The 43251-nt window shown below is 70.3% G+C and carries 39 protein-coding genes and 1 pseudogene; 28 read left to right on the top strand and 12 right to left on the bottom strand.

Features of this window, described 5'->3' with window-relative positions; genetic code table 11:
• On the top strand, positions 1–1257 hold a 1257-nt coding region (locus tag ACSNOB_RS17300), incomplete at its 5' end, for a Cmx/CmrA family chloramphenicol efflux MFS transporter (RefSeq protein ID WP_436687582.1).
• A gap of 262 nt (positions 1258–1519) precedes the next feature.
• Positions 1520–2566 (top strand): hypothetical protein, encoded by a 1047-nt coding sequence (locus ACSNOB_RS17305; RefSeq protein WP_436687583.1) that lies wholly within the window; start codon positions 1520–1522, stop codon positions 2564–2566.
• Positions 2567–2672: 106 nt separating this feature from the next.
• Here the strand turns inward: ACSNOB_RS17305 and ACSNOB_RS17310 are convergent, their stop codons facing one another.
• Positions 2673–3686 carry a hypothetical protein gene (locus ACSNOB_RS17310; protein WP_436687584.1) on the bottom strand — a complete coding sequence of 338 codons (1014 nt, stop codon included), beginning with the start codon at positions 3684–3686 and terminating at the stop codon, positions 2673–2675.
• Positions 3687–3753: 67 nt separating this feature from the next.
• On the opposite strand from ACSNOB_RS17310, the gene ACSNOB_RS17315 reads away from it, so the two are divergent.
• Positions 3754–4335 (top strand): TetR/AcrR family transcriptional regulator, encoded by a 582-nt coding sequence (locus ACSNOB_RS17315; RefSeq protein ID WP_436687585.1) that lies wholly within the window; start codon positions 3754–3756, stop codon positions 4333–4335.
• A gap of 63 nt (positions 4336–4398) precedes the next feature.
• Here ACSNOB_RS17315 and ACSNOB_RS17320 read toward each other — a convergent pair whose 3' ends face one another.
• From ACSNOB_RS17320 to ACSNOB_RS17340, 5 genes are all read right to left on the bottom strand, one after another.
• Positions 4399–5370: an NAD(P)-dependent alcohol dehydrogenase gene (locus tag ACSNOB_RS17320; protein WP_436687586.1), complete on the bottom strand. Its 972-nt coding sequence runs from the start codon at positions 5368–5370 to the stop codon at positions 4399–4401.
• Entirely contained in the window at positions 5367–5600 is a 234-nt protein-coding gene (locus ACSNOB_RS17325) for a helix-turn-helix transcriptional regulator (RefSeq protein ID WP_393106869.1), read from the bottom strand. The genes ACSNOB_RS17320 and ACSNOB_RS17325 overlap by 4 nt, the downstream gene beginning before the upstream one ends.
• Positions 5594–6022: a hypothetical protein gene (locus ACSNOB_RS17330; protein WP_436687587.1), complete on the bottom strand. Its 429-nt coding sequence runs from the start codon at positions 6020–6022 to the stop codon at positions 5594–5596. Before ACSNOB_RS17330 ends, ACSNOB_RS17325 begins: the two co-directional genes overlap by 7 nt.
• Before the next feature lie 175 nt (positions 6023–6197).
• Positions 6198–7859: a sensor histidine kinase gene (locus ACSNOB_RS17335; RefSeq protein ID WP_436687588.1), complete on the bottom strand. Its 1662-nt coding sequence runs from the start codon at positions 7857–7859 to the stop codon at positions 6198–6200.
• Positions 7856–8596 carry a response regulator transcription factor gene (locus ACSNOB_RS17340; protein ID WP_436687589.1) on the bottom strand — a complete coding sequence of 247 codons (741 nt, stop codon included), beginning with the start codon at positions 8594–8596 and terminating at the stop codon, positions 7856–7858. The genes ACSNOB_RS17335 and ACSNOB_RS17340 overlap by 4 nt, the downstream gene beginning before the upstream one ends.
• A 156-nt stretch (positions 8597–8752) precedes the next feature.
• Here ACSNOB_RS17340 and ACSNOB_RS17345 point away from each other — a divergent pair, with 156 nt between their 5' ends.
• The 5 genes from ACSNOB_RS17345 to ACSNOB_RS17365 are packed head-to-tail and all read left to right on the top strand — an operon-like array spanning position 8753 to position 12963.
• Positions 8753–8920, top strand: a complete 168-nt coding sequence (locus ACSNOB_RS17345) for a hypothetical protein (protein ID WP_436687590.1) — start codon at positions 8753–8755, stop codon at positions 8918–8920.
• Between the two features lie 56 nt (positions 8921–8976).
• Positions 8977–10122, top strand: coding sequence for an alanine racemase (alr, locus tag ACSNOB_RS17350; protein WP_436687591.1), 1146 nt, complete (start codon positions 8977–8979; stop codon positions 10120–10122).
• Positions 10119–11147 (top strand): D-alanine--D-alanine ligase family protein, encoded by a 1029-nt coding sequence (locus ACSNOB_RS17355; RefSeq protein ID WP_436687592.1) that lies wholly within the window; start codon positions 10119–10121, stop codon positions 11145–11147. Before alr ends, ACSNOB_RS17355 begins: the two co-directional genes overlap by 4 nt.
• The gene (locus tag ACSNOB_RS17360; RefSeq protein WP_436687593.1) at positions 11147–12322 is read left to right on the top strand and encodes a UDP-N-acetylglucosamine--N-acetylmuramyl-(pentapeptide) pyrophosphoryl-undecaprenol N-acetylglucosamine transferase; all 1176 of its coding nucleotides are present in this window, start codon (positions 11147–11149) and stop codon (positions 12320–12322) included. Before ACSNOB_RS17355 ends, ACSNOB_RS17360 begins: the two co-directional genes overlap by 1 nt.
• On the top strand, positions 12319–12963 hold the full coding sequence (locus ACSNOB_RS17365) for a M15 family metallopeptidase (protein WP_436687594.1): 645 nt from the start codon (positions 12319–12321) through the stop codon (positions 12961–12963). Before ACSNOB_RS17360 ends, ACSNOB_RS17365 begins: the two co-directional genes overlap by 4 nt.
• A gap of 61 nt (positions 12964–13024) precedes the next feature.
• On the opposite strand, the gene ACSNOB_RS17370 is transcribed toward ACSNOB_RS17365, so the two are convergent.
• A complete protein-coding gene (locus ACSNOB_RS17370; RefSeq protein ID WP_436687595.1) occupies positions 13025–14500 on the bottom strand; it encodes an endo-1,4-beta-xylanase in 1476 nt (491 codons plus the stop codon).
• Between the two features lie 475 nt (positions 14501–14975).
• Here ACSNOB_RS17370 and araB point away from each other — a divergent pair, with 475 nt between their 5' ends.
• The 11 genes and pseudogenes from araB (at position 14976) to ACSNOB_RS17425 (ending at position 28231) form a co-directional block, all read left to right on the top strand.
• On the top strand, positions 14976–16661 hold the full coding sequence (gene araB, locus ACSNOB_RS17375; protein ID WP_436687596.1) for a ribulokinase: 1686 nt from the start codon (positions 14976–14978) through the stop codon (positions 16659–16661).
• Positions 16658–17335: an L-ribulose-5-phosphate 4-epimerase gene (locus ACSNOB_RS17380; protein WP_436687597.1), complete on the top strand. Its 678-nt coding sequence runs from the start codon at positions 16658–16660 to the stop codon at positions 17333–17335. Before araB ends, ACSNOB_RS17380 begins: the two co-directional genes overlap by 4 nt.
• Positions 17336–17466: 131 nt before the next feature.
• Positions 17467–18462, top strand: coding sequence for an ABC transporter substrate-binding protein (locus tag ACSNOB_RS17385; protein ID WP_436687598.1), 996 nt, complete (start codon positions 17467–17469; stop codon positions 18460–18462).
• 86 nt (positions 18463–18548) lie between these two features.
• Positions 18549–20090 carry a sugar ABC transporter ATP-binding protein gene (locus ACSNOB_RS17390; RefSeq protein ID WP_436687599.1) on the top strand — a complete coding sequence of 514 codons (1542 nt, stop codon included), beginning with the start codon at positions 18549–18551 and terminating at the stop codon, positions 20088–20090.
• The gene (locus tag ACSNOB_RS17395) at positions 20087–21154 is read left to right on the top strand and encodes an ABC transporter permease (protein WP_436687600.1); all 1068 of its coding nucleotides are present in this window, start codon (positions 20087–20089) and stop codon (positions 21152–21154) included. The genes ACSNOB_RS17390 and ACSNOB_RS17395 overlap by 4 nt, the downstream gene beginning before the upstream one ends.
• Positions 21151–22143 (top strand): galactofuranose ABC transporter, permease protein YjfF, encoded by a 993-nt coding sequence (gene yjfF, locus ACSNOB_RS17400; RefSeq protein ID WP_436687601.1) that lies wholly within the window; start codon positions 21151–21153, stop codon positions 22141–22143. Before ACSNOB_RS17395 ends, yjfF begins: the two co-directional genes overlap by 4 nt.
• A 26-nt stretch (positions 22144–22169) precedes the next feature.
• Positions 22170–23672, top strand: a complete 1503-nt coding sequence (gene araA / locus ACSNOB_RS17405) for an L-arabinose isomerase (protein WP_436687602.1) — start codon at positions 22170–22172, stop codon at positions 23670–23672.
• Positions 23673–23799: 127 nt separating this feature from the next.
• Positions 23800–24036, top strand: coding sequence for a hypothetical protein (locus ACSNOB_RS17410; RefSeq protein WP_436687603.1), 237 nt, complete (start codon positions 23800–23802; stop codon positions 24034–24036).
• Between the two features lie 367 nt (positions 24037–24403).
• Positions 24404–25393 (top strand): LacI family DNA-binding transcriptional regulator, encoded by a 990-nt coding sequence (locus tag ACSNOB_RS17415; RefSeq protein ID WP_436687604.1) that lies wholly within the window; start codon positions 24404–24406, stop codon positions 25391–25393.
• Between the two features lie 479 nt (positions 25394–25872).
• Positions 25873–27288: pseudogene (locus tag ACSNOB_RS17420) on the top strand (non-reducing end alpha-L-arabinofuranosidase family hydrolase); the annotation flags it as partial.
• A 175-nt stretch (positions 27289–27463) separates the two neighbouring features.
• The gene (locus ACSNOB_RS17425) at positions 27464–28231 is read left to right on the top strand and encodes an SDR family oxidoreductase (protein WP_436687605.1); all 768 of its coding nucleotides are present in this window, start codon (positions 27464–27466) and stop codon (positions 28229–28231) included.
• A gap of 195 nt (positions 28232–28426) precedes the next feature.
• On the opposite strand, the gene ACSNOB_RS17430 is transcribed toward ACSNOB_RS17425, so the two are convergent.
• Together ACSNOB_RS17430 and ACSNOB_RS17435 are read right to left on the bottom strand one after the other, a co-directional pair.
• Entirely contained in the window at positions 28427–29338 is a 912-nt protein-coding gene (locus ACSNOB_RS17430; RefSeq protein WP_436687606.1) for an RNA polymerase sigma-70 factor, read from the bottom strand.
• Complete coding sequence (locus ACSNOB_RS17435) at positions 29335–30246, bottom strand: NAD-dependent epimerase/dehydratase family protein (protein WP_436687607.1); 912 nt, start codon at positions 30244–30246, stop codon at positions 29335–29337. The genes ACSNOB_RS17430 and ACSNOB_RS17435 overlap by 4 nt, the downstream gene beginning before the upstream one ends.
• A 481-nt stretch (positions 30247–30727) precedes the next feature.
• Here ACSNOB_RS17435 and ACSNOB_RS17440 point away from each other — a divergent pair, with 481 nt between their 5' ends.
• Positions 30728–31423 carry an NAD(P)-dependent oxidoreductase gene (locus tag ACSNOB_RS17440; protein ID WP_436687608.1) on the top strand — a complete coding sequence of 232 codons (696 nt, stop codon included), beginning with the start codon at positions 30728–30730 and terminating at the stop codon, positions 31421–31423.
• A gap of 154 nt (positions 31424–31577) precedes the next feature.
• Here ACSNOB_RS17440 and ACSNOB_RS17445 read toward each other — a convergent pair whose 3' ends face one another.
• The gene (locus tag ACSNOB_RS17445; protein ID WP_436687619.1) at positions 31578–32969 is read right to left on the bottom strand and encodes an MFS transporter; all 1392 of its coding nucleotides are present in this window, start codon (positions 32967–32969) and stop codon (positions 31578–31580) included.
• A 314-nt stretch (positions 32970–33283) separates the two neighbouring features.
• Between ACSNOB_RS17445 and ACSNOB_RS17450 the strand changes: the two genes are divergently transcribed.
• Positions 33284–33949 (top strand): sigma-70 family RNA polymerase sigma factor, encoded by a 666-nt coding sequence (locus tag ACSNOB_RS17450; RefSeq protein ID WP_436687609.1) that lies wholly within the window; start codon positions 33284–33286, stop codon positions 33947–33949.
• On the opposite strand, the gene ACSNOB_RS17455 is transcribed toward ACSNOB_RS17450, so the two are convergent.
• Positions 33887–35038, bottom strand: a complete 1152-nt coding sequence (locus ACSNOB_RS17455) for a zinc ribbon domain-containing protein (protein WP_436687610.1) — start codon at positions 35036–35038, stop codon at positions 33887–33889. The genes ACSNOB_RS17450 and ACSNOB_RS17455 overlap by 63 nt on opposite strands.
• Positions 35039–36136: 1098 nt before the next feature.
• On the opposite strand from ACSNOB_RS17455, the gene ACSNOB_RS17460 reads away from it, so the two are divergent.
• From ACSNOB_RS17460 to ACSNOB_RS17475, 4 genes are read left to right on the top strand one after another with little or no spacing between them, the layout of a single operon-like run.
• Positions 36137–36892 (top strand): ABC transporter permease, encoded by a 756-nt coding sequence (locus tag ACSNOB_RS17460; protein WP_436687611.1) that lies wholly within the window; start codon positions 36137–36139, stop codon positions 36890–36892.
• A 16-nt stretch (positions 36893–36908) separates the two neighbouring features.
• Positions 36909–37937 (top strand): taurine ABC transporter substrate-binding protein, encoded by a 1029-nt coding sequence (locus tag ACSNOB_RS17465; RefSeq protein WP_436687612.1) that lies wholly within the window; start codon positions 36909–36911, stop codon positions 37935–37937.
• Positions 37924–38691, top strand: coding sequence for an ABC transporter ATP-binding protein (locus tag ACSNOB_RS17470; protein ID WP_436687613.1), 768 nt, complete (start codon positions 37924–37926; stop codon positions 38689–38691). Before ACSNOB_RS17465 ends, ACSNOB_RS17470 begins: the two co-directional genes overlap by 14 nt.
• A gap of 45 nt (positions 38692–38736) precedes the next feature.
• Entirely contained in the window at positions 38737–39600 is an 864-nt protein-coding gene (locus tag ACSNOB_RS17475) for a TauD/TfdA dioxygenase family protein (protein ID WP_436687614.1), read from the top strand.
• Positions 39601–39751: 151 nt separating this feature from the next.
• Here ACSNOB_RS17475 and ACSNOB_RS17480 read toward each other — a convergent pair whose 3' ends face one another.
• Positions 39752–41065 carry an MFS transporter gene (locus tag ACSNOB_RS17480; protein ID WP_436687615.1) on the bottom strand — a complete coding sequence of 438 codons (1314 nt, stop codon included), beginning with the start codon at positions 41063–41065 and terminating at the stop codon, positions 39752–39754.
• An 84-nt stretch (positions 41066–41149) separates the two neighbouring features.
• On the opposite strand from ACSNOB_RS17480, the gene ACSNOB_RS17485 reads away from it, so the two are divergent.
• The 3 genes from ACSNOB_RS17485 (at position 41150) to ACSNOB_RS17495 (ending at position 43018) form a co-directional block, all read left to right on the top strand.
• Complete coding sequence (locus ACSNOB_RS17485) at positions 41150–41710, top strand: CGNR zinc finger domain-containing protein (RefSeq protein ID WP_436687616.1); 561 nt, start codon at positions 41150–41152, stop codon at positions 41708–41710.
• Positions 41711–42177: 467 nt separating this feature from the next.
• The gene (locus tag ACSNOB_RS17490) at positions 42178–42723 is read left to right on the top strand and encodes a dihydrofolate reductase family protein (RefSeq protein WP_436687617.1); all 546 of its coding nucleotides are present in this window, start codon (positions 42178–42180) and stop codon (positions 42721–42723) included.
• A gap of 4 nt (positions 42724–42727) precedes the next feature.
• Positions 42728–43018, top strand: a complete 291-nt coding sequence (locus ACSNOB_RS17495) for a DUF4287 domain-containing protein (protein WP_436687618.1) — start codon at positions 42728–42730, stop codon at positions 43016–43018.
• Positions 43019–43251: the final 233 nt, after the last annotated feature.

Below are 43251 nucleotides of genomic sequence, written 5' to 3' on the forward strand. Positions count from 1 at the left end.
GGCGGGGGGCGCCACCACCGTCGCGGCACGGCGGTGGTGGCGGTGAGCGTCGAAACTGTACGACAGGCACCAGTCTCCGGCGGGAGGCTGCCGTTTGGCGTCTACCTGCTCGCGTTCAGCCTCTTCGCGATGGGCAGCGCGGAGTTCTTGCTTGCCGGGGTCCTGCCCGCGATCGCGGACGACCTGTCGGTCACGTTGTCCGCAGCCGGGGCGCTGATCTCAGCGTTCGCCCTCGGCGTCGTCATCGGCGGCCCTCCCTTGGCGATCATGACCCTCCGCTGGCCGCGCCGGGCCACGCTGGTGATCACCCAGGTCCTCTTCGCCGTATCCGTCGCGATCGGCCTTCTCACCCAGAGCTACACCGTCCTGCTGACCACCCGCTTCATCTGCGGCCTCGCCTACGCGGGGTTCTGGGCAGTCGCAGCGGTCACCGCGATCAGCCTCGTCACACCCGACCGCACCGCACGCGCCTCCGGAGTGGTCGTCAGCGGGCTCAGCCTCGCGATGATCGCCGGTGGCCCGGCCGGAGCCATGCTCAGCTACTTCACGGGGTGGCGCGGCGGATTCTGGGGCGTGGCCGCCCTCACGGTGGCCGGGGCGATCTCGACCCTCCTCGCGCTGCCCGCCACGAGCGCGAACGTGAAGCCCAGTGTGCGGCGTGAGCTTCACACCATGAGGCGACCCCAACTGTGGGTCGTCTACGCCGTCACCATCCTGAGCACCGCCGCCTACATGATCTCGTTCAACTACCTCGCGGCATTCCTGACCGACATCACCGGCATCCCGCGGGTCTGGATTCCCGCGATCCTCACCCTGTTCGGTGTCGGCGCCTTCATCGGTCTGTCCATCGGCGGCAGAGTCGCCGACAGGAGACCCTCACACGCGCTCCTCACCGGGGCGGTCGGAATCCTGGCCAGCTCCGTCCTGCTCGCGGGCCTCGCCCAGCACGCGCTGGCCGTCGTCCCCCTCGTCCTGCTCCTCGGGGTCGCCGGGTTCGTGCTCAACCCGGCCATCTACGGCCGCGTGTTCACCATCGCGTCGCAGGCACCCACCCTCGCCGGGGCCACCACCGTGTCCGCGTTCCAACTCGGCATCAGCCTCGTTCCCGCACTCGCTGGAGTCGCCTTCAACGCCGGGGCAGGCATTACCTCCGTCACCTGGATCGGCGCCGCCCTGGCAGCCGTGACGGTCCCGGCCATCCTTCTCGACCGGAAGATCTCACGTCGCCGGTCGCGGTTCGCCGCCTCATCAACGTGATGCGGCATCATCCCTCGCAGGTCGTCGTCCGCCGTCCCCGGCCGCCCGCCGACCTGTCGTTCTGGCCGTAGCGAAGCGGTGACCGGCGCATAGGGCAGCGACCCCGAACGGGGCCGCTGCCGCCGTCGTATCGGACGGCGTGGATTGACGGGTAGAGTACGGGACAGAACATCCCGTTTCTTCTCGGCTGCCGCCCGACGGCACGATCGGGGGTGCGATGGCAGGCCGGTGGAGTCGCCGGCTCGGTGTGACGTTGTGTGCGGTGCTGGTGCTCGCCGGTTGCACCGACAAGACCGGACCGGAACCGCTGGCACCCGTGGTGACCACCCAGGAGTTCGAGCAGCGACTCACCGAGCGCCTCTCACGTGCCGTCAGCGGGGCGCTGGAGCCGGAGGCGAAGGTCACCCCGCCGAGCCACTCCCGGAGTGTGGGGTGCGCGGAGTTGCCCGAGGGCGGACCGACCTGGGGTGTCCGGCCGCGAGCGGAGATGACGGTGTCCGCCGGCGGGAAGGCCGAAAAGTATCTCGACGACGTGGACATGTGGATGCTCCGCGAGGGCTTCGCCGAACACACCAAACGGTGGCGGATCGACACGCCCGCCGATGTCCGGGAGGTCACCGCCGAGCACGAGGACGGCACTCAGTTGCTCATGGAGATGGCTCGGAACAGTGGGACGTTCACCGTCGTGTTGACCGGGCCGTGCACCTGGCCGCCGGATCGGCCCGGCGGCCCGCCGTCGTCCGGGCGGCTCCCACCCCTCCCGCCGCCCCCCGGTCCGACGCAGACCCGCAGCGAAGCTCTCAACGATGCCTGCACGTCACCGAAGCTCTCCGTCTACAATCTCAGCTCTCGGCCCTTCGCCGGCCGTGGCCCACACCCGATGGCGTTGGTCAGGTATTCCGACGAGCGGTCGATGGAGTACGCCGAGTTCTTCCTGCCCGACGGCTTTGCACCCCGCTACCAGCCGGGCACCTTCCGCAGGAACCTCGACCAGGTGCAGCTCCTGGTCTGCGTACGTGTCACGGCGACCCGGGACTCGCGCCAGGACGTCACCTGCCGCTATGCGAGTGAAGGGGCCCTGCTGGGTGGCGGTAGGCCCTTCACCTTCGACCTGTTCGAGAGCGTCTACGACGTCACGGTGCGGGAGGCGCGCAGCGGCAAGCTGGTCAGCAGGTTCACCGTCCCGGGGAGACAGGGCGCCGAGGACAGCTGCCCGTATCGCATGAGCTACAACCGGAAACTGGCCCGGGGCATCGACGAGGCAGCCTTCGCGCGAGGACTGCGACCCCTGTTCGAAGCACGTCGGTGAGGAGGCCACCCGACGCCGGGATCATCGCTCCCCAGGAACTGCACGAACGGACCACCCGGGCTCTCCGCACGATGATCCTCGGCTACCAGCGACGACGACAGGCCACTCATGAGCCCGACCGGCTCTGCGCGCGCGAGCGACCGTACGCGGCAAGGGCGTGGAAGGCGGCCTTCGGCGTCCACGAGCCGTCCGGCAGCACCCGTACGATCCCGCGCGCGGCCAGGTCGAAGTCGCGCTCCGGGTCGTCGGTGGTCGGCAGGTGCCGGTTCGCGAACGTGTACACGAACGCCGCCTCCACCCCGCCGGCCTCGTAGTCGCGCAGCAGGTCCACGACGTAGCGGGCCTGGCTCTCCTCGTCGCGCTCCAGCCGCGCGGTGAGTGTGGCGGCGCGGCCGTGTTCGTCGTATGTCACCGGCTCCGCCCCGCCCGCGACGTCGGCCGCGCCCCGGAACGTGCAGCAGCCGAACTCGGTCGCGGCGTACGGCTTGCCCTGACCCACCGCGGCCGCCAGGGTCTGCGGGAACGTCGCGGCGTTGGTCGCGTCGCGGTACCCGGCGTCGCTGGCGATGATGTCGAACAGCGCCCAGTCCACGGCCTCCAGCGGGATCGAGGCGTAGCCGACGGGCCCTCCGAACCGCTCCCGCACCCGGGGCACCGCCTCGGCGAGGAAGTCGCGCACCGCGGCGCGCGCGGCCGGGACCGCCTCCCGCATCCGCATCGGGTCGGTGAACAGCGCCATGCGCTCGGCCAGGTCGCGGCCGGGCAGGAAGCCGTCGGTGAACATGGAGATCTCGGAGCCGGTGAGGTAGACGACCGACGCTCCGCCCTGTCGCAGTCGCTCGGCCCGCTCCGCGCCGTCGAGCACGAACGCCATGAGCCCGTCGCGGTCGAGGCCGTTGGTGAACGGGCAGTACCACACCTCAAGCCCGGCCTCGGCGGCGAACCTGGCGGTGAGTTCGAGTCGGTCCTGGACCCCGCCGGTGACGCGCACCGCGTCGCAGTGCAACTCGTCGCGAATGACGCGCAGGTCGCGCCGCACGGTCTCGGGGTCGAACGGCTCGTGGGTCGTGGTCCCCGCGCTCACGAAACCGGTGTCGTAGTTCATGCCGAAGACGCGCATCGGACGCCTCCCTCGCTTATAGGGTACTGCCCGTACCCTATAAGGTACGCGCAGTACCCTGCAAGACATGAGCACGAGGCGCCGGGGCGAGGAGCTGGAGCGGGCGATTCTGCACGCCGCGGCGGAGGAGTTGCGCGAGTCCGGCTACGCGGGGATGACCATGGACCGGGTCGCCGCCCGGGCCGGAACCAACAAGAACGCCATCTACCGCCGCTGGCCGCAGCGGGCGGCACTGGGCATCGCCGCGTATCAGTACCTGTCCGACGCCGTGATGCCGAACCCGGACACAGGCACCCTGCGGGGCGACGCGCTGGAGCTGCTGCGGCGGGCGAACGAGACGTGGTCGTCGCCGCACGGGGCGATCCTGCGCGGGTTGCTCGCCGCCGCGGCCGACGACCCCGAGCTGCTCACCCTCATGCGAGAGCGGTCCGGCGCGGACGCCATGGACCGCGCCTGGCTGGCGATGCTGGAGCGCGCCGTGGCCCGGGGCGAGGCACCCGCCGCGGCCGCGCACCGCCGGGTTGCGACGACGCCGATGATGCTGCTGCGTGCCGAGTACGCGATGCGCGGCATCCCCACCGTGCCCGACGAGGTGTTGGTCGAGATCGTGGACGAGGTGTTCCTGCCGCTCGTGCGCGGTCGCGGCTGAACGCCCGCGGCGGCCGGTGGTCTTCGCGGTCGCGGTGGTCGTGCTGTGCCGCCCCCGGCTGGGCTACACCGTGATGACGATCTTTCCCGCGGGATGACCCCGGGCGAGGTAGCGCATCGCGTCGGGCGCGTCGGGGAGAGCGTACGTGCGGTCGATGACCGGGGTGACTGAGCCCGCCTCGGCGAGGGCGGTCAGTTCCTCGAGATCCTCGTAGTGCTCCCGGGCGGTCACGCCGCGCACTCGCTGGCGGCCGGACAGTGAGAGCAGCGGTGCGGCCAGCTGGCGTTGGAAGCCGCCGAGCAGCCAGCCCGTGGCGTGGCCGCCGCCGACGAGGGCGATGGTCCCACGCGGCGTGCTCGCGCGCCGGAGCAGCGACAACGGTCGGTTGCCGGCGGTGTCGATGATGACGTCGTATCGCGCGCCGCCACGGTCGATCTCGTGCTGGGTGTAGTCGATGACGTCCTCGGCGCCGATGGAACGCACGAGGTCGATCTTCGAGGTGCTGCAGACGCCGGTCACGCGTGCCCCGTGCACCGTGAGCAGTTGGACGGCGAACGACCCGACGCCTCCGGCCGCGCCGGTGACCAGCGCCCGCTGTCCGGGCTGCACGCGTGCGTCGCGGATGCTCTGCAGCGCGGTCACCGCGGAGATGGGCATCGCCGCCGCCTGCTCGAAGGTGAGGTTGGCCGGCTTGGGTGCCAGCCGGTGCTGCCGCGCCGTCGCGTACTGGGCGAACGAACCGCTCTGGCAGGTGCCGTACACCTCGTCGCCGGCGCGCAGGCGAGTCACGCCGGCGCCGACCGCCACCACCACACCGGCGACGGCCCGACCGAGCACCGCGACCTTGGGCCGGCGCAGCCCGACCGCCAGCCGCACCGCCATGGGCCGGCCGGTCATGAAGATCCAGACGCCCGGGTCCAGGCCGGCGGCGCGTACCTCGACGAGCACCTCGTCGTCTCCGATCGAGGGTTTGTCGACCTCGCGGAACTCGAGCACGTCGGCCGGGCCGTACCCGTCGTACGCGATCGCCTTCATGACACGTCCTCGGGGGAGTCGGGATACTGGAACACGTCGTCGAGCGGAACGCCGAACACCCGGGCGATCCGGAAGGCCATTTCCAGGGATGGCGAATAGCGGCCCTGCTCGATGGCGATGAGGGTCTGCCGGGTTACGCCGATGTGTTCGGCGAGCTCGGCCTGGGTCATCTCGCCGTGCGCGAAGCGCAGCGCGCGGATGCGGTTGGTGACCCGCGTCGGCTTCACCACTGCGGGAAGCTCCCGCGGTACGCGATGACCTTGGTGATGCCGCCGAGGATCGCCGACAGCACGAAGCACAGGTAGATGGTGTTGGCGATCCAGAACCTGTCCCAGTCCGCCACCGCCATGAGCATCGCAGCGACCGCGCCGATGACGACGAACGACTGGCCGACGTGGTCACCGAGCCGCCCGATCTCACGGTCCCGCACGTCCTTGGCGCGCGACGCGCCCGGATTCACGACGGCCATGCCGGTCTCCGCCACGATCGACGCGAGGATGGCCGCGCCGACTGTCCACAACAGGGCGCTCGCGTACGGCACGTCGGGCAGCGGGCGACCATCGGCGCGGCTGACGATGAGGACCACGTAGGCGGAGTAGCCGAGCACGGCGACGACCAGCCTGATCCACGCGCGTTTCTCTTCGTGCGTCATGGGACGCCCTCCGGATGTCGAAAATATTTGACATCCCGAAGGTAGCGAATCTTTGACTTCGTGTCTAGAAAACTTTACATCGAGGTTCGCCGGCACGACCGCCTCGGCGGGCTCCCGCCCGAGTGTGAACGTGCGCGCTCGACCAGCCCGGCCGCAATGGTCGGCAGGTACCGCGCTAGTTGGCGCGGGGAAGCGTGATGGTGAATGTCGTCCCGACGCCGACCTCACTCGCGACCGTGATGGCGCCCTGGTGGTCGGTGACGATCTGCCGGGCGATGGCGAGGCCGAGGCCACTGCCCCCGGTACGGCGGCCCCGCGCGGCGTCGGCCCGCCAGAACCGGTCGAACACATGCGGCAGCGCGTCCGTTGCGATTCCCGAGCCGGTGTCGACGACCTGGACGATCGCCTGCGTGTCGGTGCGGCTCGCGACCAGCCGGACGCCGCCGCCCGCAGCGGTCGCCCGTAGTGCGTTGGTGACGAGATTGCCCACCACCTGGCGGAGCCGGTCGGGATCGGCGCGTACCGCGACCGGCTCGGCCGCCACGGTCAACGACACCCCGGCCGACTCCGCCCGGGCGTGGTGGGCGGTGCCGCAGGTCTCCAGGAGTTCGGCCAGGTCCACCGTGACCTTGTGGTACGTCAGGTTGCCCGCCTCCGCCAGGGCCAGGTCCTGCAGGTCGTCGACGATGCGCTGCTGCAGCACCGCCTCCTCGTGGAGCGACGCGAAGAGCTCCGGATCCGGCTCGATCACGCCGTCGGAGAGGGCCTCGAGGTAGCCGCGCAGGTTCGCCAGCGGGGTGCGCAGCTCGTGTGCGACGTCGGCGACCAGGCGGCGTTGGCGCTCCTCCCCGCGCTGCAGGGAGTCCGCCATCCGGTTGAACGACCGGGCCAACTCCGCCAGCTCGTCGTTGCCGCGCACCGGCACCCGTCCGGTGAGGTCGCCCCGGCCGAGGCGCTGGGCGGCGGTGGTGAGGGTGTCGATGGGGCGCAGCACCCGCCGGCTCAGCAGCATGGTGCCGATGATCGCCACCGCCGCCACGCCCGCCGCCGCGGTGAGCAGTGGAGCAGCCACCAGCACGGACGCCGGATCCCTGGGGGCGCCGAGGTAGACCCGGGCGGGTACCGGCGCGACGTCACTGATCTGGTTGACGAAGGCCTGGGCCAGGCAGGTGTCCAGTGGGCCCACCGCCGTCGGGGTGCCACAGGCCTGCACCCGGGCAGCGTTGATCTTCCGGTCCTGGCCCGACTCGAATGCGACGTCGCGGCAGGCGTCGATGGTCACGTCGAAGCCCCGGCGATCGCGGACGTCGACCTCGCTCAGGTCGGCGTCGAACCTCGGGACTCCCGTGCTGGTGGCGGCGGAGGCAACGGGGACGCCGTGTCGGGTCAGGCAGGCCGCGAACCGGACGCCCGTGCGGTAGGCGGCGATCTCGCCCACCACTTCCTCCTTCCGGCCGGCCGGGTCCGCTGGCAGTCCGGCCAGGTTCAGCTCCGGCCGCGGATCGACGAACCCGACCGTCGAGCCGAGCGGCCGGGCGGTGCGGCGCTCCAGGGTGTCGGTGTCCACGATCACCGGGCCCACCTCGGCGGCCAGGTGGATCCGCTGACCGGTTTGGGCACGCAGGTCCTGCACCAGGGCGGGCACGCCCTCCCAGGTGCCGTGCCCGCTGCCGTACGCCTGGAGTCGGGCGACGACCTCTTCGAGCTGCGCCTGGTCGGCGGTGGCCGACTCGTTGATCTGTTGCGACGCCTGTCGCAGGGTGAGCCACAGGGTCGCCGCGGTCGCGCTCACCGCGACGACGATGACCAGGCAGAGCACCCGCAGCCGGAAGCTCACCGGCGGGCTCCGGGCGCGCCCTCCGGGGTCGACGCGGTGGTGGATCGCGACGCCGGCGCGGCGAGGCGGTAGCCGCGGCCGTAGACGGTCTGCACGTACCGCGGCTCGGCGACGTCGTCCTCGATCTTGCGGCGGAGGTTCATCACGTGTGCGTCGACGGTGCGTTCGAGCACGTAATGATCGAATCCGAAGGCCCGGTCGATGATCTGTGCCCGGGTGAAGGCCCGCCCCGGCTCGCCGGCGAGCACCTCGAGGATGCCGAACTCCTTGGCCGTCAGCGCGACGAGCCGGCCACCGACGCGTACCTCGAAACGGCCGGCGTCCACCTCGAGGTCACCGACGCGCAGCACCGCCCGGTTGTCGGCGGTCACCACCCGCGCCCGGCGCAGCAGCGCGCGTACCCGGGCGGCCAGTTCCCGTGGGCTGTACGGCTTGGTGAGGTAGTCGTCGGCACCGAGGTCCAGGCCCAGCAGGATGTCGTCCTCGGTGGTGCGGGCGGTGAGCAGCAGGATCGGTGTCTCCGACTCGGCGCGCAGGATCCGGCACACGTCGAGACCGTCGACGACCGGCATCATCACGTCGAGGACCACGAGGTCCGGCCGGCGGGCCCGGCACTGCTCCAGCGCGGACCGCCCGTCGCCGACCAGCAGGACGCTGTGCCCCTCGCGTTCGAGATAGACCCGCACCAGGTTGGCCTGCTTCGGGTCGTCCTCGGCGACCAGGATCCGCGCGCTCATGTTTCCCCTTCTGCCTGGTGGGTGGCGGGGTCAAGTAAACCCGAGAGCCGTGAAGAACTGATGTGGGCGGATTCCGCACGGCTGGACCACGGCTTCTTCAAGGGTTCTTCACCACCGGCTGCCTACCGTTCCCGGCGTGTCAGTCAGGAGCCGGACATGATCTTCGAACCAGCACCCCGCAGCCGCCGCGACGAGCGCCAGCGGCGGGCGATCCGGCGGCGGATCCGGGAGACGCTCGCGGTGCGCCGGGCCGCCGCGGTCGGCGAGCACCGGGCCGCCCCACCGCCGGATGACTCGCCCGCCGAGCCCCGGGCCGCCCGGTGACGCGGGGTACGCGCACTCGGCGCGTCGCGACCCATGCCGTCGACGGGGGCGGGCGGTTGGCCGAGGCCGTGATCGATCTTGGGGCGATCGCGGCGAACCTCCGAACGATCGCGGCCACCGCGCGCACTGCGCTGATGGCGGTGGTGAAGGCCGACGGGTTCGGGCACGGCGCGGTGCCGGTGGCGCGGGCCGCGGTGGGTGCGGGCGCGCGCTGGCTGGGCGTGACCTCGACCGCGGAGGCGTTGGCGCTGCGCGCGGCGGGTCTCGACGCGCCTGTCCTGAGCTGGCTGCACCGGCCGGACGAGGACTTCACCCGGCTGATCGCCGCGGATGTCGACATCGCGGTGTCGAGCCTGACCCAGCTGGGTGCGGTCGTCGGCGCGGCCGCGCGGCTCGGCGTGTCGGCGGCGGTCCAGCTCAAGGCCGATGTCGGTCTGTCCCGCAACGGTGCCCGGGGCGACGACTGGCCGGAGCTGGTCACCTGGGCTCGCAAGCACGAGGCGGAGGGCAGCATTCAGGTACGCGGGGTGTGGTCCCACCTGACCAACGCGGATGTGCCGGGCTGCCCGAGCATCGAGCGGCAGGTGTCGACGTTCCGGGAGGCGCTGCGGATCGCGCGCGGGGCCGGGCTCGATCCCGAGCTGGTGCATCTGGCCAACTCGGCGGCGGCGCTGACCGCCCCGCAGACCCGGTTGGATCTCTGCCGGATCGGGCTGGCCATGTACGGCGTCGAGCCGTTCGGCGCGACCGGTCCGGGCCGTTTCGGCCTGCGGCCCGCGATGACCCTGCGCTCACAGGTCGTCCACCTGAAGCGGGTTCCCGCGGGGACCGGCGTCTCGTACGGGCCCGATCACGTGACCAGCCGCCCGACCACGCTCGCCCTGTTGCCGCTCGGGTACGCCGATGGTCTGTCGCGCACCGCCGAGGGCCGCGCGTGGGTCTGGCTAGCTGGTCGACGATGTCCGATCGTCGGCCGCATCGCCATGGATCAGTGCGTCGTCGATGCCGGCGATCTACCGGTGGCGCTCGGCGATCCCGTGGTCGTCTTCGGTCCCGGCGCCGAGCCGGGCTCGCCTGACCCGGCCGAGCCGACGGCCGCCGAGTGGGCACGGTGGGCCGGCACCAACCCGCACGAAGTCCTGACCGGAATCGGAACGCGAGTGGCGCGGGTACACCTACGTGGGGGAGCGGCGACATCATGACTGTTCGTCTGGCGGTGCTGTTCGGTGGGCGCAGCGGGGAGCACGACGTCTCCCGGCGGTCGGCGGAGAGCATCCTGGCCCATCTCGACCGCGACACATACGACGTGACCGAGGTGCTGATCGAGCGGGACGGCCAGTGGCGGGTGGACGGCGACCGAGCCACGTTCGCGCAGGCGCTGCGTACGCTGAGCGGCCAGGACGTGGTGTTTCCGGCGCTGCACGGCCCGTACGGTGAGGACGGCACCGTCCAGTCGATGCTGGAGTGGCTCGGCGTCGCGTTCGTCGGAAACGGTGTCTTCGCCAGCGCCGCGGGGATGGACAAGCCGGTCACGAAGAAACTCCTCGCCGCCGCCGGCCTGCGCGTGGCCGCCGGGGTGACGCTGCGCTCCGGCGAGGAGCTGTCGTCGCGGGATCAGCAGCGACTGGGACTACCCGTCTTCGTCAAACCGGCCCGGGCCGGATCGAGCCTCGGGGTCTCCAAGGTCGAACAGTGGGCGCAGCTGCCCGCAGCCCTGCGGCTCGCGCGCGAGAGCGACGCGAAGGTTCTCGTCGAGCGCTCCGTGCGCGGGCGCGAGATCGACGTCGGCGTCCTCCAGCACCCCGACGGTCGCGTCGAGGCCGGGCCGCCGCTGGAGATACGGGTGGCGAACGCCACCTTCTTCGACTACGAAGCCAAGTACGACGGCGGTGCCGACTTCCACATCCCGGCCCAACTCGACCCCGGCACCGCCCGACTGCTGCAGGACCGGGCTGTGCAGGCGTTCCACGCGCTCGGCTGCCGTGGGCTGCTCCGCGTCGACTTCTTCCTCCCCGAGCCGCACGTCGACCACGGCACATCGTGGACCGGAGACTGCCGGGAGCCGGTGATCAACGAGGTCAACACGTTTCCCGGGTTCACCGCCGCATCCCAGTACCCACAGATCTGGCAGCGGGCCGGAATCGACTTCCCGGCGCTGCTCGACATCCTCATCCGGGGCGCGCTGCATCGACGCGACGCCGCCGTCCCCTGCTCGAGGCCCCGCTGATGGCCGTCTACACCGCCGAACATCTCCGCGGTATCCGCGTCGTCGTCACCGGCGGGGGAACGGGCGGACACACCTACCCGGCGCTGACCACGATCCGTGCGCTGCGCGCCCGCCTGGCGGCAGCCGGCACCGAGCCGGACGTCCTCTGGGTGGGTGTCGCCGACGGACTGGAGGCCAGCGTCGCCAGGCAGGAGGGCATACCCTTCGCGGCGATCACCACCGGCAAGCTGCGCCGCTCGCCGAACCTGCACGAGTGGGGTCGCAACGTCGCCGACGCCTTCCGCGTGCCGCTCGGCATCTTCCAGGCCATCATGATCGTTGTGCGCAGCCGGCCGGAGGTGGTCCTCTCCACCGGCGGGTACGTCTGCGTCCCGATCGGGATCGTCGCCTGGCTGACCCGCCGCCCGCTGGTCATGCACGAGCAGATCCTCACGCTCGGGCTGGCGAACCGGATCCTCGCCCGCCTGGCCGATCGAGTCCTGCTGAGCCACGAATCCTCCATCGACCACCTGCCGACCCGGGCGAAAGCCCGCGCGGTGGTCACCGGCAACCCGATCCGGCCCGAGATCCTCATAGGCGACCGCGACCGGGCGCTCGCCACATACCGCCTGGATCCCCGCCTCCCGCTGGTGTACGTCACCGGCGGCGCCCAGGGCGCCGTCCAGGTCAACAACCTGATCGCCGACATCCTCCCCGGGCTCCTGCCGAGATGTCAGGTGCTCCACCAGTGCGGTGGCTTCTCACTCGCCCGCATGCGGCAGGTCGCCGACGCTGTCCCGGAACACCTGCGCGGCAGGTACCGGGTGGTCGACTACGTCCACGACGAGCTGCCCGACGTCCTGAGCGCCGCGGACATCGTCGTCGCGCGCAGCGGCGCCGGCACCGTCGCCGAACTCACCGCCCTGGGCAAGGCCTGCGTCCTCATCCCGCTCATCCCCACCGGAGGCGACGAACAGCGGCGCACCGCACGGCACCTCGCCGACGCCGGTGCGTCCCGCGTGCTCGCCGGCCCCGACGCCTCCGCCAACCGCCTCTACGAGGAGATCACGATGCTGCTCGACCACCCGGAGCGACGCCAGGAGTTGGCCAACGCCGCCCGTCGGCACGGCCGCCCCCACGCGGCCGACGCCGTGGCCGGCGCGATCATCGACGCCGCCGGGCGGGCCCGGTCATGATCCTGCTGTCGGATCGGCGAATCTCGGCCATCCCGCTGCACGACAACGGGGAGGCCCTGGTGGACGTGCGCCAGGTACCGGAACTTCGGGTCGACGAACGCCTGGCCGACGCGGCCGGGGCCTACGCACACCTGCGGGAGGCAACGGTCCAGCGCTTGCTCGACGCCCAGCGGACCCTGCCGGGAGGGCTGCGGCTGCTGATCATCGAGGGGTACCGGCCCCTCAGCCTGCAGACGACCTACTTCGAGAGCTACAAGGACGAACTGCGCCGCAGGTACCCGGAGTGGGACCCGGCGCGCCGGCACGTGGAGGCCAGCAAGTACATCTCGCCGCCCGAGGTGGCTCCGCACAGTACCGGCGGGACGGTCGACCTCACCCTCTGCACGCCCGACGGGCTCGAACTGGACCTGGGCACGATCGTCAACGCCAGCCCGGTGGACAGCGCCAACGCCTGCTTCACCGGATCACCCGACATCTCCCCGCAGGCCCGCACCAATCGCGGCATCCTGGGCCGGGCGCTGTCGTCCGCTGGCATGGTCAACTACCCGACCGAATGGTGGCACTGGTCGTTCGGCGACCGCTACTGGGCGCTGAGCAGCGGGGCCGCCCGGACCCGGTACGGGCCGGTGGACTTGCCGTGAACGGCCCGGCGGAGATCCCGCCGGGCCGTTGCCGTTGCCGAGCCGGTCGTTCGGGGCGGTGTCAGCCGGCCCGGACGAGTTGCCACTGCTGGTTGGCGCCGTTCCAGTCGGCGTACTGCACGATGTTCGCGCCGTCGGTCGTGGCAGCACCCTGCACCTCCACGACCTTGCCGCTGTGCCGGCTGAGCAGTCGGACGTAGCCACCCGAGTCCGCGATGCGGAACTGCTGGTTGGTCCCGTTGTGGTCGCTCCACTGCACGATGGCCCCACCGTCGGCGGTCGACCAGTTGTACACGTCGAGGACCTTGCCCGAGTGCCGGGACTTCAGCCGGTAGTAGCCGCCGCCGGAGTCGAGGAACTGCCACTGCTGGTTCGCCCCGTCGTGCCGGGTCCACTGGGTGATCCGCGCCCCGTCGGTGGTGGCCGACGCGTACAGGTCCAGCGCCTTCCCACTGTTCCGGTTCACCAGCACGTACCAGGCGCTGGGGTCGATCGGTCCGGGGTTGCCCGGCCCGCCGGCGTTGAGGGCGTCCAGGGTGGCGGTGTACGCGGGCTTCTTGATGCCGTTGGCGTCGAAGAGCAGGGGATTGTCGTTCCGCCAGGAGTCGCTGTCCCGGATTCCCCAGACGGTGATTCCGGTGCAGCGGGCGACGGCCAGGCAGGCGCGGGTGACGGCGGCGTAGATGCTGGCCTGGTTGGCGCCCTGCGCCACGTCGAGTTCGGTGATCTGGACGTCGACGCCGAGGTCGGCGAAGCGCTGCAGATTGGCCTGGTAGTCACCGGGCAGGCTGGTGCCCAGATGCGACTGGAAGCCGACGCAGTCGATGGGTACGCCGCGGGCCTTGAAGTCGCGGACCATGTTGTAGACGGCGGTGGACTTCGCGTTGATGCCGTCGGTGTTGTAGTCGTTGTAGCAGAGCCTGGCGCCGGGGTCGGCGGCGCGGGCCGCGCGGAAGGCGGCGTCGATCCAGTCGTTGCCGGTGCGCTGGAGGTTGGAGTCGCGCCGGGCGCCGCCGCCCCCGTCGGCGAAGGCCTCGTTCACCACGTCCCACGAGTGGATCTTGCCGCGGTAGTAGCTGGCCACCCGGGTGACGTGGTTGATCGCGGCGTTCCGCAGCGCGCTGCCGGAGAGGGTCTGCGCCCATCCCGGCTGCTGGGCGTGCCACAGCAGGGTGTGCCCGCGCACCGACATGCCGCGGGACTGGGCGTGGTTGACGATCCGGTCACCGTTGCCGAAGGTGAAGACACCCTGCTGGGGCTCGGTGGCGTCCCATTTCATCTCGTTCTCGGCGACGACCGAGTTGAACTCGCGGTCGAGGATGGTGACGTACTGGCTGTCGGAGAGGCGGTGCGCCGCGACCGCGGCGCCGAAGTAGCGGCCCTTCTCCGCGGCCGACGCGCCGAGGGTCGTGCCGGCGGTGGCGGGGGTGGCCGGGGCGAACAGGGCGGCGAGGAGGGCTGCGACGGAGAGCAGCGCGAGGAGCCCGCGCTTCGATCGGGACGGGCGGTGTCGGTGCGGTCGGGCCGGTGGTGTCACGGTGGCTCCCGAGTGTCGTGGGGAATGGTCGGGTTTCGCTTGCCAGCGCGCCCAGATCTGGCCGGCCACCGGTGGGACTCATGACGGCGACTTGGGAGCGCTAACATAGACGAACGTAACGGTGCCAGAATGCGCCGCCGCCATCAAGGGCTTCCCGTCGCACTCCTGCGGTGAGGGTCGACCGGGTGTGCGGTGGTGGACGCGGTCACGCCCGGTTTCGATCCGATTTCTATTGTTGGCGTTCGATGTCGTTAACGTTAACTCCTATATGGATCATGGCTGCGAAGCCGGGCAGGTGTTCTGCCGTAACCTGCGCGCCCGGTTCGGCCGGCGGTCGTGGCGTGGCCGGAGCCCCTGCGCGCCGTGGACACATCCCCAGATCCGCCGGGCCCGCTACCCGCCTGTTGCCGACAGGCGTCTTGACGGAGTTCGATGTGAGCGTTAACACTAGGGGCGCGATCGAGCGGAGGTGGTCATGAGCGGTGTGGACGGTACGGACGAGCGGTACGTGGTCGGAGTCGACTACGGCACGCTCTCCGGCCGGGCTCTGGTGGTCCGGGTCAGCGACGGCGCGGAGCTCGGGACCGCGGTGCACGCGTACCGCCATGGAGTCATCGAGTCCGCGCTCCCCGAGGGCGGGCCGGCGCTGCCCCCCGACTGGGCGCTGCAGGACCCGGAGGACTACCGGGCCGTCCTGCGTCATGCCGTCCCGGCCGCGCTGGCTGCCGCCGGCGTCGCACCGTCTCAGGTCATCGGCATCGGTACCGACTTCACCGCCTGCACCGTCCTGCCGACCCTCGCCGACGGTACGCCGCTGTGCGAGATCCCGGAGCTGCGCCACCGGCCGCACGCCTGGGTGAAGCTGTGGAAGCACCACGCCGCCCAGCCGCACGCCGACCGGATCAACGCGCTGGCCCACGAGCGGCGCGAGCCGTGGATCAGCCGCTACGGCGGCAAGGTCTCGGCCGAGTGGCAGTTCGCCAAGGGCCTGCAGATCCTCGAGGAGGACCCGGAGACCTACCGGCGCGCCGATCGCTTCATCGAGGCGGCCGACTGGATCGTGTGGCAGCTCTGTGGCACCGAGACCCGCAACGTCTGCACCGCCGGCTACAAGGGCCTCCGGCAGGACGGCCGGTACCCGTCGGGGGAGTACCTGAGCGCGCTCGACCCGGGCTTCGCCGACTTCGTGACCAAGCTGGACGGTCCGCTGCTGCCCCTGGGCGACCGCGCCGGCAACCTCAGCTCACAGGCCGCCGCCTGGACCGGCCTACCGGAGGGCATCGCGGTCGCGGTCGGCAACGTCGACGCGCACGTCACGGCCGCCGCCGCCCAGGCCCTGAACCCCGGCCGGCTCGTCGCGATCATGGGCACCTCCACGTGCCATGTCCTCAACGGCACCCACCGCGCCGACGTGCCCGGCATGTGCGGCGTCGTCGACGGCGGCATCAGCCCTGGCGCCTGGGGCTACGAGGCCGGCCAGAGCGGTGTCGGCGACATCTTCGGCTGGTTGGTCACGCACGCCGCGCCCGCCGGCCTGGACACGCACGAGCAGCTGACCGAGCTGGCCGCCGCCCAGCCGGTCGGCGCGCACGGCCTGGTGGCGTTGGACTGGTGGAACGGCAACCGCTCCCTCCTGGTCAACCACGACCTGAGCGGCCTGATCGTCGGAATGACGCTGGCCACCCGGCCACAGGACGTCTACCGGGCGCTGCTCGAATCCACCGCGTTCGGCACCCGGATGATCATCGAGGCGTTCGTCGACGCCGGGGTGCCGGTCACCGACCTGGTGGCGGCCGGCGGTCTCACCTCGAACCGGCTGCTGATGCAGATCTACGCCGACGTCACCGACCGCCCGCTGAGCGTCATCGGCTCCGCCCAGGGACCGGCGCTCGGGTCGGCCATCCACGCGGCGGTCGCCGCGGGGGCGTACCCGTCGATCCACGAGGCGTCCGCGGCCATGGGCCGGGTGCGCGAGGCGGTCTACCGGCCGGATCCGGACAACGTGCGCGCGTACGACGCCCTCTACGCCGAGTACCGCGCGCTGCACGACCACTTCGGTCGCGGCGGCAACGACGTCATGCTCCGCCTGCGGGCGATCCGGAACGCGGCGCTCGACGCGGCCGCGGCGAAGGCCGACACGATTCTGGAGGTGCTCGGATGACCGGCGACGTGGCTCGACAGGTGGCCGCGCTGAGGGACACCGTTGCCCGCCTGCACGGCGAGTTGACCCGGTACGACCTGGTGGCGTGGACCGCCGGCAACATCTCGGCCCGGGTCCCCGGCCAGAGCCTGATGGTCATCAAGCCCAGCGGCGTCGACTACGACGACCTGACGGCGGACAGCATGGTGGTCTGCGACCTCGACGGCAACGTCGTCGACGGGGCCGGATCCCCGTCCAGCGACACCGCCGCCCACGCCTACGTCTACCGGGCGATGCCGGAGGTCGGCGGCGTCGTCCACACGCACAGCGGTTACGCCACCGCCTGGGCCGCCCGGGGCGAGGGCATCCCGTGCTGGCTGACCGCCCAGGCCGACGAGTTCGGCGGGGAGATCCCGGTCGGGCCGTTCGCGTTGATCGGCGGGGATGCCATCGGCAAGGGGATCGTCAGCACCCTGTCCGGGCACCGCTCGCCCGCCGTGCTCATGCGCAACCACGGGGTCTTCACGATCGGCAGGGACGCCCGCGCGGCCGTCAAGGCGGCGGTGATGTGCGAGGACGTCGCCCGCACCGCGCACCTGGCCCGCACCCTCGGTCAGCCGCTTCCGATCGCGCCGGCCGACATCGACTCGCTCCACGACCGGTACCAGAACGTCTACGGGCAACGTCCGGGCTGAGCACCGCCGTCCGAACCTCCTGACCGGACACCGCTCATCCGGCACCGCCCTTCTCGCACCACCCCACCACGGCAGCCGGGCCGCATGCCCCTGAGGCCGAGATCCGGCTCGCCCGATCCCGAGGAGAACCGATGAGAACCAGGAGAACGGCACGCACCATAGTCGCGGCCTTCGTCACCGTGCTGCTCGCCGGCAGCCTCGCGGCCTGCGGCAACAGCGACACCGGCGGCGACTCCGGCGGTGGCGACGACAAGATAGTTCTGGGCTTCTCCCAGGTCGGCGCGGAGAGCGGCTGGCGGACGGCGAACACCACCTCGATCAAGGAGGCCGCCGCCGAGGCGGGAATCGAGCTGAAGTTCGACGACGCCCAGCAGAAGCAGGAGAACCAGATCAAGGCGATCCGGAACTTCATCCAGCAGAAGGTCGACGTGATCGCCTTCTCGCCGGTCGTGGAGTCGGGCTGGGACACCGTCCTGAAGGAGGCCAAGGACGCGGGCATCCCGGTGATCCTCACCGACCGCGCCGTGGACTCCGCCGACAAGTCGCTGTACAAGACCTTCCTCGGGTCGGACTTCGTCAAGGAGGGCCGCCTGTCCGGCGAGTGGCTGGTGGAGAACACCAAGTCGGCGACAGGGCCGGTGAACATCGTCGAACTGCAGGGCACGACCGGTTCGGCGCCGGCGAACGACCGCAAGAAGGGCTTCGCCGAGGCGATCGCCGCCAACCCGAACCTCAAGATCGTCGCCTCCCAGTCGGGTGACTTCACCCGGGCCGGCGGTAAGCAGGTGATGGAGCAGTTCCTCAAGGCCAACCCGGACGTCGACGTGCTCTTCGCGCACAACGACGACATGGGCCTGGGCGCGCTCGAAGCGATCACGGCGGCCGGGAAAACGCCCGGCAAGGACATCCTCATCATCACCATCGACGCGGTGAAGGACGGCATGCAGGCCCTCGCGGATGGCAAGTTCAACTTCATCGCGGAGTGCAGCCCGCTGCTCGGGCCACAGCTCATGGAGCTGACGAAGAAGGTCCACGCCGGCGAGGAGGTGCCGGTCCGGATCGAGACCGAGGAGACCACCTTCACGCAGGAGCAGGCCAAGAAGGCGCTGCCCGACCGCAAGTACTGACCGCACCGGGGTCGCCGTCCACCGGACGGCGGCCCCGGCTCGTCGCTCGTTTCCGTGCCGACACCGTCCAGAGAAGGTGTGATGGAATGGCGGGTAGCCGTCCGGTCGTGACCATGACCGGGATCAGCAAGTTCTTCCCGGGGGTCCGCGCACTCCACAACGTCGACTTCCGGCTGTTCCCAGGTGAGGTCCACGCCCTGATGGGCGAGAACGGCGCCGGCAAGTCGACCCTGATCAAGGTGCTGACGGGCGTCTACGACATCGACGCGGGCAGCATCACTCTCGCCGATGAGCAGATTTCCTTCACCGGCCCGAGGCAAGCCGCCGCCGCCGGCGTCAGCACCGTCTACCAAGAGGTCAATCTCTGCACCAACCTGTCGGTGGCGGAGAACATCTTCATCGGTCGGGAACCGCGCCGGCTCGGTGCCGTCCGCTGGCGTGAGATGCGCCGGCGGGCGCGGGCGCTCCTGGTCCGCCTGGACCTCGACATAGACGTCTCCGCGCCGCTGGCGTCGTATTCGCTCGCCGTGCAGCAGATGGTCGCCATCGCCCGGGCGATCGACGTGCGCGCGCGGGTGCTCATCCTCGACGAGCCGACGTCCAGTCTGGACGTCGGCGAGGTCGCGCAGCTGTTCCGGATCATGCGGCAACTGCGGGACGAGGGAATCGCGATCCTGTTCGTCACCCACTTCCTCGACCAGGTGTACGGGATCGCCGACCGGATCACCGTGCTTCGCAACGGCACGCTCGTGGGGGAGTACCGGACCGAGGAGCTGCCGCAATTCAGCCTCGTCGAGAAGATGATAGGCAAGGAACTCGACGTCCTGGAGCGCCTCGACGAGCAGCCCAAGCGGCCCGTCGCGGCGCAGTCGGCAGGGACCCCGCTGGTGGAGACGTCAGATCTCGGCCGCAAGGGCGCCGTCGCCCCGTTCAGTCTGCGCATCCACTCCGGCGAGGTGGTCGGGCTGGCCGGCCTGCTCGGCTCGGGCCGTACCGAGGTGGCGCGGCTGCTGTTCGGCGCCGACCGCGCCGACGGCGGCCACCTGGTGGTCGACGGCGGCCGGACGTCCCTGCGGAGCCCGGCGCAGGCCATCGACCGCGGCATCGGATTCTGCTCGGAGAACCGGCGGGCGGAGGGCATCGTGCCCGAGCTGTCGGTCCGGGAGAACATGATCCTCGCGATGCAGGCGGCGCGTGGCTGGGCGCGGCCCATTCCGCGCCGCCGTCAGGACGAGCTGGTGGAGAGGTACGTCAAGGCGCTGCGCATCCGGCCGGCCAATCCCGACGCGCCCGTGCGCGACCTCTCCGGCGGCAACCAGCAGAAGGTGCTGTTGGCCCGGTGGCTGATCACGGAGCCGCGGCTGCTGATCCTCGACGAGCCGACCCGGGGCATCGACATCGGTGCCAAGGCCGAGATCCAGAAGCTCGTGGTGGAGCTCTCCGACGGGGGCACGGCCGTGCTGTTCATCTCCGCCGAGTTGGAAGAGGTGCTGCGGCTGAGCCACCGGGTCGCCGTGATGCGCGACCGGACGATGGTCGCCCAGCTCGACAACGACGACGCCCTCGACGCCGACCGCGTCATGCGGACCATCGCCAGCGGAACCCACCGGGTGGAGGTGGATCGATGAGCGCCGCCACCGACCGTGTCCAGCGGCTGACCCGCCACCGGCTCCTCTGGCCCGTCCTCGTGCTCCTCCTCATGATCGTCGCCAACACGATCTACCGGCCCGGGTTCCTCTCCGTCGAGGTCAACGACGGGCATCTGTACGGCACGCCGATCGACATCCTGCGGCTGAGCGCGCCGTTGATTCTCGTCGCACTCGGCATGACCCTCGTCATCGCCACCGGCGGGATCGACCTGTCCGTCGGCTCGCTCTGTGCCATCAGCGGCGCCATCGCCTGTCTCCACATCAGCCGGTCAGGCGACCAGAGCGGTCTCCCGACCGTCCTCACCGCGCTCGCCCTGGCCCTCGGGGCCGCGCTCGTGCTCGGCGTGTGGAACGGGGTGCTGGTCGCCGTCATCGGCATCCAGCCCATCATCGCCACGCTGATCCTGATGGTGGCCGGCCGGGGGCTCGCCCAGTTGATCGCCGAGGGGCAGATCATCACGATCAACTCCGCCCCGTACCGGGCGATCGGGCTCGGACACGTCCTGACACTACCCCTGGCGATCTTCATCGCACTTGCGGTGGCCCTGCTCGTCGCCGCGTTCACCCGCCGCACCGCCCTCGGCCTGATCGTCGAGTCCGTCGGCGGCAACGCGGAGGCCAGCAGACTGGCCGGCATCCGCTCGCGCCGCGTCATCTTCCTGGTGTACGTGGTCAGCGCCGCCTGCGCCGCGCTCGCCGGCTTCATGATCACCGCGAACGTGTCCAGCGCGGACGGCAACGCCGCCGGTCTCTGGATCGAGCTCGACGCGATCCTCGCGGTGGTCATCGGCGGCACCTCCCTCGCCGGCGGACGGTTCTCCCTCAGCGGCACGGTCCTCGGCGCCCTGATCATCCAGACCCTCACGACCACGGTGTACGCCATGAACATCTCGCCGCAGACGTCCCTGCTGTTCAAGGCGGTCGTCGTCATCGTCGTCTGCCTCGTCCAGTCCCCCGAGTTCCGCGCCCGGTTCCGCCGCCGCGGTCGAGCCGTACCCGGCCCGGCGGCCCCGCAGCGGGAGAGGGCGCAGGTGTCGGCATGAGCAGCACGTCGCTGAGCACCGGCAGTACGTGGCGGCCCAGCCTGCCCCGGCGGCACGTCCCGGTCCTGGCCACCCTCGCCCTGCTGCTGGTCATGTACGGCATCGGCGTCTCCCAGTATCGGGCCTTCTCGAACATCCAGGTCGTCTTCAACGTCTTCATCGACAACGGGTTCCTGCTCGTCGTCGCGGTCGGCATGACCTTCGTGATACTCACCGGCGGCATCGACCTGTCCGTCGGCTCGGTGGTCGCGATGACCGCCATGGTGTCGGCCTCCCTGCTCCAGGGCGGGCTGCCCGCGGCCCTGGTGCTCGTCATCGCGCTGCTGATCGGCCCGGCGCTCGGGTTCCTGATGGGCTGCGCGATCCACTTCTTCGACATCCAGCCGTTCATCGTCACCCTCGCGGGAATGTTCTTCGCCCGGGGCATGTGCACGTTCATCAGCGACGCGTCCATCCCCATCACCGACGGCTTCTGGACCACCATGTCGCAGGAGCGAATCGGCAACCCCGCCGGGAACTTCGTGTCGATCAGCGTGTTGATCGCGTTCGCGGTGGTGCTCGTCGCCGCGTACGTGCTGACGTACACGCGCTTCGGCCGCACCGTGTACGCCATCGGTGGCAACTCCCACTCCGCGCTGCTGATGGGCCTGCCCGTCGGCCGCACCCGGATCGCCGTCTACACGGTCAGCGGGCTGTGCTCGGCCATCGGCGGAATCCTGTTGTCGTTCTACACGCTGTCCGGCGCCCCGCTGATCGCCGTCGGCATGGAACTCGACGTGATCGCGGCCGTCGTCATCGGGGGCACCGTCCTCACCGGCGGATCCGGCTACGTCTTCGGCACCGTCCTCGGCGTCCTGGTGCTGGGTGTCATCCAGACCCTGATCACGTTCGACGGCAGCCTCAACTCCTGGTGGACCAAGATCGTGATTGGCGGGTTGCTCTTCGCCTTCATCCTTCTCCAGCGCCTCATCGGCATCCGCTTCAAGTGACCGCCCCTACCGCGGAAGGCAACGACATGGCAACCCACCCCCAGCCCGTGGTCTGGTTCCTCACCGGCAGCCAGGGCCTGTACGGCGAGGAGACCCTCCGGCAGGTCGCCGACCAGTCCCGGCAGATCGCCGCACGGCTCGACGCGTCTCAGGACATCCCCGTCCGAGTGGTCTGGCAGCCGGTCCTCACCTCCAGCACCGACATCCTCGCGGCGTGCCGGGACGCGGCCGTGCAGGGAGCGGTCGGGGTGATCGCCTGGATGCACACCTTCTCCCCGGCGAAGATGTGGATCGCCGGCCTGGACGCGCTGCGGACGCCACTACTGCACCTGCACACCCAGGCGAACGTCCTGCTGCCGTGGGACGAGATCGACATGGACTTCATGAACCTGAACCAGGCTGCGCACGGCGATCGCGAGTTCGGGTACATCCAGACCCGGCTCGGTGTCGCCCGCAAGACTGTCGCCGGCCATGTCACCGACCCCCGGGTCGTCGCACGCATCGGCGCCTGGGCCCGCGCCGCCATCGGCTGGTCAGCGGTGCGGTCACTGCGGCTCGCCCGGTTCGGTGACAACATGCGCGATGTCGCCGTGACCGACGGGGACAAGGTCGAGGCGGAGCTGCGCTTCGGGGTGTCGGTCAACACCTACGGCGTCAACGACCTCGTCGCGGTGGTCGACGAGGTCGCCGAGGCGCAGGTGGATGACCTGGTCAAGGAGTACGACGACACCTACCGGATCGACCCTCAACTGCGGCCCGGCGGCGCGCGGCACGACTCCCTGCGGTACGCCGCGCGCCTGGAGACCGGCCTGCGCGCGTTCCTGGACGAGGGCGGCTTCCGGGCGTTCACCACGAACTTCGAGGACCTCGGTGGCCTGCGTCAGCTTCCCGGGATCGCCGTGCAGCGGCTGATGGCCGACGGATACGGCTTCGGCGGCGAGGGTGACTGGAAGACCTCCGTCCTGGTCCGGATGCTCAAGGCGACGGCGGTCGGAGCCGACGGTGGCACCTCCTTCATGGAGGACTACACGTACGACCTCACCCCCGGTCAGGAACTGGTCCTCGGTGCGCACATGCTCGAGGTGTGCCCGAGCATCGCCGCCGGTGTACCAGACGTGGAGATTCACCCGCTCAGCATCGGCAGCCGGGAGGACCCGGTACGGCTGGTCTTCGATGCCGCGCCGGGTCCCGCCGTCGTGCTGGGCATGGCGGACATGGGGGAGCGGTTTCGGCTGGTGGCCAATGTCGTCGACGTCGTGCCGCCGCCGCACCCGCTGCGCCGGCTGCCGGTGGCCCGGGCGGTCTGGCGGCCCCGGCCGCACCTGCCCGGCTCGGCGGAGGCGTGGATCACCGCCGGCGCTCCGCACCACACGGTGCTTTCGCAGGCGGTGGGTGTGGAGGAACTGCGCGACCTGGCCGAGATGAGCCGCACCGAACTGGTGGTCATCGACGCCGACACCGATCCGATCCGCTTCGCCGACGAACTGCGCTGGAACCAGGCGTACTACCGGCTCGCCCGGGGTTTCTGACCGGGGGCGGCCGGACCGGGGAGGGGGAGCGCTCCCCTTCCGTGGGTCATCGCTCGGGGTGATGCGAGGTGTCCCGGGACGGCGGCAAGGCGGACTTGTGGGAACTCCCCGTCATCGAAGGAGAACCATGGTTGCGATCAGTGGGCTGTCGCCGGGCTTGGCGCGTCGACGTGAGTGGTTGTCGCGGGTGGTCGCCGCGGTCGCGGCGGCGGTGGGCAGTGGTGCCGCTGCCCTGGTGGGCGTGGCGCCGTCGCCGGCACCGGCTGCGCCGGTCGACACGAACGCGTGGTACGTGTTGGTGAACCGGAACAGTGGCAAGGCGTTGGATGTGTACAACCTCGCCACGATCGCGAGAGCCCTCTGACGCGCTTTCGGCTGAACGCCACGGCCGGCAACGGTGCTTCCTGTCCGACCCCGCGACGCGGTACGAACCTTCCGCGGCGCAGGTCGGAACGAGGTGCCGGTCGCTTGCGCGGTGCCGCCAGTCCCGCAACGAAAAGGGTTCCGCCACCTCGTCTTTCTCCGACCGGAGCGCTCGGCCGGCGGCTCAGCCGCGCCGTGGCCGCCGTGACGACTGGCGTAGACTGTCGGCGACCAGGCACCGGCCACTCGGAAACACCACGGTGGCGGTCGCCCGAACGATTCGTACCCTCCAGGCCGCTTCCGCCGACCGGCCGGCCGCGATCGTCGAGGGCAGGCGGGAGAGTGAGGTGGCCGTGCGCAGTCCTGCGATGACGGACGTCGCTCGCCTCGCCGGCGTCTCCCACCAGACGGTGTCCCGGGTGCTGAACGGGCACCCCAACGTGCGGGAGCAGACCCGGCTACGGGTCCAAGCGGCGATCGCCGAACTCGGCTACCGGCCGAACCGGGCGGCCCGCGCGCTGGTGACCGGCCGGTCGCAGGTGATCGGCGTGGTCGCGCAGACCACCACCCTCTACGGCCCGGCGTCCCTGCTGGCCGCCCTTGAGCAGGAGGCCGCGGAGGCCGGCTTCGCTGTCAGTGTCGGCAGCGTCCACGACCTGGATCATCAGTCGATCTCGGCAGCGGTGGAGCGGCACCTGGCTCACCGGGTCGCCGGCATCGTGGTGATCGCGCCGGTCGAGTCGGCGGGGGAGGCCCTGGAACGCCTACCGAAGGACGTTCCGCTGGTCACGGTCGACGGTGACCCGCGCCGGCCGGTGCCGCTGGTGACGGTCGACCAGGTGGCCGGGGCCCGCGCGGCCACCCAGCACCTGCTCGACGCCGGGCACCGCACGGTATGGCACGTGTCGGGGCCGCCGGACTGGTTCGACAGCGCCGGCCGGATCGAGGGATGGCGGCAGGCGTTGCAGGCGGTCGGTGCCGAGATTCCACCGTTGGTGCCGGCGGACTGGTCCGCGGCGGCCGGCTACCGGTGTGGGCAGATGCTGGCCCGGATGCCGGAGGTCACGGCGGTCTTCACTGCCAACGACCACCTGGCGCTCGGTGTGCTGCGCGCCCTGCACGAGCACGGTCGGCGCGTGCCGGACGACATCAGCGTGGTCGGCTTCGACGACGTGCCGGAGGCTGCGTTCTTCATACCACCGCTGACCACCGTGCGACCCGACTTCGCTGCGGTCGCCCAGGCGAGTCTGGACCTGCTGCTCGCCCAGATCGAGGGGAACACCACCGGCCCCGGGCGGCACACCATCGCACCGACCCTGATCCCTCGCCGCAGCGTCGGCGCCCCACCGCGCCGCTGAGTCCGGTCTCGCCGGGCCCGTCTCCGGGCACCGGCTCATGCCGCCGCCAGGCCATTCGTCCGCGAGCAGGGGCTTGCCTCGTGCAGTCCCCGCGGCGAGCAGTTCCGTGGCGACGCCGACGCTTGCCGGTCCGGCCCTGACGGGAGCCGCGTCGACGAGGATCAGCGCGCGGCGCAGGGGGTGTGCCGGAGAGAGCCGGCCTTGTTTCCTCGAAGCCGGTGGGGCTTCTCGGCGGGGAGTGGTGCGCCACCGGTAGCCCGAGAAGACGACAACTTGACTAGTGGCTTGTTATCGCTCACAGTCGATGGATAAGGGCACCGGCATTCGCGGTCTACCGGGCAGGCCGCTTCGTCGAATCGTGGCTTCGACGCACCTCAAGGGTGTCCGGTCATGTTAGCGCTAACGCTGGTTCGGCCAGCCCACGCGTCGCCGGATGCACCCTCGTCGAAGACCCTTCGGCTCGTCCCTGGAGGAGGATCATGTTTGCCTTTGGTAGGTCTGTATCGCTCGCGCCGCCGCCGCGACGGCGTGGCTGGTTGCCGCGGATCGTCGCCGCCGGTGTGACGGCGGTCGTCGTCGGTGTCGCCGCGGCGGCCGTGGTGTCGACGCCCGCCACCGCGGCGGCAGTCGACACGAACGCGTGGTACGTGTTGATCAACCGCAACAGCGGCAAGGCGTTGGACGTGCACAATCTGGCCACGAATGACGGTGCTCGGATCGTGCAGTGGACGCGGAACAACGGCAACCAGCAGCAGTGGCAGTTCGTGGATTCGGGCGGCGGCTACTACCGCTTGAAGTCGCGGCTGTCCGGCAAGGTGCTGGACGTCTACAACTGGTCCACCGCCAACGGCGCCAGCATCGTGCAGTGGACCGATCACAACGGGACCAACCAGCAGTTCCGGTTGACCGACTCCGACGGTGGCTATGTCCGGTTGGTCAGCCGGCACAGCAACAAGGTGGTGGAGGTGCAGGGTGCCTCGACCGCCGACGGTGGGAACATCGTGCAGTACGACGACTGGAACGGCGCCAACCAGCAGTGGCAACTCGTCCGCGTCGACGGCGGGGGCACCCCGACGACGCCGCCGCCCGGCACGTGCGCTCTTCCGTCGACGTACCGTTGGACATCGACCGGCGTCCTGGCCAACCCGAGATCGGGATGGGTCTCGCTCAAGGACTTCAGCCACGCCCCCTACAACGGCAGGCATCTCGTCTACGGGACGACGCACGACACGGGTACGACGTGGGGCTCGATGAACTTCGGTCTCTTCACGAACTGGTCGGACATGGCCTCGGCGAGCCAGAACGCCATGCCGTTCGCGGCCGTCGCGCCGACACTGTTCTACTTCGCTCCGAGGAACGTGTGGGTGCTGGCCTACCAGTGGGGTGGACCGGCGTTCTCCTACCGAACGTCGACCGATCCGACCAACGTGAACAGTTGGTCGGCGCCTCAAACGCTCTTCACCGGCAGCGTCTCGAACTCCCCGACCGGACCCATCGACCAGGCACTCATCGGCGACGACACGAACATGTACCTGTTCTTCGCCGGGGACAACGGCAGGATCTACCGGGCCAGCTCGCCCCTCGGTAACTTCCCGGGCAGTTTTGGCTCGACGTCGACGGTGATCATGAGCGACTCGACCAACAACCTCTTCGAAGCGGTTCAGGTCTACAAGCTCCAGGGCCAGAACCGGTACCTCATGCTCGTCGAGGCGATCGGCGCACAGGGGCGCTACTTCCGCTCGTTCACCGCCACCAGCCTGGGCGGTTCGTGGACACCGCAGGCCGCAACCGAGAGCAACCCCTTCGCCGGCAAAGCCAACAGTGGCGCGACCTGGACCAACGACATCAGCCACGGCGAGTTGATCCGGGCCAACGCCGATCAGACCATGACCGTCGATCCCTGCAACCTACAGTTGCTCTACCAGGGACGATCCCCCAACTCCGGCGGCGACTACGGCCTCCTGCCCTACCGGCCGGCTCGATTATTCGTGGCCACCCTTCTCCTATGTCACAGAACGATCGGGCTCCCTCGTCTCGGTGAGGACGGACCCTCTCTGACAGGAGCTTGGCTTGAACGAGCACACCACACACCGGAACATCGCGCTGATCACCGGGGCGAACAAGGGGATCGGCCGCGCGACCGCCGAGCAACTCGCCGCGCTCGGTATGACGGTCCTGATCGGCACCAGAGACCCGCGACGCGGCGACGAGGCCGTCACGGCGGTGCGGGCGGCGGGCGGCGACGCGCACCCGGTCACCCTGGACGTCACCGAACCGGCAACCGTCCATGAGGCCGCGAGGTGGGTGGAGGAGCGCTTCGGCCACCTTGACGTGCTCGTCAACAACGCTGGCATCTCCGGCGCCAGGGAGGACGCTCCTCTGGACGTCCGCGGGCAGATCCCGAGCACCGCTGACCTGGACATCGTCCGGGCGGTCTTCGAGACCAACGTCTTCGGGGTGATCACGGTAACCAACGCCATGCTCCCGTTGCTGCGGCGTGCGCACGCGCCGCGCATCGTCAACCTCAGCAGCGACGCCGCGTCGCTGGCGATCACCAGCGATCCAGACAGTCCGCTGGCCGGGCTGCCACCAGTGGCCGCGTACTCGCCGTCCAAGACCGCACTGAACGCGCTGACCGTGCAGTACGCGAATGAGTTGCGCAAGGACGGCATTCTCGTCAACGCCGCCGCTCCCGGCTACTGCGCCACGGACATCAATGACCACAACGGACACCTCACCGCCGCACAGGGCGCGGCGGTCGTGGTGCGTCTGGCCACCCTCGGCGCGGACGGGCCCACCGGTGGGTTCTTCGGCGAGCGCGGCTCTCTGCCCTGGTGACAGTCACGTCAGCAAACCGGCCGCCTGACCGGCTCCGCCTGTGAGGAGGTAGCCCCGCTGCAGCAATGCACCGGGGCTACCCGACCTGTCGGGGGAGAGGCCGAAGGAGTGCGGGCCATGTCCCAGGGCCGGTTGGCCCTGGGTGGACATCAGCACCGCCCCCGAGCTCCAGAGAACGCAAGCGCGGCTGGAGTGCTAACGGGCCTGGTTCGCCTCGCGAACGATTGCCCAAGCGTCGGCGACCGGGCCCAGGTGTCCGAGCTTGTCGGGGTTGATCACGGCACGGATCGTTTGAACCTGCCCGTCGAGGATGTCGAGCGCCAAGGTGTTCACGACCCTGCCGTCCCGGTCGCGGAAGATCGCGCCCGGCTGGCCGTTGACCTCATGCGTATCCACGCTGCCGCCGATGCGGATGAACGGCGTGACGATTGCGGCCAGCACGCGAGCCACGTTCTCAGCGCCGAATACGCCCGCGCCCCAGAGCGGGGCCTTGCCGCCGCCGTCGCCGACCATCTGGACGTCGGCGGCGAGCAGGTTGCGCAGCCCGTCAAGGTCGCCTTCCCGGAAGGCATCGAAGAATCGCCTGGCGAGTTCCTTCCGCTCCCGGCGGTCGGCGGCGAACCGGGCGCGTCCGGCGTCCATGTGGCGGCGGGCCCGCACCGCCAGTTGGCGGCACGCCGCCTCGGAACGGCCCACCGCCGAGGCGACCTCACCGAAGCCGAACCCGAACACCTCCCGCAGCACGAAGACCGCCCGTTCCAGCGGGCTGAGCCGCTCCAGTAGCAACAGGGCTGCCACAGACACCGAGTCGGCGAGCTCGGCGGATCGCTGCGGGTCCTCATACGGGTCGTCCAGCAGGGGCTCGGGAAACCACGGCCCGACGTACTTCTCCCGCCGCACGCGCGCCGAGCGCAGCACGTCGATGGCGATCCGGGACACCGTCGCCGACAGGAACGCCTTGGTCGACGCGGGTTGGGTCGGGGAGGCGTCGTAGCGCAGCCAGGTCTCCTGGACGGTGTCCTCGGCCTCGCTCACGCTACCGAGAATCCGGTAAGCGATGGAGAACAGCAGCGGTCGCAGCCGTTCGAACTCCTCAACCCTGCTCACGCCAGTTCATCCTTGAAACCCTGCCGCCACGACGGGTAGCGCAGTTGCCAGCCGAGTTCCCGCTTGGCCTTGGCGTTGGAGAAGCCGCGCCCCTCGGTCATCATCGTCACCGCGACCTCGCCGGCGAGTAGCCGGGCCAGCCAGACCGGGACTCGCATCGGCCGCTTCGCTCCCGCGCACGCCGCCAGATAGGGCAGCCACTGGTTGGCCGGGGCCGGCTCGTCATCGACGATGTTGAACACACCCTGCACCTTGCGCTCCACGGCCAGGACCGTGGCGCTGGCCGCATCGTCGAGATGTACCCACGAGCTGTGGCCCTCGCCGCTTCCGACAATCGGGTACTGCCGCTTGCGCACGAGTTCGACCTGATCGTCGGTGGCGCCCGGTCCGTAGAACGCGCCGTACCGCAGGACCGCGCCACCGGCCTTGAGGACCACGTCCTCAAGGTGGTGGATCGCCTGCGCTCCCTTGCCCGTGCTGGTGGGATCCAGCGGGTCTTCTTCGGTCTTCACCCATCCGCCCTCGCGGATGCCGTTCCACGAGGCGTAGCTCTGCGCGACGAAGTGAGACACACCGGTCGCTTCGGCGGCGGCCAGCAGGTGGTCGGTACCCTCGGTGCGTAGCCGGTTGGTGGTGGCGAACCAGCGGTCGAAGTGCTTCATGTCAGGCTTGCCCGAGATAGCGGTCATCTGGTGCACGATCGTGTCCGGTCGGGCCCGGGCCACCGCCTCGCCGACCGACATCGCGTCCAGTCCGTCCATCACGACCGCCTCAGCACCCAGCCGCGCCAACAGGGGCCGCTTGGCCGCGCTCGTCGTCGTTGCTACCACCTCGTGGCCGCGTGTCACCAGCTGCGGCACCAGCCGCCGCCCCAGCACCCCGGCCCCACCGGCCACGAATACCCGCATGACCGTCACCTCCGACGTTAGTGTCTGTCTCCACCTACCAGGACGAGACAGCCCTGACCGGCTGTGACATGGAAGGCGCGACAGCCGGCAAGCGATCGGTGTGCGTTCGCTGCCGCCGATACCCCCCAGCCTTCTTTCAGCAGTGCGCCGGCAGGCGGTGGCCAGGAGACTCGGACGTAGGCCGGCGGCAAAGCCCCGCGTCGCAGTGAGAATCCCGCGTCCGACGTGACCAGCACCGCTCCCCGAGCTCACCCCGATGCCCTTCGCAGTCAAGTGCATGAGGCAGGGGGCCCGGATGGCCGTCGACGGGCTCAGTCGGTGCCGCACACGTCACAGGACGGCCGGGCTGTCTCGTCTCGGGGAAGCAAGGCTCGGGCCTCGCCGCGTAAAGGAAACGAAACGTACGCCAGGCGCTCCTCGGCTGCCGCGAGCCTGCAGCTTCTGACCAGGACATTCAAGAGCAACCAGAGGGGCAGTGGTCATGCGTATCGCCGTTTTCGGAGCAAATGGTCCCACCGGCCGCCTGCTCACCGGCCAGGCACTGGATGCAGGGCACCAGGTCACCGCAGTCACCCGCCAGCCGGACTCGTTTCCCCTGCGTCATGATCGGCTCGAGGTGGTCGGTGCCGACGTGCTCGATCCAGCGGCCGTCGACAGCGCAGTGGCGCAGCGGGATGCCGTGCTGTCGACGCTCGGGGTGACAGCGGGGAAGCAGCCGATCTTCACCTACTCGCGTGGTGTAGCCAACATTGTCGCTGCGATGAAACGGCATCGGGTACGTCGGCTCGCCGTCGTCAGTTCAAGCGGCGTCGACCCCCACCCGTACTCCGACGGCGGGTTCCTGTTCAACCGAGTGCTGATGCCATACGTGACGCGGGTGCTGGGCAAGACGATGTACGACGACATGCGCCGGATGGAGGCGTTGGTCCGCGCCAGCGATCTTGACTGGACGATCCTACGCCCGAGCGGGCTCTACCATCTGCCGTCGGTCACCGACTACACCCTCGTCGAGGGCCACGCCGACGGCAGGTTCACGGCCCGTGTCGACCTGGCCGCCAGCATGCTGGCCATGCTGCACGACGACCGCTGCGCCCGCACCACCGTCAGCGTCATCACCACCGACAGCAACCCCACCCTGTTCCAGTGGATCAGACGCGAAGCACTCGCGAAGCGCTGAGCCCACCCGCGCGCCTCCCCGCCGGGACTGCCCGCGGGCGCCTGCCAGAACGCCACGTTGCCTGCACCCCAGAAAAGGCTGCGGCGCGATCAAGGAATTCTCCCGGCGGAGGATTCCTTGATCGCGCCGGATGGGTGACGGGGATCCGCCGACGTCAGGTGTGTGCGAGCAGCGGCTCGGCGTCCTCGGCGCTGCCCGCGTTCGCGGTTACGGCCTGATGGTTGGCGCGCGGGGTGTTCATCAGGACAGCGACGATCAGCGCGCCGCCCAGGAGGATCCAGGCGGCCCAGGTGCCGGCTGTCGCGAAACCCTCCAACATCGCCTCCTTGGCGAGAGCCGGGCTCCTGCCCTGCGAGGCATGTGAGGCCAGGTGGTCCGCGGTCGCGCTGGTGGCGATGGTGTTGAGCAACGCCGTGCCGATCGAGCTGCTGATCTGCTGTGCGGTGTTGACGCTGGCCGAGGCGACGCCCGCGTCGCGCCGGTCGATGCCGTGGGTGGCGTAGTTGAAGGCCACCGGCATGATCAGGCCCGCTCCGAAGCCGAGCAGGAGTCCCGAGACCAGCACGCCCTCGACGTAGGCGGTGTCGGTCTCCATGGTGCGCAGCCACAGCATGCCCGAGGCGACGAGCAGCATGCCCGGCACGATCAGCATCCGCGGCGGGACCTTGGGCAGCAGCCGGGTGGCGAGCCCGCCGGCCGACACCAGGACCGCAACGGTCATCGGGAGGAAGGCCACGCCCGTCCTGATCGGCGAGTATCCCTTGACGGCCTGCAAGTAGTAGGTCATGAAGAGGAACGCCCCGAACATTCCGACCATGGCCAGTCCCACGCTCAGATAGGCGCCACCGCGGGTGCGGTTGGCGATCAGGCGCGGCGGCAGCATCGGCTGCGACGCCCGGATCTCGACGATGGCGAACCCGGCGAGCAGCACGGCGCCCGCGGCCAGCAGACCGATGACCTTCGCCGAGCCCCAGCCGTCGGACTCCGCCTGGCTCGTGCCGTACACGATCGCGACCAGCCCGCTGGTCACCAACAGCACGCCGGGAATGTCGAACCGGGCCCTGCCCTCGCGCCGCGACTCGCCCAGCAGGGCGTACCCGCCGACCGCGGCGATCAGGGCGATCGGGACGCTGACGTACAGGCACCAGCGCCAGTCCAGGTAGTCGGTCAGCGCCCCGCCGGCCAGCAGCCCGATCGCGCCACCCACGGCGGTGATGGCGCCCCAGATCCCGAACGCCTTGGCGCGTTCCTCGGGCCGGGTGAACGTCACGGTCAGCAGCGACAACGCGGACGGCCCGAGCAGCGCGGCGAACGCGCCCTGCAGCGCACGCGCGCTCAGCAGCATCTCGAAGTTGTCCGCCGCGCCGCCGAGCGCCGATGCGCCGGCGAAGCCGAGCAAGCCGATCAGGAAGGCCCGCTTACGGCCGGTGTGGTCGGCGATCCGACCGCCCAGCAGCAGCAGGCTGCCGAAGGCCAGCGTGTACGCGGTGATGATCCACTGACGGTCACCGTCGGAGATACCCAGGTCCCGCTGGAGCGACGGCAGCGATGTTCACGACCGTCCCGTCCAGAACGATCATGAGCTGGGCCAACCCTATGAAGAGCAGCGCGGCCCAGCGACGCGAATCGGCCGCCGTGGCCCGCGCCTTCGTGGTTGCCATGACTTCGTCCTCACTCGTGGTGTTGCGTGCCGCGCGGATCGTTCGCCCGGCGTCCTGACGAGCACAGGACGCAGGCGACCCGGACCCCGTAACAACGCGGGTGTATGACATGGGTCACCGCTCGCGGGTGTTACGAAAGCGGCGGGCGCGGCGTCCAGTGCGTGTGGCAGGGCCGAGGTCGAACAGGCAGGAGCCGGGCATGAGCCAGCGCAGCGAACGAACGGCGGAGACAGCCGAGCCGCTCGATCACGCTGGCCACGTGGAGTCCGCGGGTTCCGCGACCGAGGTGTTCGTCACGCATCGCAACCTGCTGTTCACCGTCGCCTACGAGATGCTCGGCTCGGCCGCCGACGCGGAGGACGTCCTGCAGGAGGCCTGGCTGCGATGGGTGGACGTCGATCTGGCTGCCGTCCGGGAGAAGCGCGCCTACCTGGTGCGGATCGTCACCCGGCAGGCGCTGGACCGGCTGCGTGCGCTCGAACGGCGAAAGGAGTCCTACGTCGGGCCGTGGCTGCCCGAGCCGCTGCTGACCGCGCCTGATGTGGCCGACGACGTCGAACTGGCCGACAGCATGTCGATGGCGATGCTGCTGGTGCTGGAGACGCTTCAGCCGATCGAGCGGGCGGTGTTCGTGCTGCGCGAGGTGTTCGACCTGGAGTACGACGAGATCGCCGAAGCCGTGGACAAGACCCCGGCGGCGGTCCGCCAGACCGCCTATCGGGCGCGGGCGCACGTCGCCGCCCGCCGGCCACGCGGCGTCGTCTCGCCGGCTCAGACCCGAGCCGCGCTCCAGGCCTTCCAGCTAGTGCGGTGTCCACTGACGTTCACCGGGTGTCCGGTGCAATGTTGTGGATCCTCGCCGTGAGGCGAGCGACTCCCCACCGGTGGGTGGGGCGGGCCACCGCGGGCCATCTTGATCCTCGCGTCGCCGGGGTGGGCGGCGGGGGTCACGTCGGGAACGGCCGGCGCCGGGGAGGTGCCGGCCGGCTCGACGGTGCGTGACCACCCCAGGCACCATGACATCTGCCGGGGTGGTGGGTCCGCCGCCCGGGGCGCGGGTGGCGATGCTGGCCGCCGCGACGAGGTCGCGATGGCCCGAAAAGGTGCAGTGCGGGCAGGTCAGGGTGCGCCCACGCGGCTTCGGCACGCGTCGGTGGCAGGTGGGGCAGGTCGACGAGGTGCCGCGTTCGTCGACGAGGTGGACGGTGATGCCGGCGAGGGTGGCCTTGTCGGTCAGGATCTGCAGGAGTCGGCCGATCTGCCATTGCCGTAGCCGTAGGTTGTGTCGCCGTCCGGCTGGCTGGTTGAGGACGCCGCGGGGGTCGCCGACGTGCAGCACCCCGATCCGCTGGCCGACGGCCCAGGTGATGACGGTGCGGGCGGCTTCGTGTTGGGCCTGCCGCACCCGCCGCCGATGCCGCCCCTGCACCACCCGAGGCCCGAGCCCGGTACTTGCGCCACCGGCGCGACCCGCGCTGGCCCGGCTTCGGCGCCCGACGGGCGACGGTGCGGTGGCGGGCTTTGGTGTCGGCCAGGTGCATGCGGTGTTCGGCGCGGATCGCCCGCCCCGACACCAACAACGCCTCCCCGCCAACGCCGGCGACGGCGTAGGGGTGGATGATGCCGACGTCCACACCCGCCACCCTGCCCGGGTCCGGTCCCTCATTCGGCGGGTACACCGCGACCGGGATCTCAGCGGTGACGTCGAGAAACAGCCGCCCGCCCTCGCACAGCAGGGTGATCGAGCGGACCTGCCCGACCGGATAGGGCACCTGCCGGGCCAGGCGTACCCGCAACGGCGGCGTGCCTTTCGCGGTGGGGATGCGCACGCGGTGGCTGTCGAGGGTGAACGTGCCGTGATACCAGCGCACCGGCACCAACCCCCGCCGCCGACGCGGAAACCGCGCCGACGTCTCACGGGCCTTACGGCGTTTCGCCGCCGCGAACCACGCATCCGAGAACCGGCGCAACACCGACCGCGCCCCGGTCGAGTCCAACTCGGCGAACGTGCCCGGACCCGACGCCGACAACTCCCGACACAACTCCTGATAGCCGGCCAGCGGCGGGTGTTGGCGGCGGCGCCGCCACGCGTTGACCTCCAACACACACGCCCACACGTCACCGGCAGAGCGCAGCAGCCCGAAACACCGCCGCCGCTGCGCGGGCGTCACCCGCACCGCGACACGAGCAGTGCGATACACCGCCGCAGGCGCAGCCGAATCCCGACGACGAGGCACAACCCGCACCCAACACCACCCGTACGACAATTCAGCACCGACGAACCCGGTGAACGTTTGTGGACACAGCACTAGTGTTCTGCGCCGGGTGTAGGCGGCGATGCCGGCGCCCTGCATGGTGCGTTGAGGAAGACAAACACGACGCGCCCACGGGTCGCCGCCGTGACCTGGCAGGTGGCGCACGCCGGAAGCCTCTTCGGTGACAGGGCGGCAACGGAGACCATTAACCCTCCTAACCTATGGGAAATATGGGTGAGCGCGGTCACACACCTGCTGACTGGGCGAGGAGGTGACGGCTACTGTCATCGGCATGAACCGGAGCACGCGTCTGATCCGGCGCCGCTTCGTCGACTTCCTCCGGGTGTGCAGCAGCGCCTGTTGAGGCCGCCGGCGTCAGCGAGCGACCGCGACGCCTGACCCTGCCGACGAACGCGGAACCGTCGCCCTGCCCCGACCGGCGGCAGCCCGTACCGCCGTGACAGCGCCGCCTGCCTTCCGCGTGTTCACGTAGCCGCCGTGCCGGCCGTCGTCACCCCCGCATGAGGGCGTGCCCGAGCGGCGCCGCGTCCTGTCGCCGTATCCCCGTCGTCCCGGCACCACCGGCGGCGTGGGGCCGTCCATCCACCGTCGACCCGAGGACCCGACATGATCTTCGCCCACACCTGCCTGCGCCGGTTGTCGTTGGGCCGGACCACCCGGGGTGAGTGGTGACCGCCTCCATCGATGTCGCCACGGCGCCGAGACCCGAGGCGCCAGCAGGCCCCGAACCCGTAGTGTCCCGTGGATCCGGGCAGCGCCGTCGCATATTGCTCCGGGTGCTGGCGCTCATCGTCCTGGTCGGCCTGTGGGAAATCACCGCCCGCGTCATGCGGAATCCCACGTTCATCCCGCCGCCGGCCGCGGTGTGGCATCAGCTGATTCAGACCTCCACGGTGCACGGGGGCGTTCGCGGCTACAGCGGCTACCTGCTCGTCGAGCACCTGGGCGTCAGCCTTCGACGGATCCTCGTCGGTTCCGCCATCGGCGTCGCCGGCGGTCTGCTGCTCGGCGTGGTGCTCGGCACGGTGTCCGGGATCCGGCTCGTGGTCGAGCCGGTGGTCACGTTCGTCCGGGCGTTGCCGCCGCTGGCCTACTTCAGCCTGTTCATCATCTGGTTCGGCATCGACGAGACGCCGAAGCTGTGGCTGCTCGCGATCGCCGCGTTGCCCCCCGTCGCCGTCGCCACGGCTGCGGCGGTGCACGCCGCGCCCGTCGGTCTGGTCGAGGCCGCCCGGGCGCTGGGTGCCAGCCGCTCGGCGGCGGTCCGTGACGTCGTACTACCGAGCGCGCTGCCGGAGATCTTCACCGGCATCCGGCTCGCCGTGGGCGTGGCCTACTCCTCGGTCGTGGCGGCCGAGACCATCAACGGTGTTCCGGGCATCGGCGGCATGATTCGCGACGCCCAGCGCTATTCCCAGACCGACGTGGTCGTCCTCGGACTCTTCGCCATCGGCCTGTCCGGCCTGCTCATCGACGCCCTGCTGCGGGCGGCCGAGAACCTGCTCATCCCCTGGCGTGGACACACCGCCTGACCCAGAAGGAACCCCTGTGAAGAAACTCCTCCCCATCCTCGCCGTCGCACTGCTCGCCGCGACGACCGGCTGCGGCAGCGGTGCTGCCAGTGGGAACACCGACCCTGCCAAGAAGACCATCCGGATCGCCTACCAGGCATTCCCCAGCGGCGACCTGATCGTGAAGAACCAGCGCCTCTTGGAGAAGTCGCTACCTGACTACGAGATCACCTGGACCAAGTTCGACTCCGGCGCGAGCATCAACACTGCCTTCGTCGCCAAGAGCGTCGACATCGCGGCCATCGGGTCCAGCCCGGTGGCGCGGGGGCTTTCGGCGCCGCTGCACATCCCGTACCAGGTGGCGTTCGTGCTGGACGTGGCCGGTGACAACGAGGCCCTGGTGGCCCGCAACGCCGCCGGCGTCACGTCGGTGGACGGGTTGCGCGGCAAGAAGATCGGCACCCCGTTCGCGTCGACCTCGCACTACAGCCTGCTCGCCGCGCTCGACCGGGCCGGGATCAAGGAGTCCGAGGTGACGCTGGTCGACCTCGAACCGCAGGACATCGTCGCCGCATGGACCCGAGGCGACCTGGACGCCGCGTACACCTGGTTGCCCGCCCTCGACGACCTGAAGAAGGACGGGCGGGTCCTGGTCAGCAGTCGCGAGTTGGCAGCAGCGGGCAAGCCGACCCTGGATCTGGGCGTCGTCTCCACCGCGTTCGCCGAAGCGCACCCCGAGGCGGTGAACGCGTGGCGCAAGGCGGAGAGCCAGGCCCTCGACCTGATCGCCACCGAGCCGGCCAAGGCAGCCGCCGCAGTCGGCGCCGAACTCAACATCAGTGCCGCCGACGCGCAGCGGCAGCTGAGCCAGGGGGTCTTCCTGCGCCCCGCCGATCTGGTCACCGACGAGTGGCTCGGCACCGAGGCGAAGGTGGGCCGGCTCGCCGAGAACCTGGTCAGCGCCGCCGAGTTCCTGAAGAGCCAGCGAAAGATCGACGCGGTGCCGGACCTCGCGACGTTCCAGAAGGCGATCTACGTCAAGGGTCTGCCCGGTGCCCTCGGCTGAACCCGCCGCCGTCGCGCTGACCGACGTCCAACACTCCTACGGCAACGTGGTCGCCGTCGGCACGATCACCCTGACCCTGCCGGCCGGCGAGTTCCTCGTCCTGGTCGGGGCCTCGGGCTGCGGCAAGAGCACCCTGCTGCGTCTCATCGCCGGCTTCGAGGAGCCGACGGCCGGCGCGGTGCGGGCCGGCGGCGTCCCACCCCGCCCAGGCCGCGGTGCCGGCATGGTGTTCCAGCAGCCACGGCTGTTGCCATGGCGTACGGTGGGCGGCAACATCGAGCTCGCCCTGCGGTACGCCGGCGTCCCGGCGCAGGCGCGCCGGGCCCGAGTGGCCGAGTTGCTGGCCAGGGTGGGCCTGTACGACGTGGCCGACCGCCGGGTCTGGCAGATCTCCGGCGGGCAGCAGCAACGTGTCGCTATCGCGAGGGCGATCGCCGTGGACAATCCGCTCCTGCTGCTCGACGAGCCGTTCGCGGCTCTCGACGCGCTGACCCGGGAGCGCCTCCAGGAGGATCTGCGCCGGGTCAGCCACGAGGCCGGTCGCACCTGCGTGTTCGTCACCCACAGCGTCGACGAGGCCGTCTTCCTCGGCAGCCGGATCGTCGTGCTCAGCTCCCGGCCAGGCCGGATCGTCCTGGACCTGCCGGTCAACCTGCCCCGCGCCGGCATCACGCCGGACGAGTTGCGCGGCCTGCCCGAGTACGCCGCGTTGCGCGCCCAGGTCGGCCACGCCGTGCGCGCGGCGGCCGCCTGACAGTTCCCGGGCCCTCGGCCCGCCACTTTCGATTGGAGACTATCGATGACATCGACCCTTCTCGACCTCAAGCTCGAGCCGCTGGGCCCGCACTTCGGCGCGGTGGTGCACGGCGTCGACCTGGCCGACGCGAGCGACGCCGAGGTCCGCGCCGTCCGCGCCGCGCTGGTCGACCGCAAGGTGCTGTTCTTCCGTGACCAGCGGCTCGACGACGACGCCCAGGTGAACCTCGGCCGCCGCATCGGCGAGCTGACCGTGTCCCACCCGGTGGTGGAGGGCGTCGACGAGGCGCATCCCGAGGTGTACGCGCTGGACAGCGCCGACAACGGATTCGCCGACGTCTGGCACACCGACGTCACCTTCATGAAGCGACCACCGCTGGGTTCGATCCTGCGGGCGGTGACCCTGCCCCCGACCGGCGGCGACACCAACTGGGCCGACGCGGAGCTGGCCTACAACTCCCTGGCCGCACCGGTGCGGCAGCTCGTGGACCAGCTCACCGCCGTGCACGACGGCACCCGCGAGTTCGGCTACTACCTGGCACAGCGTCGGGGCGGGCAGGGCAACGTCTGGGACGGCGATCTGGTCACCCGGCTCGACCCGGTCGAGCATCCCGTGGTCCGGGTGCACCCCGAGACCGGCCGCCGCAGCCTCTTCGTCAATCCCGGCTTCACCGCGCACATCGTGGGTGTCTCCGAGCACGAGAGCAGGGCAATCCTGGATCTGCTCTACGCCCATCTGACGAAGCCCGAGCACATCGTGCGGCACCGCTGGCAGCCGGGTGACGTGGCCATGTGGGACAACCGGAGCACCGCGCACTATGCCAACCGGGACTACGACGACCAGCGCCGTGTCATGCACCGCATCACGCTGCGCGGGGACATTCCGGTGGGACCGACGCGACGGTGACCGCGAGGAGGGCGTTGGGGCGCGGGTCGTCGACCGGCTCGCCGTGCAGCCCGGCGACGAAGCGGCCCGCCCAGGGTCATGGGCGTCCCAGAGCGCCAGAACTCGGCGATGGCGTGGGGACCGCGGGTGTCGAAGGCGGCGTGGGACAGACTCAGCGGCATGGCTGGGTCCTGCAGGGGCGATGTGTCGTCTCGGCGTCTCGGAGGGCTCGGGTGGTGACCCGGGAGGCGAGCAGGAGCGCGGCGAGCACGAGTCCGAGGGCTGCGGCGATGAAGGGGGCGCGGATCCCCAGGCTGCGTCCGAGCAAGCCACCGGCGAGGGCGCCGAGGGGGATGACACCCAGGACGACCAGGCGGTAGGCGGCGGTGACGCGGCCGAGGAGTTCGTCGGGGACTGCCGCCTGGCGCAGGGTGCTGACGACGATCTGGTTCAGTGAGGCGGCGATGGCGGCGCAGAACATGCCGGCAAGGGCGAGGGGCGTGTTGTGCCCCAGGCCGAGGATGGCGTAGCTGGCGGCCGGGGTGAGGGCGGCGAGCCAGGTGATGGGGCCCCCGCCGATGCGGGGCACGACGTGTTCGGCGAGCAGCGAGCCGGCGATCGCGCCGGCGGCGGGAACGGCGATGAACAGGCCGTACTGCGACATGGGCACGTGGTACGGGCCGGTGATCAGCAGAACGAGCACTCCGCCGGTGGCCGCGCCGAAGAAGTTGATTGCCGCCGAGATGAACGCGACCCGGCGCAGCAGGTCGTGCCGCCAGAAGTGGGCCCACCCGGCCCGGATGTCCTGGGTGATGGTGGTCGGGGTCGAGTGGCGGCGCTCGTGTTCCTCGCTGGTGGGGCGCAGCGCGGGCAGCAGCAGAGCTGCCAGGCCGGCGAGGGCGAACGCGGCCGCGCCCGTGTAGAAGGCCGCCGATGCTGCCAGCGCGAACAACGCCGCCCCGGCAGGCGGGCCGATGAAGGTGTTGATGACGGACTGGGTCGCGAACAACCGGCCGTTGGCGCGCTCGAGCCGCTCGCGTGGCAGGAGGCGGGGCGGGATGGTCAGAGCGGCGTTGTCGACCAGCGTCTCGGCGCAACCGGCCAGGAACACGGCGGCGTAGAGCAGTGCGACGTGCCGCCATCCGTTCGCCAGGGCCACGGCGAGCAGCGCGAACCCGGCCGCGCGCAGCCAGTTGCCGGCGGTGAGTATCCGACGCCTGTCCACCCGGTCGGCCAGCGCGCCGGCGGGGAGGGTTGCGATCAGCCAGGGCAGGAACTGCACCACCGTCATGCCCGCCACCACGAGCGGGTCACGGGTCAGCGTGGCGACGAGCAGCGGCGCCGCGGCCTGCAGCAGCCCGTCGGCGAGGTTCGAGGACGCTTGGGACGCCCACAGTGCAGCGAACGATCTGCGTGGGGCGGCGGCAGGCACGATCAGGCTCCCGGTGATGTTCTCATGGGTGTTCTTGCGATCGGGCATGAGCATGCCAGGGGATCGTCTCACATGCAATAATGCTTTCAACCATGAGAGGAGCTGGTGGTGAGGTTCGGTCACATCGCGGGCGACCGCATGCTCGACCTGGTGAACACCGTCGACTGGCGCCTCGGCGGGAGCGAACGCACGGAGAAGCTGAGAACCTTCTCCGACGTCGTCGACTGGTGCATCGAGTCCGAGCTGATCAGCGGAGACGAGGCCGTGGCCCTGCGCGACCTCGCCGGCCAGGACGACGCCCGCGCCGAGCGGGAACGGCAACAGGTCATCGAAGCGCGCGAGCGGGCCTACGCGGTTCTCGTCGAGGACGACCCCGAAGCCGCCGCAGACCTCGCGGGCATGTACCGGGCGGCGATCGCCGCGGCCGACCTGGTTCGCTCGGGCGACCGCTGGCAGTGGCGAGACCGGGAAACCGACCTCGGCTTGCCCCGCAATCGCATCGTCCGCGGGCTGGTGGAGCTCACCCAGCGCGACGACCTCGACCGCCTCCACCAGTGCGAGGACGCCAAGTGCGGCTGGGTCTATCTCGACACCTCACCGCGGCGGAACCGCCGCTGGTGCAACACGAAGGACTGTGGCGACCGCAACCGCGCCCGCGCCTACTACGCCCGACAGAAGGCGAAGATCCTCCGCCCCTGATCCGGGGGACTGCAGGTCGAGCCGCCCGGCGGCGTCAGCATCGCGCCGGACGATCACGTCCTCGCCGGTTTCGCGGTGGGTTGGCTGGCGAAGCGTACTTCACCGGCTGTCACCGGGGACCCTTCGACAACCCGAGTGCCCGTCGGGCAATCGTGGGGCGTTGGCAGTGGGAAGCTATGCGCAGTTCATCCAGCTGAACGAGATCATCGCCGCGTACCAGCTTCGGCCTGTCATCGACCGACGGTTCCCGTTCGATGGAGTCGGCGGGGCGCTTCGGTACTACGAATCGACGGGTCCGTTCGGAATGGTCGTCGTTGATTTCCGGCAGCCGGCGGGCGCTCCAACATCAACGAACCTGCCGATCGTTGAACGTGGCGCAACGGTCGTGCTTCAAGCTTGCCTTGATCGTCTCCTGGTGCTTGCGGAGAGTAGTCGTCATCACCCCCTCGTGAGCGAAGGACACCGACGTGACGCACCGCAAGATCGTGGCCGGGCTGTTCATCTCCGCCGACGGCGTAGTGGGCGCCCCCGAGCAGTGGACGTTCGAGCACATGAACGACCAGGCGACAGCGGCCATCGGCGGGCTGATCGCCGACGCCGACACCATGCTGCTGGGCCGGCGCACCTACGAGGAGTTCGCCGGCTACTGGGCCAGGCAGACAGGACCGATGGCCGATGCCATGAACGGCATCCGCAAGATCGTGGCTGCCACCACCCTGACCGCGCCTGACTGGGCCAACAGCGAGGTCCTCGACGGCGACCTGGTGCGGCGGCTTACCGAACTCAAGCAGATGCCAGGTCGCCACATCAACACCTCCGGCAGCATCTCCGTCGTCCGAACCCTGCTTGAGGCCGGGCTGATCGACGACCTGCACCTGATGGTGTTTCCCATCGCGCTCGGCGACGGGATGCGGCTGTTCCCCGAGCAGGGCAAGCGGATCGCCATGACGCTCGAGGGCGCCACGACCTTCCGCACCGGCGTGGTTCACCTGCACTATCGAATCGGAGGCTGAGCACATGTCCTTCCAGGCATATCTCGACGCCATCGAGGACAAGACCGGCAAGACCCCACGTGCTCTTGTCGACGAGGCAGAACAACGCGGCTACCGCACCGCCGGCGTCAAGGCCGGCGTGATCGTGGACTGGCTCAAAGACGACTACGGCCTCGGCCGCGGCCACGCGATGGCCCTGGTCCACGTCATCAAGAACGGCTCGAAGATCAGCGCCAAGCATGTCGGCTCCGCCGGTTCGCACCGCGACGCCACCGACACCCTGTGGCTCGACGGCAAGGCAACCCGACCGACCTGATCCCTGCCACGCTGTTGGCTGGGTGTGGGCGACGCGTTCGGCAGCGCGTCGCGCCTGCCGCTGTGAGCGGCGGCAGGGCAGGGCGGCTGCCGGGGCGGGCGCAGCCATGCCAACGAGGTCGGCGCTCACGGTGACGACGGCCGCTGCGACCGGTGTGTCAGACGCCGACGGGCGGCGGACGTGGATGCGGGCATGACGCTTGGTGGTGTCGGTGGTGGTAACTGTCGGGGGGG

This window comes from Micromonospora sp. URMC 106 (assembly GCF_051386395.1).
GTDB lineage: Bacteria > Actinomycetota > Actinomycetes > Mycobacteriales > Micromonosporaceae > Micromonospora.

Excerpts from the sequence above, each read along its gene's own strand:
- ACSNOB_RS17310 (WP_436687584.1), bottom strand. The coding sequence starts at position 3,686 with ATGCGCGTCTTCGGCATGAACTACGACACCGGTTTCGTGAGCGCGGGG.
- ACSNOB_RS17315 (WP_436687585.1), top strand. The coding sequence starts at position 3,754 with ATGAGCACGAGGCGCCGGGGCGAGGAGCTGGAGCGGGCGATTCTGCAC.
- ACSNOB_RS17320 (WP_436687586.1), bottom strand. The coding sequence starts at position 5,370 with ATGAAGGCGATCGCGTACGACGGGTACGGCCCGGCCGACGTGCTCGAG.
- ACSNOB_RS17330 (WP_436687587.1), bottom strand. The coding sequence starts at position 6,022 with ATGACGCACGAAGAGAAACGCGCGTGGATCAGGCTGGTCGTCGCCGTG.
- ACSNOB_RS17340 (WP_436687589.1), bottom strand. The coding sequence starts at position 8,596 with ATGAGCGCGCGGATCCTGGTCGCCGAGGACGACCCGAAGCAGGCCAAC.
- ACSNOB_RS17345 (WP_436687590.1), top strand. The coding sequence starts at position 8,753 with ATGATCTTCGAACCAGCACCCCGCAGCCGCCGCGACGAGCGCCAGCGG.
- ACSNOB_RS17355 (WP_436687592.1), top strand. The coding sequence starts at position 10,119 with ATGACTGTTCGTCTGGCGGTGCTGTTCGGTGGGCGCAGCGGGGAGCAC.
- ACSNOB_RS17360 (WP_436687593.1), top strand. The coding sequence starts at position 11,147 with ATGGCCGTCTACACCGCCGAACATCTCCGCGGTATCCGCGTCGTCGTC.
- ACSNOB_RS17365 (WP_436687594.1), top strand. The coding sequence starts at position 12,319 with ATGATCCTGCTGTCGGATCGGCGAATCTCGGCCATCCCGCTGCACGAC.
- araB (WP_436687596.1), top strand. The coding sequence starts at position 14,976 with ATGAGCGGTGTGGACGGTACGGACGAGCGGTACGTGGTCGGAGTCGAC.
- ACSNOB_RS17380 (WP_436687597.1), top strand. The coding sequence starts at position 16,658 with ATGACCGGCGACGTGGCTCGACAGGTGGCCGCGCTGAGGGACACCGTT.
- ACSNOB_RS17385 (WP_436687598.1), top strand. The coding sequence starts at position 17,467 with ATGAGAACCAGGAGAACGGCACGCACCATAGTCGCGGCCTTCGTCACC.
- ACSNOB_RS17390 (WP_436687599.1), top strand. The coding sequence starts at position 18,549 with ATGGCGGGTAGCCGTCCGGTCGTGACCATGACCGGGATCAGCAAGTTC.
- ACSNOB_RS17395 (WP_436687600.1), top strand. The coding sequence starts at position 20,087 with ATGAGCGCCGCCACCGACCGTGTCCAGCGGCTGACCCGCCACCGGCTC.
- yjfF (WP_436687601.1), top strand. The coding sequence starts at position 21,151 with ATGAGCAGCACGTCGCTGAGCACCGGCAGTACGTGGCGGCCCAGCCTG.
- araA (WP_436687602.1), top strand. The coding sequence starts at position 22,170 with ATGGCAACCCACCCCCAGCCCGTGGTCTGGTTCCTCACCGGCAGCCAG.
- ACSNOB_RS17410 (WP_436687603.1), top strand. The coding sequence starts at position 23,800 with ATGGTTGCGATCAGTGGGCTGTCGCCGGGCTTGGCGCGTCGACGTGAG.
- ACSNOB_RS17415 (WP_436687604.1), top strand. The coding sequence starts at position 24,404 with ATGACGGACGTCGCTCGCCTCGCCGGCGTCTCCCACCAGACGGTGTCC.
- ACSNOB_RS17435 (WP_436687607.1), bottom strand. The coding sequence starts at position 30,246 with ATGCGGGTATTCGTGGCCGGTGGGGCCGGGGTGCTGGGGCGGCGGCTG.
- ACSNOB_RS17440 (WP_436687608.1), top strand. The coding sequence starts at position 30,728 with ATGCGTATCGCCGTTTTCGGAGCAAATGGTCCCACCGGCCGCCTGCTC.
- ACSNOB_RS17450 (WP_436687609.1), top strand. The coding sequence starts at position 33,284 with ATGAGCCAGCGCAGCGAACGAACGGCGGAGACAGCCGAGCCGCTCGAT.
- ACSNOB_RS17455 (WP_436687610.1), bottom strand. The coding sequence starts at position 35,038 with ATGCGTGGTTCGCGGCGGCGAAACGCCGTAAGGCCCGTGAGACGTCGG.
- ACSNOB_RS17475 (WP_436687614.1), top strand. The coding sequence starts at position 38,737 with ATGACATCGACCCTTCTCGACCTCAAGCTCGAGCCGCTGGGCCCGCAC.
- ACSNOB_RS17480 (WP_436687615.1), bottom strand. The coding sequence starts at position 41,065 with ATGCTCATGCCCGATCGCAAGAACACCCATGAGAACATCACCGGGAGC.
- ACSNOB_RS17485 (WP_436687616.1), top strand. The coding sequence starts at position 41,150 with ATGCTCGACCTGGTGAACACCGTCGACTGGCGCCTCGGCGGGAGCGAA.
- ACSNOB_RS17495 (WP_436687618.1), top strand. The coding sequence starts at position 42,728 with ATGTCCTTCCAGGCATATCTCGACGCCATCGAGGACAAGACCGGCAAG.